52 protein-coding genes and 1 tRNA gene (1 of these 53 cut by a window edge) are annotated in these 56,047 nt (G+C 64.9%); 14 read left to right on the plus strand and 39 right to left on the minus strand.

Going from position 1 to position 56,047, the window contains the following annotated elements; all coding sequences use genetic code 11:
- Positions 1-967: 967 nt before the first annotated feature.
- Positions 968-1,408 carry a GNAT family N-acetyltransferase gene (locus AC066S_RS31540; protein ID WP_167767504.1) on the minus strand — a complete coding sequence of 147 codons (441 nt, stop codon included), beginning with the start codon at positions 1,406-1,408 and terminating at the stop codon, positions 968-970.
- Between the two features lie 541 nt (positions 1,409-1,949).
- A complete protein-coding gene (locus AC066S_RS31545; RefSeq protein WP_478271441.1) occupies positions 1,950-2,843 on the minus strand; it encodes an AraC family transcriptional regulator in 894 nt (297 codons plus the stop codon).
- A 214-nt stretch (positions 2,844-3,057) separates the two neighbouring features.
- Here AC066S_RS31545 and AC066S_RS31550 point away from each other — a divergent pair, with 214 nt between their 5' ends.
- Positions 3,058-3,813 carry an SDR family NAD(P)-dependent oxidoreductase gene (locus AC066S_RS31550; RefSeq protein WP_478271442.1) on the plus strand — a complete coding sequence of 252 codons (756 nt, stop codon included), beginning with the start codon at positions 3,058-3,060 and terminating at the stop codon, positions 3,811-3,813.
- Between the two features lie 1,200 nt (positions 3,814-5,013).
- On the opposite strand, the gene AC066S_RS31555 is transcribed toward AC066S_RS31550, so the two are convergent.
- From AC066S_RS31555 to rpoZ, 13 genes are all read right to left on the minus strand, one after another.
- Positions 5,014-6,558, minus strand: a complete 1,545-nt coding sequence (locus tag AC066S_RS31555; protein WP_478271492.1) for a GMC family oxidoreductase — start codon at positions 6,556-6,558, stop codon at positions 5,014-5,016.
- A 4-nt stretch (positions 6,559-6,562) separates the two neighbouring features.
- Positions 6,563-8,113, minus strand: a complete 1,551-nt coding sequence (locus AC066S_RS31560) for an ABC transporter substrate-binding protein (protein ID WP_478271443.1) — start codon at positions 8,111-8,113, stop codon at positions 6,563-6,565.
- A gap of 253 nt (positions 8,114-8,366) precedes the next feature.
- Positions 8,367-10,625 carry a DNA topoisomerase IV subunit A gene (gene parC, locus AC066S_RS31565; RefSeq protein WP_126258539.1) on the minus strand — a complete coding sequence of 753 codons (2,259 nt, stop codon included), beginning with the start codon at positions 10,623-10,625 and terminating at the stop codon, positions 8,367-8,369.
- A gap of 60 nt (positions 10,626-10,685) precedes the next feature.
- A complete protein-coding gene (locus AC066S_RS31570; RefSeq protein WP_126258540.1) occupies positions 10,686-10,961 on the minus strand; it encodes a hypothetical protein in 276 nt (91 codons plus the stop codon).
- A 100-nt stretch (positions 10,962-11,061) separates the two neighbouring features.
- A complete protein-coding gene (gene recO, locus AC066S_RS31575) occupies positions 11,062-11,814 on the minus strand; it encodes a DNA repair protein RecO (protein WP_126258541.1) in 753 nt (250 codons plus the stop codon).
- A gap of 139 nt (positions 11,815-11,953) precedes the next feature.
- Positions 11,954-12,334, minus strand: a complete 381-nt coding sequence (locus AC066S_RS31580) for a hypothetical protein (RefSeq protein ID WP_478271444.1) — start codon at positions 12,332-12,334, stop codon at positions 11,954-11,956.
- A 21-nt stretch (positions 12,335-12,355) separates the two neighbouring features.
- The gene (gene era, locus AC066S_RS31585; RefSeq protein WP_028135963.1) at positions 12,356-13,282 is read right to left on the minus strand and encodes a GTPase Era; all 927 of its coding nucleotides are present in this window, start codon (positions 13,280-13,282) and stop codon (positions 12,356-12,358) included.
- The gene (rnc, locus tag AC066S_RS31590) at positions 13,272-14,093 is read right to left on the minus strand and encodes a ribonuclease III (protein ID WP_126258544.1); all 822 of its coding nucleotides are present in this window, start codon (positions 14,091-14,093) and stop codon (positions 13,272-13,274) included. The genes era and rnc overlap by 11 nt, the downstream gene beginning before the upstream one ends.
- The gene (lepB, locus tag AC066S_RS31595; RefSeq protein WP_126258545.1) at positions 14,090-14,854 is read right to left on the minus strand and encodes a signal peptidase I; all 765 of its coding nucleotides are present in this window, start codon (positions 14,852-14,854) and stop codon (positions 14,090-14,092) included. Before lepB ends, rnc begins: the two co-directional genes overlap by 4 nt.
- Before the next feature lie 249 nt (positions 14,855-15,103).
- A complete protein-coding gene (gene acpS, locus AC066S_RS31600; protein ID WP_126258546.1) occupies positions 15,104-15,523 on the minus strand; it encodes a holo-ACP synthase in 420 nt (139 codons plus the stop codon).
- On the minus strand, positions 15,520-16,272 hold the full coding sequence (locus tag AC066S_RS31605; RefSeq protein WP_126258547.1) for a pyridoxine 5'-phosphate synthase: 753 nt from the start codon (positions 16,270-16,272) through the stop codon (positions 15,520-15,522). Before AC066S_RS31605 ends, acpS begins: the two co-directional genes overlap by 4 nt.
- 45 nt (positions 16,273-16,317) lie before the next feature.
- Positions 16,318-18,603 (minus strand): RelA/SpoT family protein, encoded by a 2,286-nt coding sequence (locus AC066S_RS31610; protein ID WP_126258548.1) that lies wholly within the window; start codon positions 18,601-18,603, stop codon positions 16,318-16,320.
- Positions 18,604-18,807: 204 nt separating this feature from the next.
- On the minus strand, positions 18,808-19,200 hold the full coding sequence (gene rpoZ, locus AC066S_RS31615; protein ID WP_007603391.1) for a DNA-directed RNA polymerase subunit omega: 393 nt from the start codon (positions 19,198-19,200) through the stop codon (positions 18,808-18,810).
- A 330-nt stretch (positions 19,201-19,530) separates the two neighbouring features.
- Here rpoZ and AC066S_RS31620 point away from each other — a divergent pair, with 330 nt between their 5' ends.
- Positions 19,531-20,175, plus strand: a complete 645-nt coding sequence (locus AC066S_RS31620) for a LabA-like NYN domain-containing protein (protein ID WP_028135957.1) — start codon at positions 19,531-19,533, stop codon at positions 20,173-20,175.
- Positions 20,156-20,830, plus strand: a complete 675-nt coding sequence (locus AC066S_RS31625; RefSeq protein ID WP_478271445.1) for a uracil-DNA glycosylase — start codon at positions 20,156-20,158, stop codon at positions 20,828-20,830. Before AC066S_RS31620 ends, AC066S_RS31625 begins: the two co-directional genes overlap by 20 nt.
- Before the next feature lie 256 nt (positions 20,831-21,086).
- Here the strand turns inward: AC066S_RS31625 and AC066S_RS31630 are convergent, their stop codons facing one another.
- The 4 genes from AC066S_RS31630 to dapA are packed head-to-tail and all read right to left on the minus strand — an operon-like array spanning position 21,087 to position 23,565.
- A complete protein-coding gene (locus AC066S_RS31630; RefSeq protein ID WP_126258550.1) occupies positions 21,087-21,668 on the minus strand; it encodes a peroxiredoxin in 582 nt (193 codons plus the stop codon).
- Positions 21,669-21,672: 4 nt separating this feature from the next.
- Positions 21,673-22,146, minus strand: a complete 474-nt coding sequence (gene smpB / locus AC066S_RS31635; RefSeq protein WP_027530006.1) for an SsrA-binding protein SmpB — start codon at positions 22,144-22,146, stop codon at positions 21,673-21,675.
- A gap of 60 nt (positions 22,147-22,206) precedes the next feature.
- Positions 22,207-22,620, minus strand: coding sequence for a large conductance mechanosensitive channel protein MscL (gene mscL / locus AC066S_RS31640; RefSeq protein WP_135169592.1), 414 nt, complete (start codon positions 22,618-22,620; stop codon positions 22,207-22,209).
- Between the two features lie 54 nt (positions 22,621-22,674).
- Positions 22,675-23,565, minus strand: coding sequence for a 4-hydroxy-tetrahydrodipicolinate synthase (gene dapA / locus AC066S_RS31645; protein WP_135169420.1), 891 nt, complete (start codon positions 23,563-23,565; stop codon positions 22,675-22,677).
- A 279-nt stretch (positions 23,566-23,844) separates the two neighbouring features.
- On the opposite strand from dapA, the gene AC066S_RS31650 reads away from it, so the two are divergent.
- Together AC066S_RS31650 and AC066S_RS31655 are read left to right on the plus strand one after the other, a co-directional pair.
- Entirely contained in the window at positions 23,845-26,289 is a 2,445-nt protein-coding gene (locus AC066S_RS31650; RefSeq protein ID WP_478271493.1) for a lytic transglycosylase domain-containing protein, read from the plus strand.
- 244 nt (positions 26,290-26,533) lie between these two features.
- Positions 26,534-26,803 (plus strand): DUF3551 domain-containing protein, encoded by a 270-nt coding sequence (locus tag AC066S_RS31655; RefSeq protein WP_478271446.1) that lies wholly within the window; start codon positions 26,534-26,536, stop codon positions 26,801-26,803.
- Positions 26,804-26,977: 174 nt separating this feature from the next.
- Here the strand turns inward: AC066S_RS31655 and AC066S_RS31660 are convergent, their stop codons facing one another.
- Both AC066S_RS31660 and AC066S_RS31665 read right to left on the minus strand, forming a co-directional pair.
- Complete coding sequence (locus AC066S_RS31660) at positions 26,978-27,322, minus strand: DUF3551 domain-containing protein (RefSeq protein ID WP_349644822.1); 345 nt, start codon at positions 27,320-27,322, stop codon at positions 26,978-26,980.
- Positions 27,323-27,646: 324 nt separating this feature from the next.
- Positions 27,647-29,149 (minus strand): porin, encoded by a 1,503-nt coding sequence (locus tag AC066S_RS31665; RefSeq protein WP_478271447.1) that lies wholly within the window; start codon positions 29,147-29,149, stop codon positions 27,647-27,649.
- Between the two features lie 650 nt (positions 29,150-29,799).
- Here AC066S_RS31665 and AC066S_RS31670 point away from each other — a divergent pair.
- Positions 29,800-29,892: transfer RNA gene (locus AC066S_RS31670), tRNA-Ser, on the plus strand.
- 138 nt (positions 29,893-30,030) lie between these two features.
- On the opposite strand, the gene AC066S_RS31675 is transcribed toward AC066S_RS31670, so the two are convergent.
- From AC066S_RS31675 to AC066S_RS31715, 9 genes are all read right to left on the minus strand, one after another.
- Positions 30,031-30,240 carry a hypothetical protein gene (locus AC066S_RS31675; RefSeq protein ID WP_135163662.1) on the minus strand — a complete coding sequence of 70 codons (210 nt, stop codon included), beginning with the start codon at positions 30,238-30,240 and terminating at the stop codon, positions 30,031-30,033.
- 94 nt (positions 30,241-30,334) lie between these two features.
- Positions 30,335-30,601, minus strand: coding sequence for a hypothetical protein (locus AC066S_RS31680; RefSeq protein ID WP_126258558.1), 267 nt, complete (start codon positions 30,599-30,601; stop codon positions 30,335-30,337).
- A gap of 1,593 nt (positions 30,602-32,194) precedes the next feature.
- Entirely contained in the window at positions 32,195-33,679 is a 1,485-nt protein-coding gene (gene gatB, locus AC066S_RS31685) for an Asp-tRNA(Asn)/Glu-tRNA(Gln) amidotransferase subunit GatB (protein WP_126258559.1), read from the minus strand.
- Positions 33,676-33,981 carry a hypothetical protein gene (locus tag AC066S_RS31690; protein ID WP_135169413.1) on the minus strand — a complete coding sequence of 102 codons (306 nt, stop codon included), beginning with the start codon at positions 33,979-33,981 and terminating at the stop codon, positions 33,676-33,678. Before AC066S_RS31690 ends, gatB begins: the two co-directional genes overlap by 4 nt.
- The gene (gene gatA / locus AC066S_RS31695) at positions 33,972-35,447 is read right to left on the minus strand and encodes an Asp-tRNA(Asn)/Glu-tRNA(Gln) amidotransferase subunit GatA (protein WP_478271448.1); all 1,476 of its coding nucleotides are present in this window, start codon (positions 35,445-35,447) and stop codon (positions 33,972-33,974) included. The genes AC066S_RS31690 and gatA overlap by 10 nt, the downstream gene beginning before the upstream one ends.
- Positions 35,444-35,668, minus strand: coding sequence for a hypothetical protein (locus AC066S_RS31700; RefSeq protein WP_126258562.1), 225 nt, complete (start codon positions 35,666-35,668; stop codon positions 35,444-35,446). Before AC066S_RS31700 ends, gatA begins: the two co-directional genes overlap by 4 nt.
- 78 nt (positions 35,669-35,746) lie before the next feature.
- Positions 35,747-36,034: an Asp-tRNA(Asn)/Glu-tRNA(Gln) amidotransferase subunit GatC gene (gatC, locus tag AC066S_RS31705; RefSeq protein WP_126258563.1), complete on the minus strand. Its 288-nt coding sequence runs from the start codon at positions 36,032-36,034 to the stop codon at positions 35,747-35,749.
- 139 nt (positions 36,035-36,173) lie between these two features.
- Positions 36,174-37,250 (minus strand): NAD(P)H-dependent flavin oxidoreductase, encoded by a 1,077-nt coding sequence (locus tag AC066S_RS31710; RefSeq protein ID WP_478271449.1) that lies wholly within the window; start codon positions 37,248-37,250, stop codon positions 36,174-36,176.
- 188 nt (positions 37,251-37,438) lie between these two features.
- Positions 37,439-38,416 (minus strand): NAD(P)H-dependent flavin oxidoreductase, encoded by a 978-nt coding sequence (locus AC066S_RS31715; protein WP_478271450.1) that lies wholly within the window; start codon positions 38,414-38,416, stop codon positions 37,439-37,441.
- A gap of 97 nt (positions 38,417-38,513) precedes the next feature.
- Between AC066S_RS31715 and AC066S_RS31720 the strand changes: the two genes are divergently transcribed.
- A complete protein-coding gene (locus tag AC066S_RS31720) occupies positions 38,514-39,404 on the plus strand; it encodes a LysR substrate-binding domain-containing protein (RefSeq protein ID WP_478271451.1) in 891 nt (296 codons plus the stop codon).
- A gap of 195 nt (positions 39,405-39,599) precedes the next feature.
- A complete protein-coding gene (locus AC066S_RS31725; RefSeq protein WP_126258567.1) occupies positions 39,600-40,535 on the plus strand; it encodes a cyclase family protein in 936 nt (311 codons plus the stop codon).
- Between the two features lie 104 nt (positions 40,536-40,639).
- On the opposite strand, the gene AC066S_RS31730 is transcribed toward AC066S_RS31725, so the two are convergent.
- Entirely contained in the window at positions 40,640-42,793 is a 2,154-nt protein-coding gene (locus AC066S_RS31730; RefSeq protein ID WP_478271452.1) for a DNA/RNA non-specific endonuclease, read from the minus strand.
- Between the two features lie 444 nt (positions 42,794-43,237).
- Positions 43,238-43,450 (minus strand): hypothetical protein, encoded by a 213-nt coding sequence (locus AC066S_RS31735; RefSeq protein WP_126258569.1) that lies wholly within the window; start codon positions 43,448-43,450, stop codon positions 43,238-43,240.
- A gap of 45 nt (positions 43,451-43,495) precedes the next feature.
- On the opposite strand from AC066S_RS31735, the gene ruvX reads away from it, so the two are divergent.
- Both ruvX and AC066S_RS31745 read left to right on the plus strand, forming a co-directional pair.
- A complete protein-coding gene (gene ruvX, locus AC066S_RS31740) occupies positions 43,496-43,987 on the plus strand; it encodes a Holliday junction resolvase RuvX (RefSeq protein ID WP_478271453.1) in 492 nt (163 codons plus the stop codon).
- Between the two features lie 3 nt (positions 43,988-43,990).
- Positions 43,991-44,914: an AEC family transporter gene (locus AC066S_RS31745; protein WP_126258571.1), complete on the plus strand. Its 924-nt coding sequence runs from the start codon at positions 43,991-43,993 to the stop codon at positions 44,912-44,914.
- Here the strand turns inward: AC066S_RS31745 and AC066S_RS31750 are convergent.
- The 4 genes from AC066S_RS31750 to AC066S_RS31765 form a co-directional block, all read right to left on the minus strand.
- A complete protein-coding gene (locus AC066S_RS31750; RefSeq protein WP_135169406.1) occupies positions 44,911-45,675 on the minus strand; it encodes a CPBP family intramembrane glutamic endopeptidase in 765 nt (254 codons plus the stop codon). The two genes, AC066S_RS31745 and AC066S_RS31750, sit on opposite strands and share 4 nt — an antisense overlap.
- Before the next feature lie 114 nt (positions 45,676-45,789).
- A complete protein-coding gene (locus tag AC066S_RS31755; protein WP_478271454.1) occupies positions 45,790-47,433 on the minus strand; it encodes an isovaleryl-CoA dehydrogenase in 1,644 nt (547 codons plus the stop codon).
- Positions 47,434-47,453: 20 nt separating this feature from the next.
- Entirely contained in the window at positions 47,454-48,227 is a 774-nt protein-coding gene (locus AC066S_RS31760) for a M15 family metallopeptidase (RefSeq protein WP_478271455.1), read from the minus strand.
- Positions 48,224-49,627 (minus strand): caspase family protein, encoded by a 1,404-nt coding sequence (locus AC066S_RS31765; RefSeq protein ID WP_478271456.1) that lies wholly within the window; start codon positions 49,625-49,627, stop codon positions 48,224-48,226. The genes AC066S_RS31760 and AC066S_RS31765 overlap by 4 nt, the downstream gene beginning before the upstream one ends.
- A 161-nt stretch (positions 49,628-49,788) precedes the next feature.
- On the opposite strand from AC066S_RS31765, the gene AC066S_RS31770 reads away from it, so the two are divergent.
- The 4 genes from AC066S_RS31770 to AC066S_RS31785 all read left to right on the plus strand — a co-directional run bounded on the left by AC066S_RS31770 (position 49,789) and on the right by AC066S_RS31785 (position 54,028).
- Positions 49,789-50,736 carry an aspartate carbamoyltransferase catalytic subunit gene (locus tag AC066S_RS31770; RefSeq protein WP_028135931.1) on the plus strand — a complete coding sequence of 316 codons (948 nt, stop codon included), beginning with the start codon at positions 49,789-49,791 and terminating at the stop codon, positions 50,734-50,736.
- 5 nt (positions 50,737-50,741) lie between these two features.
- Entirely contained in the window at positions 50,742-52,043 is a 1,302-nt protein-coding gene (locus AC066S_RS31775) for a dihydroorotase (RefSeq protein ID WP_478271494.1), read from the plus strand.
- Between the two features lie 47 nt (positions 52,044-52,090).
- Positions 52,091-52,687 carry a glycerol-3-phosphate 1-O-acyltransferase PlsY gene (plsY, locus tag AC066S_RS31780; protein WP_126258577.1) on the plus strand — a complete coding sequence of 199 codons (597 nt, stop codon included), beginning with the start codon at positions 52,091-52,093 and terminating at the stop codon, positions 52,685-52,687.
- Between the two features lie 150 nt (positions 52,688-52,837).
- The gene (locus AC066S_RS31785) at positions 52,838-54,028 is read left to right on the plus strand and encodes a patatin-like phospholipase family protein (RefSeq protein ID WP_478271457.1); all 1,191 of its coding nucleotides are present in this window, start codon (positions 52,838-52,840) and stop codon (positions 54,026-54,028) included.
- Between the two features lie 8 nt (positions 54,029-54,036).
- Here AC066S_RS31785 and AC066S_RS31790 read toward each other — a convergent pair whose 3' ends face one another.
- The 3 genes from AC066S_RS31790 to AC066S_RS31800 form a co-directional block, all read right to left on the minus strand.
- Entirely contained in the window at positions 54,037-54,627 is a 591-nt protein-coding gene (locus AC066S_RS31790) for a cupin domain-containing protein (protein ID WP_126258579.1), read from the minus strand.
- 43 nt (positions 54,628-54,670) lie between these two features.
- Positions 54,671-55,528 carry a helix-turn-helix domain-containing protein gene (locus AC066S_RS31795; protein WP_478271458.1) on the minus strand — a complete coding sequence of 286 codons (858 nt, stop codon included), beginning with the start codon at positions 55,526-55,528 and terminating at the stop codon, positions 54,671-54,673.
- A gap of 75 nt (positions 55,529-55,603) precedes the next feature.
- Positions 55,604-56,047 carry the final stretch of an amidase gene (locus AC066S_RS31800; RefSeq protein WP_478271459.1) on the minus strand. Its footprint extends 798 nt past the window's final position, so only the last 444 of its 1,242 coding nucleotides appear in the window; its start codon lies beyond the right edge, outside the window; its stop codon occupies positions 55,604-55,606.

Consider the following 56,047-nt stretch of genomic DNA (forward strand, 5'->3'; position numbering starts at 1 on the left):
TGAAAGCCGGAGTGTGGTTCCGCCGTGCTCGTCTGCTCATCGTCTCTCCTGATTCGCGGGTCAATCTTGCCCGCCGTCAGGCAGAAACTCCACTTATCGCGCTGTTCAGATTTGCGGGACCAGCTCACTGTAACGCCAGACGACGCGCGGGAGTTTTCCAATCGTGAGTGTCAGCTGAATTGATCGGCCGAGCCTCGTTGGATGCTGTCGGATCGACTCCCGACCAATGCTAGCATGAGGTTCGCTGGAGACCTCCAGCGAACCTCAGGCAGCTTGGATTGATGGGCCTTGAAGCGAAACAACGCCTGCCGCCGCATCGGCGGAGGCGGAGGATGCCGCTGATTGGCTTTGCTCAGCTTCTCTCTAGGGTCATCAGCTTCTCTCAGAAGCGGGCCTCGGCGGCCATTGCCGTGAAGGTCAGCTACGGGGCCAACTGGCGACATGACGCGAATATGAAAGAAGGTCCGACAAAGCGCGACGGCCCCGCCGACGCAGCGTCAACTGGGGCCGTCGATGCTCCGGATGGGGGGCAAAGGGGGGCCGGAGCAAACTGGCGGTTAGCGACCGCGGACACCTACGCGCAACTACCGGGTCCGCCGTCGTCTCACCAGCCAGTACACGCCGTATCCAACGGCGAGAATAGGAAGACCGGCGCCCGCAATCGGTCCGGGGGCTCCCCTCACTTGGCCGGGCGCGTCGGAACAATTCCCGTTGCCGTTGCAAGCCGATGCAGATGGCATGGTCATCGCCAGAGACAACGCAAATGCTGCTGCGGAAAGAACGCCCCAGGTTATCTTCATGGATGTTTTCCTCTTAGGCCCCCGAGGCGCCGGTATTTAAATATATTTAAAAATTATATCTCAGTTACAAATTAATACAAGAGCCGGTCCCGGCTTCAAACCGAGGGGATCGTCCGAAAACCTGCGACTTGGTGGCGCGGTAAAGATCCGCAGCGGGTCAGGAGCTATTACAAGCTGCGCGTTAGAACCCGCTCTCCGTTTGCTAGCATCGCATCAGTCTCATCGAAGCCGATCGAACGATAGAAGTTCAATGGACCGCCATCGCCGATCACGACGCTCGTCTGGATTTGTCGGTACCCAGAATCGCGGAGAAGATCGATGAGCTGCGTTATCGCCTGCTTTGCGTATCCCTTCTTTTGGTGTTTATGGTCGATCATGAACCGCCAGAGATAGGCAACTTCCGTCTCATCGGATGGCTTCCACATCACGAAGCCAACCGGTACCTCGTCTGCGTATACTGCCCTGAAGATGGCTCGCGGCTCGAAATACGCCTGCGCTATTGAGAGTGCATTGGGGGCGACAAAGCGCTTCTGCTCCTCTCCTGTTTCCAAGGCGCAAATTGCCCGCACGGTTGCGGCGGTGATCTGGCGGAGGGTTATAACGGACATAGCGGGAGTATGCCTCATTGAGCGGACCTCAACGAGGTGCGCCGCTACTTCGCTGCTGGGCCAGAACCGGGCATCAGCAGGGCGTTGCCAAAGTCATGGTAGCTTGTCGGCGACGATAGACCGACACACCATTTTTGTTTTGCGTTGATCGCGGCGAACGGCACCACTGACTAGAAGGCAGGTAGCCACGTCAGCTTTTGGGGTCAACAGCGCCGGTTTGACTGGTACTAGATCACTTCCGGTCTGCTCCGATCAGCAGACGGTATCTGAGGCGAACCCCACTGCGCCATCGGGCCAGAAGCGGAAGAAGTACAGTCGAAGCTTACCTGCAACCGGATCGTAGCTTGCACCATGGTCGATCGTCGTGTCCCTTAGCACTACACCGGCGATCTTCCGCTTCAAGCTGGGCATGCTGACGGTGCTGGCGGGGAGCTGCGCGGCGGGTGTCGGGCTCAGGCTGGCGGGGGTGATTTAGGAAGAGGAGATCGCCGCTACGCATCCCACCTTGCATGTCCCGGGTGATCGATGGCCCGGCTCGGGTTCAGGCTGCGGTGTCCAGCTGACCAAGCGCTGCCTTGATGTCCTTGGCAGGCGGCAGCCCGAACAAGCGCCCATATTCTCTCGTGAACTGCGAGACGCTTTCGTAACCTACCCCGAAGGCCGCGCTGCTCACGTCAGAGCCCTCCGACAACATCATCCGACGCGCCTCGATGAGCCGCAGCTGCTTCTGAAATTGCAGGGGACTGAGCGATGTCATCGCCCGGAAGTGCTGGTGAAACGAGGACGGACTCATGGCAGCCGCTTCCGCCAGGCGTTCGATGCGCAGCGGCCTTGCATAGTCGGAACGAATGATCGCGACGGCGCGCGCGATGCGTTGCGCGTGGCTGTCGGGAACCCCGAGAGCCCTGATCGCCGCGCCGTGTCGACCCGCCAGCAGCCAATAATGGATTTCGCGAACGAACTGAGATTGCAGAACCGGCAGGGATGACGGACGCTCAAGCAGCCGCATCAAGCGGAGCGCGGCATCGGCAACCTCGGATTCGGTCGGATCGACGCGAACGGGAATGCCTTGCTGCTCGGGAGCAGGGTTCATCTCCAGGATCAGGCTCGCGATCACCGCCGGGTCGAGTTCAACGACCAGGGACAAATATGGGGCCTTTGCGCTGGCGCGGGTAATCTGGCTGACAGTCGGCACATCCGCCGAGATCAGGAGCGACTCCCCCGCGCCGAAATCGAAGCTGTGCGATCCCGTCGTGACGCGTTTGCGACCCTGCAGGACGAGCGCAACGAGCGGCCGGTTGATCGCGTATTGGAGCTGGCCCTGCGTCAGTGCCCGTATGGCCGTAAGGCCCGGGACCGGCGTCCTGGCAGCGCCATTCTGGTCTGAATGCAAATCCGCATAGCGGCGAACGGTTTCGAGCAAGGTCGTCGTCATTCCGCGAATTTATACCAGCCGCGGGCTTCGGCAACCGGACATGGCCGGACTGCTCCAACTTTGGGCAAGTGAATTGATCGTTCAACGCAGCGCCGGCCCGGCCTGAGCGAGGCTCCCGGCCCTTCGGAGGAATAGGCAAAAAGGCTCAAGGATCCGGCAACTCGAATGCTGCGGTGCGTGCCACCTTCGCCGTGCCAACCGAAGGAGACATCACATGGCTAAAATTGCAATCGTCACCGGTGCGAGCCGCGGCCTTGGCCGCAACATGGCGGTCAACATCGCGCGCAAGGGCAGCGATGTCATCATCACCTACCGGAGCCGTGCGGATCTCGCGGAGAGTGCCGTTTCCGAGATCGAGGCGCTGGGACGCCGGGCCGTGGCCTTTCAATTGGACAGCGCCGACGTCGCCAACTTTCCCTCCTTCGCGCGAAGCCTCGCCCAGACGCTGAAGGAGACATTTGGTCGCGAGAGCTTCGACTACCTCGTGCACAATGCCGGCGACGGCCTCTTCGCTCCGCTCAGCGAGACCACCGAGGCTCAGTTCGATCAGCAGATGAATCTGCATGTCAAAGGCGTATTCTTCCTCACCCAGGCCTTGTTGCCACTGATGGCAGACGGTGGCTCGATCGTCACCATCGGCAGCGGCTTGACGCGCGTCACCTATCCGGGCTTCGCGGTCTACACCATGGCGAAGGCTGCCGCTGACATGATGGCGGTCTGCATGGCCAGGGAACTTGGGCCGCGTGGCATCCGCGTCAACAGCGTTGCGCCCGGCGCGATCGAGACCGACTTTGGTGGTGGCTTGGTGCGCGACAATCCCGACGTGAACAAGCAATTCGCCGCCATGACTGCGCTGGGCCGCGTTGGCGTCCCGGATGATATCGGTCCGATGGTCGCGAGCTTGCTGAGTGAGGACAATCGCTGGGTTACGGGGCAACGGATCGAAGTATCAGGCGGCCAGACGATCTGAACGCCGAACATTGCCTTACGACATGCAAGGGTCGCTGCAAGAGCTTGCGGCGGCCTTGGTCGGCCAGGCTCTATGCGGCCCCGGGTCCGTTTCGTGTCCGCAAATATTGGTTGGTGAAGAGATCGGAACCGGAATTTCGCACGACAGCTCGTCACTCGGTGCACGGTGCCCGTCGGGCAAAACAGCCCGGTCAGTTTGAGCACACCGCCTGTCAAGCTCCATCGCGCAAAATATTCCACTTTACCGAAATTCGGATTTATCGTACAAACCGGTCACCCTGGCCCGAGACGAGGGGCGGATCGCGATCGTCACGAACCGCGGGCTGGGCAGCGATGGACGCGACGGCGTCGGCGCAACGGGCGTTGCAGGGCGGGACACCGTGAGCAATGGCCTGCCGCGCATACGACACGGCGCTGACAGCGTCTTCGCATGGCTTCGGGGGCGAGCACACGCCACCCCTCGGAGCGACATGCGAGGACGTGCGCGGACGGAGAAGTCGTGTGGTCCCGACGCCCGGGGTTCTGGCGTCAAGTCTTGCGGTGATGTGGCGGCCCGACCTGGCCCGCGCGTCAGCCAGCCGCAAGGCGACGGGGGCAATAGTGCAACGCTCCCCGAGGAGAGCACGAAGGACACCGTTAAAACCATTCGCGCAGGGAAGGCCGGGCGACCGGCATCACCTGTAGTCCACCCCGTGTGCATCTTCTGTCGCGCACGGACTCGGGTGCCGCCGGCGCCCGGCCTTCCCTGCGCCCTCGTCTTTCTCGAGGGCGTGCCGTGAAGCAAAACTCGGGCGAGACGCGCCGCGGGAAGGCGGTGCTGCGTCTGCTGTTTGAATGTGAATTGGAGAGCGGCAGCCCCACCCCTTGCTCCGTCATTGCGAGGAGCTCGCGACAAGATTGCGAAGCTATTTTGCGCTGATGCGACGAAGCAATCCAGACTGCATCTGCGGAGAGATTCTGGATTGCTTCGCTCCGCTCGCAATGACGCGGAGGAGCCGCGAGCACCACACTCGGTGTCATCGCCCGGCTTGCCGCCTTCGCTGAAGCTTCGGCGTGCCGAGCGTCCGTGTAGGCCTCGGCGTAGCCTTGGCGGAGCCGGGACCGGGCGATCCAGTACACCGAGACCAACGTGATTGAGAAGATAGGCCACGGCGTACTGGATGCCCCGGTCGAGCCGGGGCATGACACCATCCTTGTGGCGCTACCGCATCATCATCCGCGCGATCGCCTCCCCGATCACCACCGTGGTGAAATGCGTATTGGCGCGGCAGTCGGACGGCATGATCGAGGCGTCGGCGACGCGCAAGGAAGCGATGCCCTTCACCGTGCCGTCGGGGTTGACCACACCGTCGGCGTCACCAACGCCGCTCATGCGGCAACTGCCGGCGGCGTGCTGGATGTCGCCGGTCTCTCGGCGCAGCACCGCGTCGAGCTCGCGGTCCGGGAGGCTGGCGGCCTGCGGCAGCGTCAGGTCGGTGTCAGCGAGCCGGATCCAGTCGGCGATGCCCGAAACCGCCGGCTGGGACGTGATTACCGCAAGGCGCTTCACCGCGTCCATCATGCGCAGCATGTCGCGGGGATTGGCCAGCATGTTCTCCTCGACGACAGGATCGATCGCGGCATCGGGCGAGGCCAATCTGAGCGTGCCGCGGGAATACGCGTTGAACAGCCCGGCGCCGATCGCGCCCGGCACGCCGATGCCGCGATGATTGAAGGCGATCAGGATCATGTCGCGCTTGCCGCCGTCGGCGAGCCCGGAGGAATAGGTCACGCAGCAATTGGTGTGACGGGTGTCGGGATCGGTGGGGCGGAGATCCTCGCGGAGCTGGATCGTGGCGCGAAACAGCGGGTGATCGAAGAAGTGCCGGCCGACCGGCAGGTCACGCGCGACCGCAATGCCCATCGCCTTCAACTCCTCGGCCGGCCCGATGCCCGAACGCAGCAGGATCGCCGGGCTGTGGATGGCGCCGGCGCAGAGCACGATCTGGCGCGCGCCGATCTCGTGGGTGCCCTGCCCGTCGATATGAACGCGGACGCCGGTCGCGCGGCCGTCGCTGATCAGCACGCGATCGACCAGCGCATGGCCGCGGATCTCCAGATTGGCGCGGCCGCGCGCCGGCTCGAGATAGCCCTCATTGGTGCTGATGCGGCGCAAGTCGCGGCTGTTGATGGGATAGCAGGCGACGCCCTCGCCGTCCGGGCCGTTGAGGTCGGCACACCAGGGATAGCCGCTCGCCAGCGCCGCATCGCGCAAGCCGCGATCGATCGGTCCCCATTTCTCCGGCGGCGCGCGATAGACCGGCAACGGCCCGCCGCGGCCGTGGCCCTCGGCGTCGCCGAACTCCAGGTCGTCCTCGATCACGGAGAACAGCGGCATCACCTCGCTGGCCGACCAGCCGGTGCAGCCATTGGCGGCCCATTCGTCGAAGGCATCGGCAACGCCGCGGATGGCGATCTGGCCGTTCATCATCGACGAGCCGCCGAGCCCCTTGCCGCGCCAGTAGAAGCGCGGCTCCTGACCGGCGACCCGGCGCGACAGAAGATCAGGCCATTGCCATTTCTCCTGGTACTCGCGCTTGTGGATGATCGGGATCGGGTTCGGCGTCCTCACCTCCCACGGCGCCTCATCGGCGCGCCAGTCGCGGCCCGCTTCGAGCAACAAAACGCGCCGTGCGGGATCCTCCGACAGCCGCGCCGCAACCGCAGCGCCGGCGGAGCCGCCGCCAACAACAATGACATCGTACATCGCGCTACTTCTCGACATTCCAGAACACCGGGATGGCGGACGGTATCAGACCGCGCAAGGTCGCGCGATAGGCGGCCGGCTGCGCGAACTGGCCCCAGGGAATTCCGGGAGCCTGATCGTACATGACGGCCTGGATCTCGCCTGCGATCTTCTTGCGGTCCTCCTCGGCCGGCGCCTTGGCGAAGGCTTCCATCAACGGCGTGATGCGCGCATCGCATTGCCAGCCGGTGAAGTCGGCGCAGTTGAAGGCAACCATCACATTGGTCAGCGGCGAGCCCAGATCGAAACCGCCGGCGTGAACGCCGTAGACGCTCCAGCCCTCCTTCTTGGCGCGGCGCGCCAGCACGCTCGCCCAGTCCATCACCTGCAGATCGACGTTGAAGCCGGCGGCCTTCAGCCGCTCGGCGAGCACCTGCGCCGAGACGCGCGGGGCTTCGAGATCGTTGGCCTGCATGACGACGACGGGCTCGCCGGCATATTTGGTCGCCTTCAGCGCGGCCTTCGCCGCCTCGATCGAGGGCTTCGCCGCCGCCTCGGTGCCGGCCTTGCTTTCATAGGTGGTGCCGCAGGTGAAGAACGTCGCGCAAGGCGTGGCGTATTTGGCATCCAGCCCGAGCGCATCCAGCACTTCGCGCTGGTCGACCAGCTTCCACAGCACGCGCCGGATCGCGGCATCGTCGAACGGTTTGGACGCGGCGTTGAGGCGGTAGGCGCCTGCGAACATGTTGCCGCCGGTGAAGTTGACGAGCTTGACGCGGGAGTTCTTCTCCAACTGCGGCAATAGATCGAACGGGGCGTATTGCATGAAGTCGACTTCGCCGGCCTGCAGCGCGGAGGCTGCGGTCGCACCGTCAGGAATGACGCGGACCTCCAGCGTGTCGAAATTGACGCGCTTGCCGCCGGCGAGGAAGTCGGCGGGCTCGGGGCGCGGTACATAGTCGGCGAACTTCTTCAGGATCATGCGATCGCCGGTGCGGTGATCGGCCTTGCTGTAGACGAACGGGCCGGAACCGATGATCTCGGTGATGCGCTGGTCGCCGGGGGTCTTGGCGATGCGCTCGGGCATCATGAAGGCGACGGGGCTGACGGGATTGCCGAGCGCGTCGATGACGAGACCCGACGGCTCCTTCAACGTCAGCACGACAGTCTTGGCATCGGTGGGTTCGAGCGACGCCGTGATCGCGAAGATGCGGCGGCCGAGCGCGCTGCGGGTGCCCCAGCGGCGCAGCGAGGCCACGCAGTCGGCCGCGGTGACCGGCTGGCCATCATGCCACTTCAGGCCATCGCGCAGGGTGAAACTGTAGGTCAGGCCATCGGGCGAGACTTTCCAGTCCTGCACCATCTGCGGTTTGATGTCGCCCTTGGAGTCCTTCGCAAACAGCGTATCGAACACCATGTAGCCAAACGTGCGCGAAATATAGGCCGTGGAGAAATGCGGATCGAGGGTGACGATTTCCGCCTCGAGCACCGCGACGAGATTCCCCGCCGCATGCGCGGGCGCCGCGGCCAGCGCGAGGCCGAACAGCGCGGGCATCAAAGACTTGAGTTTGAACATTGGTTTCTTCTTGCCTTGGCGAAACGGATACGGTCGCCAGCAAAAAGCAATGTTCGTGCCCACACGGCAGAAGCACGTATGCGCACACGGCTATCAGCCGCGCGTTTGCGGCTACACCGTCGGTGTCATCGCCCGGCTTGACCGGGCGACCCAGTATTCCAGAGATCCTGCGATGATACGGAAAGGCCGCGGCGTACTGGATGCCCCGGTCAAGCCGGGGCATGACACCTGTTGCGTGGCGACGGGCTGCGCCCTACCCGATGCCCCGGCCGAACTTGTTCGACTTCGGGAAACCCTTCGGCGGCAGGCGGCCGGCGTCGGCGCGGGTGCCTTGCCACTCGCTGAGCTCCTTCATGGTCGCGGAGAATTCGCGGCCCGCGGAGTCCTTCCAGGTCAGGCCGGCCTTGGCCTCGAACACGGTCACGTCCGAGAGGCCGCCGTCCTTGTACTTCTGCAGGCGCACGCCGCGGCCGCGCGCCATTTCCGGCACCTGGTCGAGCGGGAAGACGAGCATCTTGCGGTTCTCGCCGATCACCGCGACGGTGTCGCCGATCACCTCGGCGATCGCGCGCGCCTCGTTCGGCATGTCGACGTTGAGGACCTGCTTGCCCTTCTTGGTGGTGCCGACGCAATCGTCCTCGTTGACGACGAAACCCTGGCCCTCGTGGCTCGCGACCAGGAATTTGCGCCCGCCCTTGTTGACGAACAGCGCGACGGGCGCGGCCTCCTGCTCGAGGTCGATGAACAGGCGGATCGGCTCGCCGTGACCGCGGCCGCCCGGCAGCTTGGCGACGTCGAGCGTGTAGAACTTGCCGTTGGTGGCGAGCAGCAGCAGCTTCGAGGTCGTCTCGGCGAAGAAGGCGAAGCCGAGCTTGTCGTCCTGCTTGAAGGCGAGCCCCGAGAGATCCTCGACATGGCCCTTCATGGTGCGGATCCAGCCCTTGTCGGAGACGACGACCGTCACCGGCTCGCGCTCGACGAAGGCCTCCTCGATCGCGGCGAGATCGTGCTCGGGCGCGTCGGCAAAAGTGGTGCGGCGCTTGCCGAGCGGCGTCTTCGGCCCGAACATGTCGCGGACCTTGCCGACCTGCTCGCCGACCTTCTTCCACTGCTCGGCCTCGGAGGCGAGCACCGCGTTGATGCCCTTCAGCTCGTTGCGGAGGTTCTTGTCCTCGGTGCGGATCTCCATCTCCTCGAGCTTGCGCAACGAGCGCAGGCGCATGTTGAGGATGGCTTCGGCCTGCACCTCGGTGAGCTTGAACGCCTTCATCAGCTCGGGCTTCGGCTCATCCTCGGTGCGGATGATCTTGATCACCTTGTCGATGTTCAGATAGGCGATCAGGAAGCCGCCGAGCACTTCCAGCCGGTGCTCGATCTGCGCCTTGCGGTAATTGCTGCGGCGGATCAGGACGTCGCGCAGATGGTCGAGCCATTCGCGCAAGGCCTCGGCAAGGCCCACGACCCTCGGCACCTTGCCCTTGATCAGCACGTTGAGGTTCAGCGGAATCTTGTTTTCGAGCTCGGTGAGCCGGAACAGCGATTCCATCATCAGCGCCGGATCGACGTTCTTCGACTTCGGCTCGATCACGATGCGGACGTCTTCGGCCGACTCGTCCCTGATGTCGCCGACCAGCGGCAGCTTCTTCTGGTCGAGCAGCTCGGCGACCTTCTCGATCAGGCGCGATTTCTGCACCAGGAAGGGAATCTCGGTGACGACGACGACCCAGGTGCCGCGCGCGCCCTCCTCCTGCTCCCACCTCGCCCGGACACGGAACGAGCCGCGGCCGGTGGCGTAGGCCTCGGCGATCGCCTGCTTGGAATCGACGATGATGCCCCCGGTCGGGAAGTCCGGGCCCTTCACCCACTTCAGCAACGCCTTGGATTTCGCGTCGGGCTTCTCGATCAGATGCAGCGCGGCGTCGCAAAGCTCGGCGGCGTTGTGCGGCGGGATCGAGGTCGCCATGCCGACCGCGATGCCCTGCGCGCCGTTGGCGAGCAGGTTCGGAAAGCCGCCGGGCAGCACGACCGGCTCCTTCGACTGGCCATCGTAATTGGCGCGGAATTCGACGCCGTCCTCGTCGATGCCGTCGAGCAGAAGCCGCGCGACGTCCGTCATGCGCGCTTCGGTGTAGCGGTAGGCGGCCGGGTTATCGCCGTCGATATTGCCGAAATTGCCCTGGCCGTCGACCAGCGGGTAGCGCGAGGAGAAATCCTGCGCGAGGCGCACCATGGCGTCGTAGATCGCCTGGTCGCCGTGCGGATGGAACGAGCCCATCACGTCGCCGACGATCTTGGCGGATTTCTTGAAGGCCGTGCCGGGGTCGAGCCGGAGCAGGCGCATGCCGTAGAGGATGCGGCGGTGCACCGGCTTCAGGCCGTCGCGCGCGTCGGGCAGCGCGCGGTGCATGATGGTGGAGAGCGCATAGGCGAGATAGCGCTCTTCCAGCGCTTCCCGCAGCGGCACCTCGTGAATTTCGGCCGGTTCTTCCGGCGGAACGATTCGTTTTCCCATGCCGCCCGGTTAAACCGTGGAAGGGAATCGGGCAAGGATGGATTGGTTCCCTGTGGCGGGCTAGTGCCCTGCCCAGCCGGCTGTCACGGTCTGGGTCTTGTCCTGGGCCGGTGCCGGCGCATTGGTCAGGCAGCGCCGGGCGGCCTCGATTTCAGCCTCCGTCGCCCCCTTCGACCGCGCCCATGTCTCTGCGGCGGCAGCGGAATATTTGGCCACATAGTACCGCACGACAGTGCAGGACGCCCGGCGAAACGCGCCGGGTTGCGGCTCGGCGGCCATGGCATCGGGCGCGAACGCGAACAGCGCCGCGGAAAAGGCGAATCCCCTGATCAACATTTAGGCTGTCCCCGTTGTGGAACCCAAGGGCGAACCCGATGACCCCGATTTCGTTCCCGTGGAACTCCCTGTGAGAGGGCAAGGCAGAGTCCCGTTTCGCTCATGGCGCGGGAATCGCGGCCCTCGCCTGTTGCCGGATCAGGGCGTTGATGAAGCCCGCGCGCGCATCGGAATGGCCCTGCCCCCGCGGCTCCAGCACGTGACGCAGCAGGAACAGGCCGGTGAGTCGAAATCCGTCCTGGAGATCCTGCTCGGTCAGGTCGCTGGCGGTTTCGCCCTGACGCAGAAACGGCGGCAGGCGCAACAGGCGGTCACGCCAGGGCTCGCCCGCGCTGCGCGACACCGCGCCGCCGGATTTCGGCGAGACGTAGATCAGCTCGGCGGTCTCGCCGGTCACCGCACAATTTTCCAGCGCCAGCCCGAAGCCGAGCTCGGCGAGCATTGCCAGCTCGAAATGGATGAGGTGCACGGCCGCGCCCCCGATGTCCTCGAAATCGTCGAGCGAATGCTCGAGCAGCGCAAATATCTCCTCGTGCGGATCGCGCTCCGGCAGCAGGCGCGCGATCGAGGCGAGATGGGTGACGCCGTAGACGCCGTGGGACGATCCGAGCAGCGTGGCCGCGCGCAGCTTCAGGCCCTCGATCGTATAGGTGCCGAGATGCTCGTCGAGCCGCGCCCGCCAGACCGCGCTGACGCTGTTCCCCGGCTGCAAAAGCGGCCGCATCCGCGAACTGGCGCCGCCGCGCACGAGGCCGAGATGCCGGCCGTGCGCGCGCGTCAGGAGCTCGACGATGGCGCTGGATTCGCCATGCCGCCGCACCCCCAGCACGATGCCTTCGTCGGTCCATTCCATGGGGGAAAGCTTATCGCATTTCGAGCGGCTGTAGGGTGGGCAAAGCGAAGCGTGCCCACCAATTTGATCGACGGCGCACGATGGTGGGCACGGCGCGCGCAGGCGCGCCTTTGCCCACCCTACGGCACCGTGTAAGTCGCTACGCGTTGAACCAGCCCTGTGCGTCGCCGGTGAACGAGAAATACAGGCCCATCGTGGTCAGCGCGCAGGAGACGATCTCGATCGCGCTGTCGAGCTCCAAGCCCCTCGCGCCGATGATCTGGCCGAGCGAGATGACCGACAGCACGAGCGCGGCCGCCAGCACCCAGCGCGGCCAGTTCTTGCGTCCATGCGCGGCCAGCCGGACGAAATAGAGAAGGAGCAGGATCATGCCGCCGGCGAGCAGGGTCCCCATCATGATCATCTGCTCGGTCATCTCGGCATTGGGCGTGCGGTCCTGCGCCGCAACGGACAAGGCGTCCAGCATCAACGATGCGTAGAGCAGCGCTTCGAAGCGCCTGACGTTGCTGGGCACGCTCATCGGATACCGATCTTTTCTTGGTTATTCTCTCGGAAAGTCCAGACCCATCTCGCGGTAGCGATCGGGATCGTCGCCCCAGTTCTCGCGCACCTTGACGAACAGGAACAGATGCACCGGCACGTCCAGGATCTGCATCAGCTCTTTCCGCGAGTCCGCGCCGATCGACTTGATGGTGGCGCCGCCCTTGCCGAGCACGATCTTGCGCTGGCTTTCGCGCTCGACGAAGATCGTCTGCTCGATCCGCACCGACTTGTCCTTGCGCTCCTCCCACTTGTCGGTCTCGACCGTGGACTGGTAGGGCAGTTCCTGGTGCAGCTTCTGATAGATTTTCTCGCGCGTGATCTCGGCCGCCAGCTGCCGCATCGGCGCGTCCGACATCTGGTCCTCGGGGTAGAGGAACGGACCCGGCGGCACCATCTCGGCGAGCGTCCTGCGGAGATCGTCGACGCCGTCGCCCGAGATCGCCGCGATCATGAAGGTGCGCGCGAACTTCATGCGCTCATTGGCGGCCTGCGCCAGCGCCAGCAGCTTCTCGCGCTGGACCAGGTCGACCTTGTTGATGACGAGGATCTTCTCGTGATTGACGCTGGCGGCCTTGGTGAGGATCGCCTCGGCCTCCTCGTCGATGCCGGTCTTGGCATCGAGCAGCACGCAGACGAGATCGGCGTCATGCGCCCCGCTCCAGGCGGTGGAGACCATGGCGCGGTCGAGCCGCCGCTTCGGCAGGAAGATGCCGGGGGTGTCGACCAGGATGATCTGCGCGTTGTTCTCGATCACGATGCCGCGGATCAGCGCGCGCGTGGTCTGCACCTTGCGCGAGACGATCGTGACCTTGGCACCGACCAGCGCATTGACCAGGGTGGACTTGCCGACATTCGGCGCGCCGATCAGCGCAACGAAGCCGCAGCGCGTCGCAACGGGCGCCTCGCCGCTTGCTTCAGCCGTCATTGCTGCCGCCGACGCCTTCGCGTTCAATCATCACCGAAGCTGCTACCTTTTCTGCCGCGCGCTTGCTGCCGCCAATGCCCTCGGCCGGCGCGAGGCCCGGCAGGTCGACGGCGACGCGGAACTGCGGATCATGATGCGGGCCGGTGCGCTCGACCTCGCGATAGACCGGCGTCGGCAGCCCCTTTCCTTGCGCCCATTCCTGCAGCACGGTCTTGGGATCGCGCAACGGACGGCGCGGCTTGTGCATGCGCTCGGTCCAGTTGCGCCTGACGAACTCGGACGCCGCTGCGTAGCCCCCGTCGAGGAAGACGGCGCCGATCACGGCCTCGCAGATGTCGCCGAGGATGGATTTGCGCAGGCGGGCATCGGCGCTAGAGCCGACCGAGCCGAGCTTGATGTCGTCGAGCAGGCCGAGCGACTTGGCGACGTCGGCGCAGCTTTCCTTGCGCACGAGCTCGGCAAGACGCTTGGAGAGCTCGCCCTCGTCGGCGTTCGGGAAGGCGTGATAGAGCATGTCGGAGACGACGAGCCCGAGCACGTGGTCGCCGAGGAATTCCAGGCGCTGGTAGCTGTCGCCGCGCTTGCGCCCGGACTTCAGCGCCGAGACATGCGTGATCGCCTGCATCAGCATGTTCGGGTCGGTGAAGCTGTGGCCGATGCGCGCCTCGAGCGCCGCGTTCGCATCGGTGCCCTTGGCCTTGCTGCTCCGCGCCCGCTTCTTCTTGGCAGGCGTCTTCGGTGCAGCTTCGCTCTCAGGAGCGGCTTGCGCCTCGGTCGGTTGGATGGCGATGTCCTTGGCTTCGTCTTTCATCGGACGATTTTGAAGAAGCGATTCCAGCGTACCGCCCACGGCCAGCGCCAGACCATCCAGGCATGCTCGCCTTCGGCGATGGAGAAGAAGATCATCTGGGCGCGGCCGATCAGATTCTCCTTCGGCACATAGCCGACCTGGCCGAGAAAGCGGCTATCGGTGGAGTTGTCGCGGTTGTCGCCCATCATGAAGAAATGGCCTGACGGCACGGTGTAGACGTTGGTGTTGTCCACGTAGCCGTTGTCGGCGCAGTCGAGCGTCTCATAGGACACGCCGTTCGGCAGTGTTTCCTTCCAGCGCTTCACCCGGGAGATGCCGCCGCCTTCCGAGCCGCAGGGCTCCTCGCCGACATATTCGCTCATCCGCTGCCGCTCGACCGGCGCGTCGTTGATGTAGAGCAGCCCGTCCCGCATCTGGATGCGGTCGCCGGGAAGACCGATCACGCGCTTGATGTAATCGGTGGAATCGTCCTTCGGCAGGCGAAACACGACGATGTCACCGCGGTCCGGGTCCGAGCCCCAGATCCGCCCCGAGAACAGCGGCGGCGAGAACGGAATCGAATAATGGCTGTAGCCGTAGGAATATTTCGAGACGAACAGATAGTCGCCGACCAGCAGCGTCGCCTTCATCGAGCCGGACGGGATGTTGAAGGGCTGGAACAGGAAAGTTCGGATCACCAGCGCGATCAGGAGAGCATGGATCACGACTCGGATCGTTTCGCCGACGCCGCTCTCAGTTTTCGTTCCCGAAGTCACGCTCATTGCTCTCTCAATTCCGGCCGGCGATCACAGAGCGCCCTCCTCCCGCGAACGGCCCTCCGGTTCGCGGCGCAAGGAGATTGTCCTGATTCTGACAGTGAGGGCCAATTCCGGCGTAAAGCCGAACTCGCCCAAGCTGATTTGCGTCCGCGGACTTTTAGACGGTTGTCGGAGGCCACGCAATCAAGGATCGCATCAAAACTGGGTAAGATATTGATTTACAACGAAGATCACAAAATCCGCGACGTCGCGTCAGGGTTTCGGCAGCGGGACGGCGGAAATGATGACGAAGGCCTGCGCCAGCGGCCAGTCGTCGGTGATCGACACGTCGATCCGGGCCTCGAACCCCTCCGGCGTCAGGGCCTGGAGCCGGGCCAGGGCGCCGCCGGTCAGCTGCATGGTCGGCCGCCCGCCCGGCAGGTTGACCACGCCCATATCGCGCCACCAGACGCCGCGCCGGATCCCGGTGCCGAGCGCCTTGGAGCAGGCCTCCTTGGCGGCGAAGCGCTTGGCGTAGGTCGCCACCACCATCTTCTCGTTCTTGGCGCGGCGCTCCGCCTTGGCCCGCTCCGCCGCGGTGAAGATGCGGTCGAGGAAGCGCTCGCCATGGCGCTCGATCACCTTGGCGACGCGGGTGATGTCGATCAGGTCGGAGCCGATGCCGATGATCATGCCCGGCTCCGGCCGCGATCCATCGCCGCGCGCATGCTGCGCACCGTCTCGGCCAGCCCCACGAACAGCGCTTCGCCGATCATGTAGTAGCCGATGTTGAGCTCCATGATCTCAGGCAGGGCCGCGATCGTCTCCGCCGTTGCATAGTCCAGCCCGTGCCCGGCGTGGACCTCGAGCCCGGCAGCCTTGGCCAGCTTCACTCCCGCCACGATCCGCTGCCATTCGGCCTCGGCCTTGGCGGTGTGGCCGTCGACCACGGCGTCGCACCAGGCGCCGGTGTGGATCTCGATCACGGGCGCACGCAGCCGCGCTGCCATCTCGATCTGGGCGGGATCGGCAGCGATGAACAGGGAGACCCGAATGCCGGCATCGCTCAGCCGCGCGATACAGGGCGCGAGCGCGTTGTGCTGGCCGACCACATCCAGCCCGCCTTCGGTGGTCACCTCCTGCCGGCGCTCCGGCACCAGGCACACCGCATGCGGCCTGGTGGCGAGCGAGATGCGCATCATGTCGTCGGTCGCCGCCATCTCGAAATTGAGCGGCTTGGAGATCTCGGCCTTCAGCCGCGCCATGTCCTCGTCGCGGATGTGCCGGCGATCCTCGCGCAAATGGGCGGTGATGCCGTCGGCGCCGGCCTCGATCGCCAGCAGCGCCGCCCGCACCGGATCGGGATGGCGGCCGCCGCGCGCGTTACGTACGGTTGCGACGTGATCGATATTGACGCCGAGGCGAAGCGGAGAAGCAGGCATTTCAGAGCTCATGAAATCGGAGGGACCGGCGCATGCGAGATGCGCCTATCCATTAACACGTTCGACTTTGGCGACGACCGCCTTGGCGCGCAGCTGGGCCAGGATCGCGCTCAAATGCTTCAGATCGTAGACTTCGAGATCGATCGTCGTTTCCGTGAAGTCCGGTGAGCGGCGCTGCATGCTGATGTTGTCGATGTTGCCGTCGTGCTCGGCGATCACGGTCGCGATCTGCGCCAGCGCGCCGGGCTCGTTGACGTTCTCGACCTTGATGCGCGCCGGGAAGCGCTGCGGTGCGGAATCCTCGATGTCCCAGCGGACGTCGAGCCAGCGCTCCGGCTCCTCCTCGAAATCCTTCAGGGCCGGCGCCTGGATCGGGTAGATCGTGATGCCCTCGCCCGGCGTGACGATGCCGACGATGCGATCGCCCGGCACGGCGCCGCCGTTCGGCGCGAACTTGATCGGCAGGTCGGAATTGATGCCGCGGATCGGAATCGCGACCGGGCTGCGCGGCGGCTCCGACGACTTCTCCTTGAGCTTGGCGGCAAGCCCCTTCCTGACGCCGTAGCGCGCGATGCGCTCCTCCTTGTAGTCGGGGTACATCGCACGTGCGACGTGGGAGGCCTTGATCTCGCCGCGCCCCACGGCCGCCATCACGTCCTCGATCGAGGTCCGCGCGAGCCGCGGCAGCGCGCCCTTGAGCTTGTCGTCGGCATATTCGATCTTGGCGCGCTCGAACAGGCGCTCCACGATGCGGCGGCCGAGACCGGCATATTGATCGCGCACCGCGGTCCGCGTGGCGCGGCGGATCGCGGCGCGGGCCTTGCCGGTGACCGCAAGCGTCTCCCAGGCCGAGGGCGGCGCCGATTGCGCTTCCGAGGTCAGCACCTCGACCTCGTCGCCGTTCTGCAGCTCCGAGGACAGCGGCGCGAACTGGCCGTTGATCTTGCAGCCGACCGCGCTGTTGCCGACGTCCGTATGCACGGCATAGGCGAAGTCGATCACGTTGGCGTGGCGCGGCAGCGCGATCAGCTTGCCCTTCGGGGTGAAGCAGAACACCTGGTCGTGGAACAGCTCGAGCTTGGTGTGCTCGAGGAATTCCTCCGGATTGGCGCTTTCCGAGAGGATGCCAATGGTGTGGCGCAGCCAGGCGAACGCCGTGGACTCGCGCTTGAGGAATTCGGTCGGCGAGCCGACGCCCTCCTTGTAGAAGACGTGCGCGGCGATACCCCTCTCGGCGATCTGGTCCATCGCCTCGGTGCGGATCTGCAGCTCGACGCGCTGGTTGCCGGGGCCGATCACCGTGGTGTGGATCGAGCGATAGTCGTTCTGCTTCGGTGTCGAGATGTAGTCCTTGAAGCGCCCCGGCACCACCGGCCAGGTGGTGTGGACGATGCCGAGCGCGCGATAGCAGGACTCGATGTCGTTGACGACGAGGCGGAAGCCGAAGATGTCGGACAATTGCTCGAAGCCGACCGACTTGCGCTCCATCTTGGTCCAGATCGAGAACGGCTTCTTGCGGCGGCCATAGACCCGCGCCCCCAGGCCCCTGTGGCGCAGATTGTTGGAGAGCTGGTCCTCGATCTCGCCGATCAGATTGCGGTTGCGTTCGGCGAGCGCGTCGAGGCGCTGCATCACCACCGAATAGGCTTCGGGATCGAGGGTGCGGAAGGACAGATCCTCCAGCTCCTCGCGCATTTCCTGCATGCCCATGCGCCCCGCGAGCGGCGCATAGATGTCGAGCGTCTCCTCGGCGATGCGCCTGCGCGATTCCGTCGGCACGAAGTCCAGCGTGCGCATGTTGTGCAGACGGTCGGCGAGCTTGACCAGAAGCACGCGGACATCGTCGGCAATGGCCAGCAACAATTTGCGCAGATTCTCGGCCTGCTTGGCCTCCCGCGACACCAGCTCGAGCCGCTTCAGCTTGGTCAGGCCCTCGACCAGCGCGCCGATCTCCGGCCCGAAAATCTGATCGATCTCGGCCCGCGTCGCCTCGGTGTCCTCGATCGTGTCGTGGAGCAGCGCCGCCACGATGGTGGCGTCGTCGAGCTTCAGGTCGGTGAGAATCGCCGCGACTTCGAGCGGGTGCGAGAAGTACGGATCGCCCGAGGCGCGGGTCTGCGAACCATGCGCCTTCATGGCGTAGACATAGGCGCGATTCAGCAGATCTTCGTTGGTGTTGGGATTGTAGGACCTGACGCGCTCGACGAGGTCATATTGACGCATCATGCGTGCGCGGGGCTTGGCCGGGCGCGCGACCGGCGCAGTCGGGGCCACGGCAACCGATTCGGTTGCGGCCTGCATCTGCGTGGATCTGCGGCGCCGATATACCATGCCGTCCTGCCTTCAAACGGGCCTGGGCCGACCCGTTGTATACATCCTAGCTCCGATCGCGCTTGTGTCCGATCAATTCAGTGACAGGACACAGCGCCAATCACAACGCTATGGTAACCACGAAAACGTCAACAAAAGCAAAGGCCCGAACAACGGTTCGGGCCTTGATAAGATCACAAGAAGTCGACGATCGCGATGGACGATTTACTCGTCCTCCTCGGGCTGCTCCTCGGGCGGCGCAAGGCCTTCGAGACCCTTCAGGAGCTCCTCTTCGGTCATGCGCTCGACGGCGACTTCGGTATCGTCCGCATCGACGCTCGCACCCGCGGAACCGATCAGCGGCACCGTATCCGGCTCCGGCTCGTCGACCTCGACGAACTTCTGGAGCGAGTGCACCAGCTCCTCGCGGAGGTCCTCCGGCGAAATGGTCGTCTCGGCAATTTCGCGCAAAGACACAACAGGGTTCTTGTCGTTATCGCGGTCAACCGTTAGTTGTGAACCGGACGAGATCATGCGGGCACGGTGGGCGGCCAGCAGGACCAAGTCAAACCGGTTGTCGACCTTGTCGATACAATCTTCTACGGTGACGCGAGCCATGGACTGTCGCTCCGTTGTGGGTGGGACGAAATATGTGGATGATTGGGGGTAGTTATAGGGACCGGGCCGGTTTCGCAAGGCCAATTTGTGATTTGGCCTCGCCAAACGGCTCTGCTACCCCCACATTGGGGCTGGGATGGGTGATTTCCCGGGCTGCCATCGAGGGCAGCGCCGGGTGTATGCAAGTCCGCCATAACTATACCTTGATTGCCCCGACTTCTCCGGATTTGCGGTTTCGACGGGTTTCAGCGGCACTCTAGATACGCGCGGCTTGCTGTCGCCGCGCCAACAATAAAACGATCAATCACGAACACTACGCGAGCAAACTGAATGTCACCTTCTCCTACCAACAAGATCGCGCTCTTCATCGACGGGGCCAATCTCTACGCGACGGCGAAAACTCTGGGCTTCGACATCGATTACAAGCGCCTGCTGAAGGAGTTTCAGGGCCGCGGGACGCTGCTCCGGGCGTTCTACTACACCGCCATCATCGAGGATCAGGAATACTCCTCGATCCGCCCGCTGATCGACTGGCTGGACTACAACGGCTACACCGTCGTCACCAAGGCGACCAAGGAGTTCATCGACGCCTCCGGCCGCCGCAAGGTCAAGGGCAACATGGACATCGAGCTCGCCGTGGACGCCATGGAGCTCGCCGAGCACATCGACCAGATGGTGCTGTTCTCCGGCGACGGCGACTTCCGCTCCCTGGTCGAGGCCGTGCAGCGCCGCGGCGTGCGGGTCACGGTGATCTCCACCATCGCCAGCCAGCCGCCGATGATCGCCGACGAGCTGCGCCGCCAGGCCGACGTCTTCACCGACCTCGTCGAGCTGCAGTCCAAGCTCGGCCGCGATCCGTCCGAACGCCCCGCCCCGCGCGACCGCGGCGAGCGCGAGGCCCGTCACCACGCCCCGCAATTCCTCCAGCGCGCAACCACGATGGCGCCGAGGGGCGATGACGACTTCGAGGAGTGAGGCGGCCCGGCCAAGCCGCCAGCTTCCCACCGTCGTTCCCGACCGCGATTGCCCGCTCTGTCCGCGCCTGGTTGCCTTTCGCGAGGCAAACCGCGCGCGCGAGCCGTTGTGGCACAATGCGCCGGTAGCCCCCTTCGGCGACATCAAGGCGCGCCTCCTGATCGTCGGCCTCGCGCCGGGGATGCAGGGCGCCAACCGCACGGGACGGCCGTTTACCGGCGATTATGCCGGCGACCTGCTCTACGCCACCCTGCTCGAATACGGATTTGCCAAGGGTACCTATCAGGCGCGTCCCGATGACGGCCTGAAGCTGATCGACTGCCGGATCGCCAATGCGGTGCATTGCGTGCCGCCGCAGAACAAGCCGCTGCCGGCCGAGATCAACACCTGCCGGCAGTTCCTGGTCGCCAATCTCGAGACGATGCCCAGGCTGCGCGCGATCGTCGCGCTCGGGCGAATTGCGCACGACAGCGTGCTCAAGCCGCTGCAGCTGAAGGCCTCTCAAGCCCCGTTCGGCCATGGCGCCGTGCACCAGGCCGGCGCGTTCAAGCTCTACGACAGCTACCACTGCTCGCGCTACAACACGAACACCGGCGTCCTGACGCCGGACATGTTCCGCAGCGTGTTCGCGAAGGTGAAGGCGGACCTCGATTGAAGGCGGACCTGGATTAGAGAGCAGCTGGGGCACCGGCAATGTTGAACCCGTCATCCTGAGGCGCGAGTGGCGCGATGCGGAGCATCGCGCCGGGAGCCTCGAAGGATGAGCGGCCGGGATGCAGCCGGGCCGTCGTCCTTCGAGGCTCGCCCTGCGTTGCAGGACGAGCACCTCAGGATGACGGGGACGGACTTAGGTGCGCGGCATCGCTCCCATCATTGGCTGGCCATAGACCTGGCCCCATGCGGGATACGCTTTACGTCCTGACCGGATGGGCCCTCAGCCAGTCCAGCACCTCGCCGGCATTCCGGTCGGGCGGGAACACCGGATAGAAGACGCGCGTGATGCGTGCGTCGTCGACGATCAGCGCGAGGCGCTTGATCAGCGTCAGGCCCGCGACCTCCATGGTCGGCAGCTTCAGTGCCTGCGTGAGCGCCAGCTTCTCGTCCGACAGCACAGGGAACGGCAGATGCAGCCGTGAGGCCATCTCGGTCTGGTATTCGTTGCTCTGGGTCGAAAGGCCGAACACGTGGGCGGCACCGGCGGCCTTCAGCTCGGCGAACAGATCGCGGAACGCACAGGTCTGCGGCGTGCAACCGCGCGCACCGGGGATCATGTCCCAATCGTCGACCAGCGAGATCTTGCCGGGCTCGCCGGTGCGCGGATAGGCGAACACCACGGTCCGGCCGCGCAGCGCCGACAGCGTCACCGAGGTGTCGTTGGTCGCGAGCAGGCCGATCGGCGGCACCACCATGCCGGTGAGATGCGCGGCCGCGCCGTCGTCGACGGGCGCGGGAATCTGGCTCCAATCGACCTCGAGCAGGTTCCGCTGGGTCATCTCGTCAGCCCCTCGCCCGCATCAGGCGCCCCTTCTCCCGGCTCCAATCGCGCTTCTTCTCGGTCTCGCGCTTGTCGTGCAGCTTCTTGCCCTTTGCAACCGCCAGCTGCAATTTGGCCCGGCCACGCTCGTTGAAATAGAGCTTGAGAGGGATCAGCGTCATGCCCTCGCGGTCGACGGCGCCCATCAGCTTGTTGATCTGCCGGCGATGGAGCAGCAGTTTTCGCGGCCGCTTGGGCTCGTGGTTGAAGCGATTGCCCTGGAGATATTCGGGAATGGTGGCGTTGATCAGCCAGATCTCGCCGTCCTTGGAATCGGCGTAGGATTCCGCGATCGTGCTCTTGCCGTTGCGGATCGACTTGACCTCGGTGCCGGTCAGCGCAATGCCCGCCTCGATCGTGTCCTCGATCGCATAGTTGAAGCGGGCCTTGCGATTTTCCGCCATGACCTTGATTGGACGTTCGTTTTTATCGGCCATGAGAGGACAAACCCGATCGAGATGCGCAGCAAAGCTAACAGTTCGGATGAAGCGCGCGCGTCACTTCTTGAGGAGGTCGCGGATCTCGGTCAGCAGCTCGACCTCGGCCGACGGCTTCAGCGGCGCGGCGGGCGCTGCCTCCTCCTTGCGCTTCAGCGTGTTCATGGCGCGGATCACCAGGAACAACACGAAAGCAACGATGATGAAGTTGATCGTCAGCGTCAGGAAGCTTCCATAAGCAAGGACGGCGCCTTGCTTTTTCGCATCCACTAAGTTGGTGGCGGTAACCGCCTTGGACAAGGGGATGAAGTGGTTCGAGAAGTCGAGGCCACCGGTGACGGCGCCGATGATCGGCATGATGACGTCGCCGACCAGCGACGTGACGATGGAGCCGAAGGCCGCGCCGATGATGACGCCGACCGCGAGATCGACGACATTGCCCTTCATGGCAAACTCGCGGAATTCCTTGAGCATCCGCCTGCCCTTGTCGTCGACGCTCATGAACGCGTTCCTCGGTCGGCCGGCGCCTCAATTGAGCAGGCCGGCGTGAACCATGGCGCTGCGCACGGCCACCCGCGTCGGCTCGGAAACCGGGACCATCGGCAGCCGCAACGTCTCGTCCAGCTTGCCGAGCAGCGACATCGCGTACTTGATCGGCGCCGGGTTGCTCTCGATGAAGAGGTTGTTGTGCAGCGGCATCAGCTTGTCGTGGATCGCGAGCGCGGCCTTGGTGTCGCCCTTCTGCCAGGCGGCATGAAACTCCGAGCACAGGCGCGGCGCGACGTTCGAGGTCACCGAGATGCAGCCGTGGCCGCCATGCGCCATGTAGCCGATGATGGTGGCGTCCTCGCCGGAGAGCTGGTTGAAGTCCTCGCCCATCGCCGCGCGCTGCTGCGACACGCGCACCATGCTGGCGGTGGCGTCCTTGACGCCGGCGATGTTCTTCAGCTCCCACAGCCGCTTCATGGTGTCGACCGACATGTCGATCACCGAGCGCGGCGGGATGTTGTAGATGATGATCGGAATCCCGATCGCGTCGTTGATCGCCTTGAAGTGCTGGTACATGCCTTCCTGGGTCGGCTTGTTGTAGTAGGGCGTCACCACCAGCACGGCGTCCGCGCCCGCCTTCTCGGCGTGCTGGGAGAGCTCGATCGCCTCCTTGGTCGAGTTGGAGCCGGCCCCCGCGATGACAGGCACGCGGCCCTTGGCTTCAGCGATGCACCACTCGACCACCTTCTTGTGCTCGTCGTGGCTGAGCGTCGGGCTCTCGCCGGTGGTGCCGACCGGGACTAGGCCGTTGGTGCCCTCCGAGATCTGCCAGTTGACCAGCGAGCGGAACGCGGCCTCGTCCAGCGAGCCGTTCTTGAACGGCGTGACCAAGGCGGTGAACGACCCCCGGAATTTCGTCTTGGCTGCCATGGACTTCCTCCGTACGCGGCTATCTCTTGAGCAAGCGCCATTCATATCGGGTCTATCCCGCCGGTAAAAGGCCCGCTGCCGTGTGACGCACCGTTTAGGCCGCGATTTTGCCGCGGTGATGGTGCAAATCGGTCCGAGGTAAGCCGCTGTTGGTATTTTGTCCGCATATTCAATCAAATACAGCTAGATCTTGAGCCACTTGACTGATTCGGGGCGACAATACCCGTGACCTCATTCCCTCGTGCCGCCTGGCGGTCCACCGGACTGGTCCTGTGCCTGATGGCAGGGCTGTCGGTGGGATGTGCCGCCCTGGCCAAGTCCAATGAGACGCCTGCGGAAGCCGCAAAGCCGGCTGCCAAGGACGCCGCGACGGGCGCGTCCAAGGGAACCAGCAAAGGATCTGGCAAGGACGCCGCCAAGGACTCGGCCAAGGACTCGGCCAAGGACACAGCGAAGGGCGCGAGCAAAGGCGCCGCTGCCGCGACGGCCAAGGACGCTGTGAAGAAACCGGCCAAGGATGCCGGCAAGGATGCTGGCAAGGACGCTGGCAAGAGCGCCGGGAAAGACGCGGCGAAGGACAAGCCCAAACCTGCCGCAACGCCTGCCGTAACGCCTGCCGCAGCGGCGCCTGCGCCGAAAGCGCATCCGGCTGCCAGCGGTTCGCCTCCGAAAACAGCTCCCGCGCCGGCCGTGACGGCCACCGTCAGACCTTCCGCTCCTCCCCCGCGCCCCGCGGTGGCCCCCGTGCTGGCTCCGGCGACCCGCCAGCACGCCGCGCCGCGCAAGCCGGTCGTCCCGGCCGCGGTCGCGGCGACGTCGTCGACGTCGCAGGGCGACAAGGAGACGCTGGAGAGCGTGATCGAGCTGGTGCGCAAGCGCAAGGCGGCTGACGCCACCAATGCCGCGGCCGGCATCTCGGATCCGGTCGCGCGCAAGCTCGCGGAATGGATCATCCTGCGCAGCGAGGACAACGGCGCGAGCGTGGAGCGCTACCGCGCCTTCCTCTCCGCCAATCCGAGCTGGCCGTCGCAGACCTTCCTGCGCCGGCGCCTCGAAGCTGCGATGTGGGACGACAGGCGCGACGATTCCGTGGCGTGGTCGTGGTTCGAGAACGAGTCCCCGATCTCTGCCAAGGGCCGCTTCACGCTCGCCAAGGCGATGCTCGCGCGCGGCGACCGCGCCAACGCCGAGCGGCTGGTGCGCGAGGCCTGGCGCAGCGATCCGATGTCGGAGGACACCGAGAACAACGCGCTCGACCAGTTCGGCGCCCTGCTGACGCCGGGCGACCAGAAGGCGCGGATGGACACCCTGCTCTACGGCAGCGAGAACGAGGCCGCGCTGCGCGCCGCCAAGCGGCTCGGCGCCGGCTATGTCGCGCTCGCCAAGGCCCGCATCGCCGCCGTCAAGAAGGCGCCGAACGCGCGCGCGCTGCTCGACGCGGTGCCGCGCGAGCTGCACAGCGATCCCGGCTTCCTCTTCAGCAAGATCCAGCTCTTGCGCCGCGAGGAGAAGTTTGCGGAAGCGGCCCAGCTGATGCTGTCCGCGCCGAAGGACCCCGGCCGGCTGCACAATCTCGACGAATGGTGGATCGAGCGGCGTCTCCTGGCGCGCAAGATGATCGACACCGAGGAATTCCGCAGCGCCTATCTGATCGCGCGCGATGCCGCGCTGCCCTCGCGCGACATCTACAAGACCGAGCAGGAGTTCACGGCCGGGTGGATCGCGCTCCGCTTCCTCAACGATCCCGCCGCCGCCGCGCAGCATTTCGCCCGCATCGGCGTCGGCAGCGTCAATCCGACCGCGCTGGCGCGTGCCGGCTATTGGCAGGGCCGCGCCGCGGAAGCGATGGGTCGGCAGCAGGAGGCGCGCAACGCCTATGCGCGCGCTGCCGAGCAATCGACCAGCTATTACGGCCAGCTGGCGCGCGCCAAGCTCGGCCTGCCGCAGATCGAGCTCAACAGCCAGCCGCGCGGGCGCGGCGCCGAACGGCTGGAGATCGTGCGCGCTGCGCACCTGCTCTACGAGCTCGACGAGCGCGAGATGGCCGTTCCGATGCTCGCCGACATGGGCGAGAACGGCGATCCCGAGGCGCTCGCCGGCCTCGGCGAGCTCACCCAGCGCTACAATGATGCGCGGGGCATGCTGCTGCTCGGCAAGGCTGCGCTCAACCGCGGCCTGCCGTTCGACTTCTACGCCTACCCCGTCAACGGCATTCCGCAGTTCACGCCGATCGGCCCGGAGGTCGAGCGCAGCATCATCTACGCCATCGCGCGGCAGGAGAGCGCCTTCAATCCGTCGGTGGTCTCGCCGGCGCAGGCCTATGGGCTGATGCAGGTGACGCCGGACGCCGCCCGCTACGTCTGCAAGCGGCACGGGGCCACTTACGATCTGGGCCGACTGAAGAACGATTCGGTCTACAACGCCACGCTCGGCTCGGCCGAGCTCGGCGGACTGCTCGAGGATTACCGTGGCTCCTACATCATGACCTTTGCTGCCTACAACGCCGGTCGCGGCAGCGTGAAGAAATGGGTCGAACGCTACGGCGATCCGCGCGACCCAAAGGTGGATGCGGTCGACTGGGTGGAGCTGATTCCGTTCTCCGAAACGCGCAACTACGTGCAGCGGATCATGGAGAACCTTCAGGTCTACCGCGCCCGCTTCGGCGGCGGCACGCGGCTGCAGATCGAGGCCGATCTGCGTCGCGGCACCGCACGCGTGGAATAGCACGCGTCGATGGAGCAGACCCTGTCCCGAAGGATGATCCGGGAAAGTGCGCCGCGGTCTTCCGGACCATGCTCAAGCGACAATCCGAAGCGATGACGACGGTTCATCGTCATCGCTTCGACGTTCAGGTCGCGGTGCGGCAGGCGTTCGGCATGATTCCATCACGGTCCGACCACGTTGCGGTATGATTGGAACCGGCATTGCCGCCCATCGATTGTAGGCTCGAAAAATCTGGAGACCTGTCATGTTGCGCATAGTCGGTGCATTCGCGATCGCGGCCGCGATCACTCTTCCGGGCGGTGGCTCGGCGGCCTACGGCAAGAACCGCCAGAATCCCCAGCCGCAGGCGGAGGCCATTCAGGATCGGTATTGTCTGCAGGGGCGGCGTTGGGGGTATCCCGGCAACTGCCAGTTCTCCACTTACGCCCAGTGCATGGCGACGGCGTCGGGCACGATCGATTCCTGCGGGCTGAACCCGACCTATGCCTTCCGGGAGTGGAAAGGTCCACGCTAACGCATGATCCGGAAAAGTGCGCAGCGGTTTTCCGAAAAGATCATGCTTAAACAACAGCCTAAAGCGCGATGACGATCCATCCTAATCGCATAGCGCTTTAGTCGTCTGATCGCCCCTTATCGAGAGTGCGCAGGTCGCGCTCGGACCCCGCCCCCTGACCTCAGGACTCGATCCTCACCACATCCTGTCGGGGGCGGCTCGGCGGTGAGGTTGGCGGACTGAAGTCGGCTGGGACCAATATGGGTTCGTCATGCACATCGCCGGCAGTCCCAGCGCAGAAGCCTTGCAATCCTCCCACGACCGATAGCTACAGGAAATCCGGCTGCTGCCGCCCCACTCCCATTGCTGGAGGCATACTGGGTAGTTGGGGTTCCAGAGTTCGGCAGCCGCCGGGGAGAATACCGGAGTAACCACGGCAACCATCGATATCGCGGCGAGCACGCTCAGCATCCGTCTCCAGATCGTCGAAATGTTCATGGTCGGAAGCTCCCTTTGACGCGCTATCGAGCAATCCACCATTTAGGTGCTCGGTGCACGGCCCGCAAATAAAAACCCCGGCAGTTTCCTGCCGGGGGTCTCGGTCACTCGGAAGATGATCTGAGAAGCTGCGCTGAGCGTGGAGCAACAGAGCTGGAGGCTGCCCTGGTCTTCAGCTCATGCGTGGCTGCAGGCTTGGCAACCCGTCGCCTTTGCCGTGTTGGCGCCCGAAATCGTGCCCGAGTATTTATGGTCGAGCCAGACGCAGCTCACGTCCGGAAGCGCGATGCTCTGTTTTGTTCTGCAGAAAAATGAAAACCCCCGGCAGTTTCCCGCCGGGGGCTTCTGGTTTAATCGACAGGTCGATTAGAACGTGCGCTGAGCGCGGAGCAGCAGGTTCAGCGAGCTCTGATCCTTCAGCTCGTACACTGCAGCCGGCTTCGCGGCGGTCAGGACCGCAGTGTTCGCACCGCTGATCGTACCGGAGTACTTCTGATCCAGACGCGAGTAGCTCAGGTCGGCCGTGAACGCGAGGTTCTTGACCGGGCTCCAGACGGTGTTGATGCCGATAACCGCGAAGTTGAAGTCCGGGTTACAGGTCGCACCAGCCGACGGGCCGAGAGCAGCGAAGTTGCCGCAGATCAGCGCCTTCGCATTCGTGCTGTAGCTCAAAGCACCATAACCGCCGTAGATAGCGCTGATCCAGTTCGGGCTCCAGTTGTGGGTGTAGCCACCGCGGAAGCCCCAGCTCTTCGTGGTCTCGATGCCACCGCCGGCAGAGCTGAACACGCCGTCAGAGATACCGGCGAAACCGACGCTCTGGTAGGCACCAGCCACGCCCGTGCCGCTGTACATGAAGAATGACTGCGGGAACAGGATCTGGAAGTTCTCGCGGGACATGCCGTCGGTGTAGACCGCCTGCAAGTTGATCGAGTCACCCGCACCGGTCGGGATGTTCTTGATCGACAAGGCGCCCTGCACAGCCCAGCCCCACTTGTCCGACGGGTGACCCGTGGGTTCCGTCGTGCCGTAGTAGCCGGCATGCAGCTCATGCGCAGCAACCGAGAACTGGGCAAGACCCCAGGCCTGGTCTACGCGGACCGCGCCGACGATGTCGGGAGAGCGCGTTCCACCCCAGCCGTTGTTGCCGTAGACGCCCTGAACAAACGTCGCAGCATTGGCAGCGTTGATGTTCCAGAGGTTGCCCTGGCCGTTGGACTGAGTGGTCGGCTCTTCGATCGCGATCGAAGCGGTGATGCCCTGGCCGAAGTCAGCGGTATAAGCGGCCTGGTTGATACCGGTCACGTGGTTGGAACCGCCCGGAATGGTATCGGGACCGCCAGCCGGATAGCTCTGCCACGGAGCATCGAAGATCGAGACGGTGCGGCCGAAGGTGAAGCCAGCGAACTGGATGAACGCATGGTAGAGGCCGAGCGACGGGTTGCCGGTCGAGAAGGCCGCCGGATTGCTGCCAGTGACGTTCGCCGTATCATAGCTGAAGACCGTGTCAGCGTAGGTACGAACAACGCCGTATTCGGTCGCCGTGCGGGTATCGATATTGAAGTCCAGACGAGCGCGGCTGTAGTAGTAGTTCGTCAGGCGGTTGTTCGAGCCACCGTTCACGGTGCTCTGGCTAAACCTGAAACCATAGTCACCAGCGCCGCCGATGATCATGTCAGCGCGCACGTAGCCACCCAGCTTGATGCAGGTGTCGGTGCCCGGGATGTAGTAGAACCCGGCTCCGTACAGCGAGCAGATCCTCACGTATTCGACCGCCTTGGCCTTCACGGGCAGATCGGCTGCTTGAGCTCCGCCCACGGCGATCAGACCCGCCGCTGAGCCGAGCAAAAGGCTCTTAACCAACTTCATGTTAAACCTCCAAGTTGCTCTCCAGGGAAGGTTACTGACCGGACGGCCAATTCCCCAACCCCCTCCAAATCACCGCTTTGGGCTCCTTCGCGTCTTCGGACACACCCGCATGAACGCGAGGGACTTAAGCGAATGACCTAAACGGGACGACCTCGGGATGCCCCCCTCCGTCGCTCAGTCACAATTACCGAACGTCCTTGCACACACAACAACAGAACGCTTCGAAACGGGACGATGGAGCTGGTTTTCCGCCGGGTGTTGCACAAATAACACGCAGATGTGATCGCGGCGCCGCTGCAACATATTGGTTTTGTTGTTCTTTTTGAAGCGGTTCCGTTTGCCGCCAAGTTTCCTCACTTGAGACGGCGGAGGCCGGGCACCGCGCGATGCGGCGTCGGACGGGGCCCGAATCGTAGAATCGGACCGAGACTCAAAGGCCGGAGATGCAAACACCCCGGCGCGCCGCTCCGCCCCCCGGCGAGGGCTGCGGCAATCCGGCCACGCCCTGGCGACGACTCTATATAGAAGGCCTTCTTAGGATGGCGCCCGACGGCAAACCGCCCGTTTCCAAAATCGCTGGGAATATTCGAGCGAAAACACACGCTTCCAAATTGACCGGCCGGAGCAATTAGATGCATAAGGCTCGCACCGGAGAGGTGGCCGAGTGGCTGAAGGCAACGCTTTGCTAAAGCGTCATACGGTCTCAAGCTGTATCGAGGGTTCGAATCCCTCCCTCTCCGCCACCGCTCAGACCAGAATCACTCGAGGTCAGCGTTCTTTCACCTCAAAGCGACCGTGAAGCCGTGCGGAAGCCCTGACGCGAGGATCGGCGCGGCTTCATCAGCCCGATTCGCACTGACTCTATATGTGTGCGTCCGCGCCTAGCGGTGGAACCGCCAGATCCGCCAATGCGAGGGCGAAATCAGCACGGCCTCGTCGGCCCAGACGTTGAACCAGATGCCGGACCTGCGCCGGCAGGGGAACGACCAGGGCAGAATCCCCGTCTTGTGCAGACGTCCGAGTTCCAGGTCGCACTCGTCGGGCGCGATTTGAATCGGCAGCCATCGTCCATTGGTGTCGGGGTCGCTCATGCCGCTCGGTCTTACGTGGCGGCACGACGAGGAAAGTTGATTCAGCGCAACCCAGCCCACCCGTGCGAACCCGGGTGTGGATGCGATCCTCAATTCAGTGGGCGGAAATCCACGCCCGCGCCTCGCGCTGTGCGACCGAGATCTCGGCATCCGACATCTGACCGGCAACTTCCTGGCGCAGCGCCACGGCGTCCTTGCGGCCCTTCAGCGCGGCGAGATTGAACCATTTATGTGCGGCGACGAGATCGACGATGCCGGAGCGGCCGCTCGCCCAATAGATGCCGCGCTCGAACAGCACGTCCGACAGCGCGCTCGCGTCGATCGGCGTTGCCGTCTCCAGATCGAAAGTACCCTGAAACATAACGCATCCCCTTTGTTCTTATGCCGCCTCGTTCCCCCGAGCGCGGCTCCCGTCCAACTCTGATGTGCATGACCCTTCCCGGGATCGTGCATCGTTCAACTCGTCCCCAAGGCTTCTTGCCCAAGGCTTTCTTGCCCAAGGCTTCTTGCCCATTGCCGTTTGCCGGCTTGTTGGAGGCGATGATGGCGGGCAAATTTGAATGGCAGTTTAAGTATCGCGATGAAGCAGACGTAAACGCGCCCGCGCGGCGCGCACGCGGGGATTCAAGAAGTCCCTGATTCGCAGGCACTTCTGCGATTCGTCAGAGTTCGTTTACCGCGGGATTTTGGGACATCGATAACCATCGCGCGCGGTGGCGCGCATCGTGTGGCATCCGTCTCGCTCTCGGCACCCGCGGCCCGGCCGCGCCAGGGCTTCGCCGGCCTTGCGGTCCTGGGACGCCGAAGCTTCGGCGAAGGCGGCAGGCCGGCAACCAGCATTCCAGAGAGGGTATGGCCGACCAGATGGCCCGGTCGGAGCCCGGTGATGACACTGGGAATGGAGAAGCGGCGGGCAAGCAGCGCGCAATCAATCCGCGGCCCCTCGCCTGCTCCAGGGCTGCGCGGCCATGGCAGTGCGATCGCCTCGCGTGTCAGATCGGCAATGTCGGGAAAGGGAATGCCGGCAATACCCCGGCCTCAGGGGAACGAGGGCGTCGGCGAACACGTCAGGACCAGATTTCACGTTGACCCGAAGGCCGCTTGTGAAATTGCGGAGCCCCTTTTTTCGGAGAACCGCACCGAACGAAGAAAACTCGTTTCTTCTGCCGGACCGTCAAAGCGAACGATCCGACCGTTGACCTGATGTCTCGCCGACACCCTCTATCGTCGATCAGAACCTCCAGGAGGCGCTGATGACGTGCCGGCTAGGAGCCGGCAACTTCAGAAGCGAAGTTACTTCTTCTTCTTCGCGACCTTGCGGGTCTTCTTCGCAGTCTTCTTCACTGCGCTCTTCGCCTTCTTCGCCTTCTTCGCTTTCTTGGCCATGTTGCCCTCCGATGTGTGAGATGGCTTTAATCGCTGCGTGCACTCGGGGATCGAATGCACTTCATCCCGAATACACCAACACAAAGAAAAAAACAGCGTCTCGCTTAAAGAAGTGTTGACGACGCAACGCGCGTGCGCTTGGCGAGCGCGACGCAAGCGCACCGCCCGACGCGAGCGATCGACCGCAGCGAGTGCTCGCAACATCGATGTTCGCGGCATATGCGATTGCAGAAAAACACTATGCAGCAAGTATTTTTCTGCACGCGCGCATCGCGCGCGATCGTCGCGATGACGGACGTCGGCAATCCCGCGATCACCTCGCAAAGGCGCTTCGCGGACTCTGAGTCGCGAATTTTGGCAACGAAAATATTTTCATGATTAACGGCGCCAGCGCTCGTCGAAGCGTGCGCGAGCCGCCGTTTTGCGCGAATCGCGGGACGGCGATTCGGTCGTCACGTCGCGGCTGATCGGGATGAAGTTTGCCGCCGAGGATGCGTGCGAACGTCGCATCGAGGAACGAAAACGAGGTGACGAGACTTGTCCGTCACCTCGTTCGAACGCGCCGGCGTCAGACGCCGAGCTTGGACTTGAGCAGGTCGTTGACGCTCTGCGGGTTGGCTTTGCCGCCGGACGCCTTCATCACCTGGCCGACGAACCAGCCGAGCGATTGCGGCTTGTCCTTGACCTGCGCGGCCTTGTCGGGATTGGCCGCGATGATGTCGTCGACAACCTTTTCGATCGCCGAAAGATCCGTGACCTGCTTCATGCCGCGGCTTTCGACCAGCGCGCGGGGATCGCCGCCTTCCTGCCAGACGATCTCGAACAGATCCTTGGCGATCTTGCCGGAGATCGTGCCCTCGCCGATCAGGTCGACGATCGCAGCCAGCTGCTCGGCGCTCACCGGAGCGCCCGTAATATCCCGGCCTTCCTTGTTGAGACGGCCGAACAGCTCGTTGATCACCCAGTTCGCCGCCATCTTGCCGTCGCGCGTACGATTGCCGAGCTTGTCCAGCACGGTCTCGTAAAACACCGCGCTCTCGCGCTCGGCAACCAGCACGCTCGCATCATAGGCCGACAGGCCGAAGTCGGCGACGAAGCGCGTCTTCTTCTGGTCCGGCAGCTCGGGCAGCTCAGCCTTCAGCTCATCGACGTAGCCTTGCGAGAACTCCAGCGGCAGCAGGTCGGGATCGGGGAAGTAACGGTAGTCATGCGCCTCCTCCTTGGAGCGCATCGAACGCGTCTCGCCCTTGTTGGGATCGTACAGCCGCGTCTCCTGATCGATCTGGCCGCCGTCCTCCAGGATCTCGATCTGGCGCCGCGCCTCATACTCGATCGCCTGGCCGATGAAGGTGATCGAGTTCATGTTCTTGATCTCGCAGCGGGTGCCGAGCGGCCCGCCGGGCTTTCGCACCGAGACGTTGACGTCGGCGCGCAAGGATCCCTTCTCCATGTCGCCGTCGCAGGTGCCGAGATAGCGCAGGATCGAGCGCAGCTTGGTCACATAGGCCTTGGCCTGCTCGGCGTCGCGGATGTCAGGCTTGGAGACGATCTCCATCAACGCCACGCCGCAGCGGTTGAGGTCGACATAGGACATGGTCGGCGACTGGTCGTGCAGCAATTTGCCGGCATCCTGCTCCAGATGCAGCCGCTCGATACCGATGGTGGCCACCTTGCCGCCGTCCAGTTCGACAACGACCTCGCCCTCGCCGACGATCGGCGACTTGTACTGGCTGATCTGGTAGCCCTGCGGCGAGTCCGGATAGAAATAGTTCTTGCGGTCGAACACCGAACGCAAATTGATCGCGGCGTTGAGGCCGAGCCCGGTTCGGACAGCCTGCCTGACGCACTCCTCGTTGATGACGGGCAGCATGCCCGGCATCGCCGCATCGACCAGCGAGACATGGCTGTTGGGCTCGCCGCCGAATTCGGTCGAGGCCCCCGAGAACAGTTTCGACTGCGAGGTGACCTGGGCATGGACCTCCATGCCGATCACGACTTCCCAGTCGCCGGTCTGGCCTTTGATCAGTTTTCCCTGTCTGACTGACGCGCTCATGCTTTTCCATCCCCGAGCAGCGCGGAAACCATCCGCTCCCACTCCGCTTCCAATGAATCCTTTGCCGCTGGCCGGCCAGCCTGGCGGTACCAATAGCCGGCATTGCCGAGATCGCCTTCGACGCGGTGCAAATATGCGTGCACCCAGGCGGCCTCGCGACCGCTGTCGTCCTGAACGATCTTGTGCGCGCGGTCCCAATCGCCCTTGGCGGCCCACCAGAGACCTCTGAGCGGCGCGTTCAGATCCGGCGCAGGCGCCGCGCCGTCGAGGCTCGCGATGAAGGCGGCGACATTCACCACCACCTCGTCGGCGTGAAGCGGCCGGCGGCCTGCTCGATCACCTCGCCGAGCGAGAACAGCGTCTCCTCGTCGAAGGGACGGCCGATCAACTGCAGGCCGAGCGGCAGGCCCTGGCCGTCCTTGCCCGCGGGCACGGCGATGCCGGGCAGGCCCGCCATGTTCACGGTCACCGTGAAGATGTCGTTGAGATACATCTCGACCGGATCGGCGCCGCCCTTCTCGCCGATGCCGAAGGCGGCCGAGGGCGTCGCCGGGGTGAGGATCGCGTCGACACCCCTCGCGAAGCAATCCTCGAAATCCTTCTTGATCAGCGTGCGCACCTTCTGCGCGCGCAGATAATAGGCATCGTAATAGCCGGCCGAGAGCACGTAGGTGCCGATCATGACGCGGCGCCGCACTTCCGCGCCAAACCCTTCCGCGCGGGTGTTCTCGTAGAGCTCGATGACGTTCTTGCCCTGCTCGCGCAGGCCGTAGCGGACGCCGTCATAGCGCGCGAGGTTGGAGGACGCCTCCGCCGGCGCCACGATGTAATAGGCCGGCAGCGCGTACTTGGTGTGCGGCAGCGACACCTCGACCAGCTCGGCGCCCGCCGCCTTCAGCCAGGCCGCACCCGCTTCCCAAAGTTTCTCGATCTCCGCCGGCATGCCGTCGAGACGATATTCCTTGGGGATGCCGATCCTCATGCCCTTCACGGACTTGCCGATCGCAGCCTCGTAATCCGGCACCGCGATATCGACCGAGGTGGTGTCCTTCGGATCGTGTCCGGCCATCGAGCGCAGCAGCATCGCGGCATCGCGCACGCTGCGCGCGATCGGGCCGGCCTGGTCGAGCGAGGAGGCAAAGGCGACGATGCCCCAGCGCGAGCAGCGGCCATAGGTCGGCTTGATGCCGACCGTCGCGGTGAACGCCGCCGGCTGGCGGATCGAGCCGCCGGTGTCGGTCGCGGTCGCGCCCATGCACAGCAGCGCCGCCACGGCCGAGGCCGAGCCGCCGGACGAGCCGCCCGGCACCAGCGTCGTGTTGCTGCCCTCGCGCCGCCAGGGATTGCCAACCGGACCGAAGCACGAGGTCTCGTTGGCCGAGCCCATCGCGAACTCGTCATTGTTGAGCTTGCCGAGCATCACGGCGCCGTCGCGCCAAAGCTGCGAGGTGACGGTCGATTCGTAGGTCGGCACGAAATTGCCGAGGATCTTCGAGCACGCCGTGGTGCGCACGCCCTTGGTAGCGAACAGATCCTTGATGCCGAGCGGGATGCCGGCGAGCGGGCCCGCATCGCCCTTGGCGATCCTCTCGTCCGCGGCCTTCGCCATGCTGCGCGCCTGGTCCGGCGTCTCCATCACGAAGGCGTTGAGCACGCGCGCGGCCTCGATCGCGCCAAGGTGCGCGTCGGTCAGCTCGAGGGACGTGAAAGTCTTGTCGGCGAGACCCTTGCGGGCCTCGGCGAGCGTCAGCGATGTCAAATCGGTCATTTATTGATCGGGCTGCAGAAGAACGGAGACAGGGTCTTGTCGTTGGCCGGGTCGTCTTGCATGACGTTTTTCTTGGCAGCGGCATTCGCGGCGGCCTCGATCTCGTCGAGCACGGCATTGACGGCGACATTGGGATCGGCGGCCTTGCCCTGCCGCTCCATCTTGTCGAGGTAGTTCATGTAGGCCTGATAGGCCTTCTCATCGTCGCAAAGCAGACACATCGGACCACGTCCTAAGACTCTTTGTTTGACGCGTTTTCTTCACGCGAACCGGCTTCCACTTCGCTCGATAGCGCCATGCTACTCGACGACCTTCGGCACCAGGAAGAAGTGGCCTTCGGTCGCGGGCGCGTTGGCGACAATATCGTCGGCGATACCGCCGTCGTCGACCACGTCCTGCCGCTTCCTCATCTGCATCGGGGTGACCGAGGTCATCGGCTCCACGCCCTCGACATTGACCTCCGAGAGCTGCTCGACGAAGGCGAGCATGGCGTTGAGCTCGCCCTGAAGATGCGGAACCTCGTCCTCGGAAACCGCAATGCGCGCCAGATGCGCGATGCGGCGGACGGTAGCGGCGTCGACGGACATTATATAAGGCCTCTCACGGCAAAACCCATGTGCCGTATAGCAGAGGCCGCTTTTGCGCCGCAACCGGCGCTAGCGCATGATCCGGAAAAGTGTGAAGCGGTTTTCCGAAAAGATCATGCGCAAACAAGAAGCTGGAGGCTTATCCGGCCAGCGCTTTCAGCCGAGCCAAGGCCGATTTGGCGAGATCCCGGGTCAACTCGGCGGCGGGGACCTCGCGGCCGAGCGCAATGGCCTGCCCGGCCCAGAGATTGGTGAAATCCACCCTGCCCTGCTTTTCGGCAGCCGCCTTGAGCGGTCCCAGCGCGGTCGCCGCATGGGGAAAGGGCGGCGCATCCGGCGACACCGGGCCAGTCTCGCGCATCAGGCGGTTCTGGACCCCGCGCGCCGGCCGGCCGGTCATCACATTGGTGATAACGGTGGATTCATCTCCCGCCTCGGCGAGCGCCTTACGGCCGCCCGCGCTGACCTTTGATTCCGGACAGCGCAGATAAGCGGTGCCGATCTGCACGCCGGAGGCGCCGAGCGCAAAGGCCGCAGCGATGCCGCGACCGTCGGCGATGCCGCCGGCCGCGATGACAGGCACCTTTACGGCATCGGCGACCTGCGGCACCAATGCGAAGGTGCCGGGCTGCTCGGCGATCTTGTCGGTCAGGAACATGCCGCGATGGCCGCCCGCCTCGGCGCCTTGCGCGATCACGGCATCGACGCCGCGCTGTTCGAGCCAGACCGCCTCCTTCACCGTCGTCGCCGACGAGATGACGAGGCAGCCCGCAGCCTTCACCCGCTTGAGCAGCGCCTGCTCAGGCAGGCCGAAATGGAAGCTGACGACTTCCGGCTTCAGCTCTTCGACGACCTCGCAGAAGGCGGCATCGAAAGGTGCCCGGTTCGCCGCTGCGATCGGCGCCGCGGGATCGAGACCATGCTCGGCGTAATAGCCCGCGAGCCGCTGCTTCCAGCGCGCTTCGGCCTCGCCCGTCAGTTCGGCCGGTGTGTGGCAGAAGAAGTTCATGTTGACCGGCGCCTTGACGCGCTGGCGGATCAGACCGACCTGCTCGCGCGCCTTCTCCGGCGCGATCATCGCGCAAGGCAGCGAGCCCAGCGCGCCGCCCTGCGCGGCCGCAATCACCAGCTCGGCATCCATCACACCGGCCATCGGTGCCAGCACGATCGGGAATTCGGTCTTGAACAGATCGATCAGTCGACGGTCAGGCCACATGGTTGTTCTCTCTCGGTCTTTTAACCCTCCCCTGGAGGGGGAGGGTCGGTTCGCATGCAGCGAAGCGAAATGCGAAGCGGGGTGGGGTGATCTCTCCACACGGGCACCGCCTCAATGGAGAGACTGTCACCCCACCCCGCTCGCGCTTCGCGCGATCGACCCTCCCCCTCCAGGGGAGGGTAAAAACTCTACGCCGCTATCACAGAGTTCCGCCGTCCTTCCAGCAACTGTTCCGCCTCGGCCGCGATCCGCTCGACGATCTCGGCCGCCGGGGGAATATCATGAATCAGGCCGACCGCCTCGCCGGCGATGACGGCCGCGACGTCGAAATTGCCGGCCGCTTTCGCCGCGGCATAGTCCACGGCAACTGCGGCGACATTCTGCATCAGCTCGACCTCGCGGCCGATCCAGCGCCGGGCGTGATCATTGATCAGGCACCGCCCGGTGAAGGGCGCCGGCCAGACATTGTTGCGCGAGAGATCGAAGATGATGCCGCGCACAGTGGAGCCGCTGTTTGCCGCGCAGATGCGCCGCTTGGCCTCCTCCGCGCCGTCGGCCTCCTGGCTCGCATAGAAGCGCGTGCCGAGCAGCACGCCGCTCGCGCCCAGCATCATCATGGCGGCGAGCCCGCGCCCGTCCGCGATGCCGCCGGCCGCGACCACCGGCACGCGGCCCGCGGCAAGATCGACGATCGCCGGCACGAGATCGACGGTGGTCCGCGAGGCGCCATGCCCGCCCGCCTCCGTTCCCTGCGCGATCAGGGCATCGGCACCGGCATCGAGCGCCTGTCGCGCCATCGTCTCGTCCTGCACCTGGCAGATCAGGCGTGCGCCGGCGGACTTGATCCTGGGCGCGAACGGCGCGGGATCGCCAAACGACAGCATGATCGCCGATGGCTTCGCACCGAGCGCGATGTCGAGAAGATCGGGCCGCTTGGCGAGGCTCCACGTGATGAAGCCGATCCCGAACGGCGCACGCAGTTCGGCGAGCTTCGCAGTCTCCTGCTCCAGCCACGCTCGCTCGCCGTAGCCGCCGCCGAGAATGCCGAACCCGCCGGCGCGGCTCACAGCCGCGACCAGGCGGCTGCCGGCGACGACATCCATCGGCGCCAGCAAGATCGGATGTGCGATCTCCAGCAGCGTGGTCAGCGACGTCGTCATCGGCATGGCTTCTCCCCGATCTGGACAGCGAGACTAGGCACGACTAGCATTCTTCAGAAATGAATTGTTGCGAACGCTGCCATCTCGAAAGCGAAACGACGCCATGGAACTCAGCGATCTCCAGACCTTTGCCAGTGTGGCCCGCACCGGCGGCATCACCCGTGCCGCGGAGGAGCTGAATACGGTGCAGTCGAACGTCACCCAGCGCGTGAAGGCGCTGGAGGCGGAGATCGGCACGCCGCTGTTCGAACGCCACAGCCGCGGCATGACGCTGACCGGCGCCGGCAAGCGCCTCTTGCCTTACGCGCAACGGATGGCCGCGCTGTCGCGCGAGGCCGTGCTCGCTGCGCGCGACGATGGCGAACCCAAGGGACCGCTTGCGATCGGCTCGATGGAAACGACGGCAGCGGTGCGGCTGCCGCCGCTGCTCGCCGATTTCCACCGCCGCTTTCCCGCCGTGCGGCTTTCCTTGCGCACCGCAACCACCGCCGACCTCGTCGCAGCCGTGCTCGAAGGCACGCTCGACGGCGCTTTTATCGCCGGTCCCATTGCGCATGCCGATCTCACCGCGACGAGCGCGTTCCGCGAGGAGCTGGTGCTGGTTAGCGCGCGACGCTGGGCTTCGCTTGCCGAGCTGCGTGCCGGCACTGCGGAATCCGGCCCGACCGCGCTGGTGTTCCGCACCGGCTGCACCTACCGCCAACGGCTCGAGCAGATCTTCGTCGACTTCGGCTGGCCTTCGGCGGCCCGCTTCGAGCTCGGCACGCTCGACGGCATGATCGGCTGCGTCGCCGCCGACATGGGCGTGACGTTGCTGCCGCGTGCTGTCGTCGAGCGCAGCGCCATGAATGGTACCGTCTCGATCCACGCCTTGAGCCCGTCGCATGCGCGCGTCGAGACGCTCTTCATCCAGCGTCGCGCCGGACATCAAACCAGCGCGCTTCAGAGTTTCGCGGGCTGCCTGACCAACGGCGAGGACGTCATCGCGGCCTGACGCAGACGCCGCGTTCCACGCGACGAAATTCGTCACAAATTCATCACGCTTGAATCGGTTCGCGAGGGTCGGTCGTTGTCGCCGATGGCTCGAAAAGCTTTGAAGCGCGCGACGGTTCTACGTTAGGATGCGTGACTGGCCGGCGCGAAACCATAACGAAGCCAAACATCGGCAAGAACATCGGGAGGACTATCGATGCGCAATACGCTCGTGTTGTGCTGTGTCGCTGCGTTGTCGGCGATATCAGGAACTGCAAGCGCACAGGACTGGACCAAGTCGAAATGGGGGCCGAACGACGAGATCGGCGCCGCCAACTACATGACGCCTGAGCTCGTGGTGAAGGCGGCATCGCTGGTGAAGACCGGCAAGACCTACGCCCTCGGCATTCCCGTCACGCCGCAAACGCCTGCCTATCCGCCGCGCACCTACAAGATCACGGTGGTGCAGCCGGGACAGGCCGGCAGCGCGGGGCTTGGTCCGAACAAGGCCACCTATAACGATGACATCCTCGACACCTGGGTCGGCATCGGCAGCCAGCTCGACGGCCTCGGCCATCTCGGCATCGAGCATGTCTATTACAACGGCAACAAGCTTGCCGACTTCGCCGATCCCAACGGTCTGAAGAAGCTCGGCATCGAGAAGGTGCCGCCGATGGTCACCCGCGGCGTGCTGCTCGACATGGCCGCCTATTTCAAGACCGACGTGGTGAAGGAAGGCACGGCCTTCAACGTCAAGGAGATCGAGGAAGCCGCCAAGCAGCAGAACGTCGAGATCCGCCAGGGCGACGTCGTCATCTTCCACACCGGTTGGCTCAGCCTGATCGGCAAGGACGACAAGCGCTACTCGGCCGGCGAGCCCGGCCTCGGCGTCGAAGGCGCAAAATATCTCACCGGCAAGGGCGTCGTCGCGGTTGGCGCCGACACTTGGGGACTCGAGGTGCTGCCTTTCGAATCCAAGACCGTGTTCGAGGTGCACCAGATCCTGCTCGCGATGAACGGGACCTACATCCTCGAGAACATGGACACGGCCGCGCTCGCCCGCGACAAGGGTTATGAATTCCTGTTCGTGCTGGGACAGCCGCGCTTGACCGGCGGCGTGCAGGCCATGATCAACCCGATCGCGATCCGCTGACGCCGAGGCGGGTCCGGAAGACCGTCGGGTGAGGGTCATGCGGTGTCTCTGCGCCGCTGCCCTCACCCGATCGCGCGCCGGTTTCGCACCGTACGAGAAAGCTCCTATTTGAGCCGGATATCCTCATAAGATTCGATCCGCCGCGGGCCGACCGCGGTCGCCTCGTGCGAATCCACATCCGTGAGATTGCCGAAATCGAGCTTGGTCAGTTTAGCGAGGTCCGCGATCGAGACCTGAAACACGCTGACGTCCTCCTCCGACATCCGCTCGCGTAGATCCACCTCCTGGATGCGGTCGATCTCCATGACCAGCTTTCGCTGGCTCATCAGGAAGGCCGCCGCCTTGAGCGCGTCGTCGTCCTCGTTGCGCCGGATCAGGATCTTCCAGAAATATTTCGGGATCTGGACGCCGCCGAAGCTCGGATCCTTGTGCGGCCGGCCCGCCGGATTGGGCAGATCGGACCCGTCGGCGTCCGGCCCGTCGAACACCGGACCGTTCATGACGATGCCCTTCTCCTCGCCTTCGAGCAGGACATCGCGCGTATAATCCTCCAGTCCCGCCCAGAGCTGCTTGCCCTGGTTGAAGGAGAAGAACTGCGGCGAGCAATTGGTGAAGTGAAAGGAATCGTCACCATGCTGCTTGGCCGCGGCGACGGTGTCGCCCCAGGTCGCGTCCAGCCGGCGCACGAGATGACCGCGGTCGAACGGATTCTTGCTGCGATCCGCCTCGAACGTGGCCTGCTTGCGGTAGTACTCGTCGCCGATCTGGGCCTCGTCGTCGATGCGCGGATCGCGCAGCCAGGAATCGCCCTCGCGCTTGCCGACGTCCTGCTGCTTGCCGCCGTCGATATTGACACAGCTGAAGAAGGCGAGCCGGCGTTCCTTGTTCATGACGACGCTGTAGTTGAAATATTTCAGCTCGGATTGCCGGGAGCTTCCCTTGAGCATCGCGACCCTCGATTTGAGGGAGGCCGGAATCTTCGGCAGGGGCACCGAGAATTTGCCGGTGCCGAGGAAATTCGCCTTGTATCCGGGACGCGATTTCAGCGTGCTCTGATCGATATGCACGGCCTCCATCGGCAGCCCGTTGTTCGCGCTGATGTGCGGCAGCAGGCCGGCCGGTCGGGTGATCAAGGGCGCGCCGCCATTTGCTGTGCCGCCGTTCGGCGCCCCTCCGTTGCCTCCCGCAGGTCCCGGCACGGGTGCGAGCGGCGCGAATGGGATTTCCTTTTTGAACATCGGCAACGGCACGCGGATCGGGACCACCAGCGAGGTCCCGTCGAGGGACTGCTCGACCCAGACATTGGCGCCGAAAGCAGGCGCGGCAGCCGGCGCCCGGACTTTCGCGATCTCTTGCCGCATCGGCGGCTCCTCCTCGTCCAGGACCGGCTTGATCAGGGGATGGGAGCCGACGGCAACCTTGAGATCGGCGACGATCGCGCTGATACGGATGCCTTCATTGGCGATCCAGTCGATCAGGGATTCATCCATCGACGGCTTCCACACCTTGCCGTCCTTGGTCAGGGTGCGGCCCTGCGCATCCTTGCGGGGAATGCCGCTGTGGTGCAGCGCGACCACCTGCCAGAACCGGTTGAACGCCGGCGAGCCCGACGAGCCCGCCGTCGTGTCGGTGTTGTACCAGAGGAAGTCGCCGACATATTTGAGCAGCTTGTTCTCGCGGACGCAGACCTGCTTCATCTGCCCGCTGGGATGCTGGATGATGGTCAGGTACTCGCCGGGGTCCGCCTTGCCGGGCGCGGCGCTGAGCGGCAGCCATCCGAAGTCTTCCAGCTCCTCCCCGCCTGACAGCGAGGTCGGCGCTACCGCGACCACCGAAAAATCCAGCCTGTCGTTGGTGTAGAAGAATCTGCCCGGCTCGAAGCCGAACCGCACCGGCACGCGCTCCTGTCCCGAGACGTCGAGCTCGTAGTTGAAATCGCCGATCGAATTGGCCGCGTCGGCCGGCTTGCCGAAGACATGATGGTTGGTCAGCAGCAGGCCCGGCCCGATCAGAAAGCCCGAGCCATAGCCGAGCAGGTTCGACTTGAGGTCCCTGAGCTGGATGCGGCAGACCGAGCGCGAGGCGGCGGTCCCCTTGGCGAGATAATTGATGCTGTCGAGATCATTGCCCTGGATGATCCGCTCCAGGCCGATCTCGGCCTTCTCCATGTCCTGCGTCTCGGCCAGCAGCTGGCGCTGGCGCACGCGCATCTTTTCGACGGACATCTCGATCGGACCGTCGCCCAATTTCCGGTTCAAGGCTTCGGGTGAGAACTCGGCTTGCTTGAATCGCCTTTCTGAGCCCGCGATCAGGCTTGGCTTGATGAGCATCATGACCTCTCAATGAATGGGCGAATATTGGACGTGGTCGGAGCGCCAGAAAATTTGCGCCAAGGTTGCAGCGCGGGCCGGAATGCCGGCCGCGGCCGATCGTTCTTGAAAATCGGAGGATTCACCCCCACACTACCTTAAACCTGCATATCTATTGGCACGCAACCACACGGCATCATGCCATGGTCTGCACGTCATCAGTGTGAGATTTCCCACAAATCAACGATGCGCTTGTGCCTTACTACGCACGCGCTTATTCCCGCGGGACGGCCCAAAGCGCGACGCGATTAGGATGAATCGTCATCGCGCTTCAGGTTGTTGTTTAAGCATGATCTTTTCGGAAAACCGCTGCGCACTTTTCCGGATCATGCTTTAGGGCCTGAGCTGCCACCGCCGCAGCGCCACGACGGCCCAGATCGCTTCGACCAGGCCGAACGGCCAGGCGCCCTGGAGAAAGCCGTAGGCCGAGCCGAGCGCGCAGGACGCGGCGAACAGCAACACGTACCAATGGCTGCGATCCTCCAGGGCGTAAGTGAGCAGCATCGCCGTGACGGCGAACAGGCCGAATAATGTCAGCGCATCCATTGTTCCGGGTTCACTCCGCGGCGCGGCGCATGATATGCGCTATCCATGCCGGCTCTTATCCTGCCTCTCGTCGATGCTGCAACCCACTGGCCCGCGCGCGGCGCGCTGGTCGGGCTCGACCTCGGCACCAAGACCATCGGCGTTGCCGTGTCCGATCCGGACCGGCGGCTGGCGACCGGCGTCGAGACGGTCCAGCGCGCGCAATTCAAGCGGGACGCCGCCCGGTTGCTCGCGATTGCGGCGGAGCGCAAGGCGACCGGATTCGTGCTCGGCCTGCCCATCAACATGGACGGCAGCGAGGGTCCGCGCGCGCAATCCACCCGCGCCTTCGCCCGCAACCTTGCCGGCCTGACCGCGCTTCCCATCGGCCTGTGGGACGAGCGCCTCTCGACCGCGGCGGTCGAGCGCGAACTGATCGGCATGGACGTCAGCCGCGCCAAGCGCGCCGAGGTGATCGACGAGCACGCCGCGATCTTCATCCTGCAAGGCGCGCTCGACCGTCTCGCCAATCTTCGCGCCAGCCCGGGACCGGACTGACCCATGGCCGTCGTCATCGCGGCGCTGCTGCCAGTCTTCATCCTCATCGTGCTCGGCATCGTGCTGAAACGCAGCCTGATGCGGCTCGACACGCAATGGCACGGGCTGGAGCGGCTGACCTATTTCGTGCTGTTCCCGATGCTGCTGATCCAGACCCTGGTGAAGGCGGACCTCTCCAGGGTGCCGGTCGCCGGCGTCGGCGGCGCGCTGCTGCTGTCGGCGCTGGCGATGTCGCTGCTCTGCCTCGCGCTCCGCCCTGCCCTGGCGCGGCTCGGCATCGACGGTCCCGCCTTCACCTCGATCTTCCAGGGCGCGACGCGCTGGCAGACCTTCGTTGCGCTGTCGATTGCCGCCAATCTGTTCGGCGATGTCGGGCTGGCGCTCGCCTCCGTGGCGATGGTGGCGATCATCCCGCTTGTCAACGTGTTCAGCGTCTCGGTGCTCGCTCGTTACGCATCGCCGGAAAAGCAATCCGGCCGCGCCATCGTCGTGACATTGGTGCGCAATCCCTTAATCTGGGCCTGCATCATCGGCCTTACTGTCAATGTCACCCACCTGCCGCTGCCAAGGCTCTGGCATGAGGTTGCAGACGCGCTCGGCAGTTCCTCCCTCGCCATCGGCCTGCTCGTCACAGGCGCGGGGCTGCATCTTGAAGGGCTCTTCCGTCCAAGCCTCGGCGCAGCCGTTGGCGTCGTTTTCAAGCTCTTGCTGATGCCCGCGCTCGCGATGGGGCTCGGTCTCTGGTTCGGGCTTTCCGGCAACAGCCTCGCGATCGTGGCGATCTGTTCGGCGGTGCCGACCTCGTCCAGCGCCTATGTCCTTGCCCGCCAGATGGGCGGCGACGCCCCGCTGCTGGCGCAGATCATCACGCTGCAGACGATGCTGGCGGCGATCACGATGCCGATCGCGATCGCGCTGGCGGCCTAGCTCCCCAGCCACATCGTCAGCACCACCGCGGTCAGATTGTTCAACGCGTGCAGCACGATGGTGAGCCAGAGCGAATTGGCACGATAGCGCATGTAGCCGAACCACAGACCGATGCAGAAGACTTCGGCCAGAAAGTACAGGTCGTATTGCAGGTGCACGATTGTCCAGACCAAGGACGACAGCAGGATCGCGCCTGATGCCCGCAGGAAGCTCGCCGACCAGCCGCGGTAGAGGAAGCCACGTGCCAAGACTTCCTCCGACATCGGCGCGGCCACGCTGAAGGCGAACAGAAGTAGCAGCGCCGCGCCCTTGTCGCGGCCCGATTTCAACAGATCGGTCATGAAGCCCGGCGTCGCCTCGCGGCCGAGCGCGCGCGACATCGTCTCCCAGACCAGCACGATCAGGATGAGGCCGACGGCGCCGAACAGCAGCTGCTTCCAGGACGGCCAGTGCAGCGCGAGATAGTCGACGAAGGAAGCCTTCTTGATGGCAATGGCGAGCCACACCGCCAGAAGTGTCGCCGGCAGGCCCATGATGACCGAGAGCGCGAGCGTCTGCGGCTCGCGGCCGACGAGCTGGATCGAGGCGAGATCCATCGGCAGGCCGCGCTGCGCCGCCAGCAGGACGACGGCGCCGATCTGCCCGACGAACATCGCGACGAAAATGATGAGGCCCCACAGCGCCGTGCCCCAGAACTTCCAGACGCGTGGCGTCGCCGGCGTCATGGTCAGCGGCGGATGGTCGGGATTGAGGGAATCCATCAGTGGGCTTTCGTTAGGAAAACACCGTCATTCCGGGGCGGTCCGAAGGACCGAACCCGGAATCTCGAGATTCCGGGTTCGCCCTTCGGGCGTCCCGGAATGACGGAATAACAATCACGGCAGCGCCCGCTCCAGCAGCGTACGGACCTCGCCGCTCTCCAGCTCCACGGCGCCGTACATGCTGGCGTGGCTGGTTGCGAGCCGGCTCGCCGCGAACAATTCGGCATTGCGCGGCGACACGCCGTTCAGCGCCGCGGCCGCGGCCAGCAGCGCCAGCTTCTCGACGGCAAGCCGCGCGACGCGCTCGCCGTCGGCGCGCCGAAAAGTCTTGCTGATGAAGCTGGCCGCCTCCCCTGCCCCCGGCAAGCCCTTGGTCTCGGCCGCAAGCGCTTGCAGCACGGCCATCGCCGGCTCCGGCTCGCGCGAGAGCGCGCGGAGCACGTCGAGGCACATCACGTTGCCGGAGCCTTCCCAGATCGCGTTGACCGGCGACTCCCGATAGTGCCGCGCCAGGATGCCGTCCTCGACATAGCCGTTGCCGCCGAGGCATTCCATGGCTTCATAGAGGAACGGCGGCGCGCTCTTGCAGGTCCAGTATTTGATCGCGGGCGTCAAGAGCCGCATATAGGCCGCCTCCGCCGCATCGTGCGGGGTGCGATCGAAGGCGCGGCAGAGCCGCATCACCAGGGCCGTGCTGGCCTCGACATGCAACGCCATGTCCGACAGCACCGCCTGCATCAGGGGCTGGTCGGCCAGATGCTTCTGGAACACGCTGCGGTGACGGGCGTGATGCAGCGCGTGCGCCAGCCCCGAGCGCATCAGGCCGACCGAGGCGATCGCGCAATCCTGCCGCGTCAGCTGCACCATCTGGATGATGGTGCGGATGCCCTTGCCCTCCTCGCCGACCGCTTGCGCATAGGCGCCGACGAACTCGACCTCAGAGGACGCATTGGAGCGGTTGCCGAGCTTGTCCTTCAGCCGCTGGAACTGGATCGCGTTGACCGATCCATCCGGTGCGAAGCGCGGCATGAAGAAGCAGGTCAGGCCCTGCTCGGCCTGCGCCAGCACCAGGAAGGCATCGCACATCGGCGCCGACATGAACCATTTATGGCCGGTGATGCGATAGGCCTCGCCATCGCGCACCGCGCGCGTCATGTTGGAGCGCACGTCGGTGCCGCCCTGCTTCTCGGTCATGCCCATGCCGAGCGTCATGCCGCGCTTCTGCCACCACGGTGCGAAGCTCGGATCGTAGCTTTTGGTCGACAGCACCGGCATCACCTTGCCGAGCAGGTCCGGCTGCATCGCCAGCGCACCGACGGAGGCGCGCGTCATCGTGATCGGACAGAGGTGGCCGGTCTCGACCTGGGCCGCCATGTAGAATTTCGCCGCACGAATGACCTCGGCAGCATCGCCCGCCGGCTTGCCGTTCGCAGTCCACGTCGAATTATGGACGCCGGCATGGGCGCTGTGCGCCATCAGCTCGTGATAGGCCGGGTGAAACTCGACCTGGTCGCGGCGATTGCCTTTGGCGTCGAAGGTGCGCAGCTTCGGCGTGTTCTCGTTCGCGAGGCGCCCGCGATCGGCCATCGCGGCCGAGCCCCATTGCTTGCCGAACTCGGACAGCTCGCGTTCCGCCGCCGCGCCGCCATTGGCCTTCACCGCCTCGACCAGCGGCCGGTCCACGGCGAACAGGTCGATATCCTCGAACGGCGGTGACTGGTTGAAGACCTCGTGGGTCGCAAAGCTCGGCTGGGTCATCAAGTTTCCTCGGCGCGAAATCAGTTCCGTCGCGGCTGGATCGGGAAATCATAGGCCGCCCCGCCGGCCCCAGGCAGGGAAAAATGCCACCACTCCTTCGAATAGTTCACAAAGCCTTGCCTGGCCATCGCCGCCACCAGCCGCTTGCGCCAGCTGCGTTGTTCCGCCGTGATCGACGGTGCCGCGGTATGGCCCTTTGCGTCGGTGCAGTCGTAGCCGGTCCCCATATCGACGCTGCCTTCGGGCGCGCGCGCTTCGACCGGCGCGGTGCAATCGGCATAGGTCCTCGACGGGTCGAATCTTGCGGAATTGTCAGCCTTGAGATCGACCAGCGTCAGATCGAGCGCCGCGCCGGTGGAATGCTGCGAACGGCTTGCGATGTAACCGAGGCGGAACAGCTCTGTCTTGGGGATCTTGGGATTGTAGCGCCGCTCGGCGGCGGTCTCGTGACCGTTCTGCGACCACTTGACCATGTCGAGCGAGGCCCGTGCCGGCCGGTAGCAGTCGAACATCTTGAGCGAGAGATTTTGCGCGGCCAGCTCCTGCTGCACCGCCTTCAGCCGCAGCCCGACCTCCCGCTTCACCACGCATTCACCGGCATTGTAGCCGGCCAGCGGCCGGCCGACGAAATTGTTCGAGGTGGCGTAGCGGATGTCCTGGATGATGGTTGGATCGATCTCCCGCAGATAGACGAAATCGCCGGGCAAGCCCTGCGCCCGCGCCGGCGCGAGCACCGATATGGCAAGCAGCACACCGAGCGCCGCACGCGCCGCGATCCCTGTCCTTGCGGTCATTGCACCGGATCCGAGCTGACCAGAAGTTTCGTGATCGCGGTGTCCGTGTATTTGTTGCCGGCCCAGACGTCGTCGATGATCAATTGCATCCAATGGGCCGTCACCGCCGGCCGCAATGTCAGCAGTTGCGCCGACAGCCTGTCCTCGAGAATGAAGACCTGCGACTCGCCGCCGGAGAACAGCACCCGGATCTGACGAACCCTGTTGTTCTTGGAAAAGATGTCGGAGTTCTTCTGGTAGCCGTTTTGCACATGGATCGACTTGACCCGTCGCGGGGTGTCGAACTCGACTGTGATCCATTCGCCGATGCCGTTGCCGGCTGCACCCTCGACCCAGGCCGTCCCCGTCGAGGCGTCGAACAGGTTCACCGCGCCATATGAATTGCCGAATTGCGGCTTCAGCATCGAGCTGACGCAGTAGGTCTCGAAGCCGCTGCGGGCGCAGCTTTCACCCGCCGCGGACGGACGCGGCGGACGCATCGTCGCGCGCTCCGCGACCGCAGGCTTTGCCGGCGGCTTCACCAGCATGCCTGCCACGCGCGGCGTCGACGGTGCCGCCTCCCAAAGATAGATTCGCCCGCCGAGCGTCTGGTCGTAATAGGCCGGCGTCTGCTCATGCGGCGCCGGTTGGCCGCCATTGTCCGTCGCGGTCAGCGCCAACGCCGCCACGCGCTCGCGTACCTCGACCGCGAGGTCGCCGAGATGCAGCTCGGGCCGCCTCAGCTGCTCGACGAAGATCCGCGTGAACACCGAATTATTTGCGGCATCGTTACTGCCGAGCTGGTCGAGCGCGGTCTGGCCGATCCCGGCCGAATAGAGCGTGAAGATCCCGCGCGCCGGCCGCGCATCCGCGAGCCCCCGCGTATTCCCGATCGAGCGGCCGGCGGCGCGCGGAAACGGATTGTCACGGCAGGCGTCGATGACGACGAAGGCGACCCGCACTGATTTTGCCTGGAGCTCTGCGATCAGGTCGGGCTCGGCGATCGAGGCCCCGCGCACCCGCCCTTCAGCGCCTTCGCTCACGGCCGGAACATCGCTCGGCACCAGGTAGTTCACCCCCGCGATCGCCACACCGTGCCCCGCATAGAACACGGCCGCCGTGTCGCCCGGCTCAAGTCGCGCAGTGAAATCGGCGAGCCGGTCGATCATGCCCTGCCGGCCGAGATTGGTCCCCAGCACGATCTCGAACTGGAGTGCCCGCAGCGCGTCGGCGACGCTGGTCGCGTCATTGGCCGCCTTCTTCAATTGGCGGTCCGGCGGCAAGTTCGGATAGCGGTCGTTGCCGATCACGAGTGCCACGCGCTTCTCCGCCAGCGCCGGGGTCGCCATGCCGACGAGGCACACGGCCGCCAGCGCAGCAACATTGCGCGCCAGTCGATTAAAATACCGCATGCTCGTCATGAGCCGGCCCCTGACCCAACGAAGGGACGAGTCTAGCGCAAAGCGGCAGCCCCGAACACAGGCCGGCGGCGCCCTGTTGCCGGTAAAGCGCCGTGGATAAGTCCGCAGGCCGGATTTGCAGCTTGCCCCACCCCCCATCCCCCCCTATAGCTCTGCTTTTAATGACATCGAAATCGACCTTCGTCCTCGGCCACCGGCATTTGCTGGGCATTGAGGGCCTTTCCGCGGCCGACATCACCGGCCTGCTCGACCTGTCCGAAGAATATGTCGAGCTCAACCGCCAGGTTGACAAGAAGCGCACCGTCCTGCGGGGACGGACGCAGGTGAACCTCTTCTTCGAGGCCTCCACCCGGACCCAATCCTCGTTCGAGCTCGCGGGAAAGCGGCTCGGCGCGGACGTCATGAACATGTCGGTCTCCTCCTCGTCGATGAAGAAGGGCGAGACCCTGATCGACACCGCGATGACGCTGAACGCGATGCATCCGGACATCCTGGTGATGCGCCATCACGCCTCCGGCGCGGTGGAACTGCTGGCACGCAAGGTTGACGGTTCCGTGATCAATGCCGGCGACGGCGCCCATGAGCATCCGACCCAGGCCCTGCTCGACGCGCTCACCATCCGCCGCAACAAGGGCCGGATCGAAGGGCTGGTGGTCGCGATCTGCGGCGACGTGCTGCATTCGCGCGTCGCCCGCTCCAACATCATCCTGCTCAACACGATGGGCGCCCGCGTCCGCGTGGTCGGCCCCACCACGCTGCTGCCGCCCGGCATCGAGCGGATGGGCGTCGAGGTCGCCCGCGACATGCGCGAGGGGCTCAACGGCGCGGACATCGTCATGATGCTGCGGCTGCAGCGCGAGCGCATGAACGGCTCCTTCGTGCCGTCGTCGTCGGAATATTTCCATTATTTCGGGCTCGACCAGAAGAAACTCGCCTACGCCAAGCCGGACGCGCTCGTGATGCATCCCGGCCCGATGAACCGCGGCGTCGAGATCGACTCGATCGTGGCCGACGGCGCGCAGTCCCTGATCCGCGAACAGGTGGAGATGGGCGTCGCGGTGCGCATGGCGGTGCTGGAAGCGCTCGCCCGTAACCTGCCGAACGCGTGATGCCGATGCTGATCGATCGCCGCCCCATCCTGCTCGCCAACGCCCGCGTCGTTGATCCCTCCAGGGATTTCGACGGTGTCGGCGACGTCCTGATCGCCGACGGCACCATCCGCGAGACCCGCCGCGGCATTGGCGCGGCCGGCGTCCCCGAGGGTACCGACATCGTCAATTGCGCCGGCAAGATCGTCGCACCCGGCCTGGTCGACATGCGCGCCTTCGTCGGCGAGCCCGGCTTCAGCCATCGCGAGACCTTTGCCACCGCGAGCCAGGCGGCCGCGACCGGCGGCATCACCACCATCATCTGCCAGCCCGACACCTCGCCGGTGATCGACAATTCGGCGACCGTCGACTTCGTGATGCGCCGCGCCCGCGACACCGCGATCGTCAACATCCAGCCGATGGCGGCACTCACCAAGGGCATGCTCGGCCAGGAGATGACCGAGTTCGGCCTGCTCAAGGCCGCGGGCGCCGTCGCTTTCAGCGATGCCGCCAGAAGCGTGACCAATGCGCAGGTGATGCGCCGCGCGCTGACCTACGCGCGCGATTTCGATGCGCTGATCGTGCACTTCACCGAGGACCCCGATCTCGTCGGCGAAGGCGTGATGAACGAAGGCGAGTTCGCCTCGCGCCTCGGCCTGATGGGTATCCCGAATGCCGCCGAGGCCGTCATGCTCGAACGCGATATGCGCCTCGTCGCACTGACCGGGGGCCGCTATCACGCGGCTTCGCTGAGCTGCATCGACTCCCTCGACATCCTCCAGCGTGCCCGCGACGCCGGGCTCGCCGTCAGCGCCTCGGTCTCGATCAACCATCTGGCGCTGAACGAGAACGACATCGGCCCCTACCGGTCGTTCCTGAAGCTGTCGCCCCCGCTGCGCAGCGAGGACGACCGCCGGGCACTGGTGGCCGCGGTGGCCTCCGGCCTGCTCGACGTCATCATGTCCGACCACAATCCGCAGGACGTCGAGGTCAAGCGCCTGCCGTTCGCTGAAGCCGCGCCCGGCGCCGTCGGTCTCGAGACCATGCTGCCCGCCGGTCTCCGCCTCGTGCACAATGGCGAGCTGGACCTGAAGACGTTGATCCGGGCGATGTCGACCCGTCCGGCCGAGCTGCTCGGCCTGCCTGGCGGAACCCTGCGCGTCGGCAGCCCGGCCGACGTCATCGTGATCGACCCCGATGTGCCCTGGGTGGTCGATCCCGCCGACCTCAAATCGCCCTGCAAGAACACCCCGTTCGACGAGGCCCGCTTTACCGGCCGCGTAGTGCGCACCATCGTCGGCGGCCGGACGGTGTACGAACATATCTGACGTCCGCGATCCCGCGACATTGAAATCCAGTCTTCGGAGAGGCCGCCATGGGGCTTGAAGCATTTCTGCCGGTGGCCTTCGTCATCGGCTACCTGCTCGGCTCGATTCCGTTCGGCCTGGTTCTGACCAGGCTCGCCGGCACCCAGGATATCCGCGCGATCGGCTCCGGCAGCATCGGCGCCACCAATGTGCTGCGCACCGGGCGCAAGAGCCTTGCCGCCGGCACCCTGCTGCTCGACGCGCTCAAGGGCACCGTGGCCGTCTTGATCGCCGGCTATATCGCAGGGCCCAACGCCGCCATGATGGCCGGGCTCGGCGCCTTCCTCGGCCATCTCTTCCCGGTCTGGCTCAAGTTCAAAGGCGGCAAGGGCGTCGCGACCTACATCGGCGTCCTGCTTGGCTTGTTCTGGCCCGGCATGGTGGTGTTCTGCCTGCTCTGGCTGGCGACCGCCTTCACCACCCGCTACTCCTCGCTGTCGGCACTGGTGGCGGCGTTCATCACGCCGATCTTCCTGTGGTGGTTCGGCCACCTCGCGCTCGCAGCATTGTTCGCGGTGCTGACGCTGCTTCTGTTCTACGCGCATCGCGAGAACATCAAGCGGTTGCAAGCCGGCAAGGAAAGCCGGATTGGCGAGAAGGCCTGAATCCGGAAAAAGTACGGATATCGCCGCACATCCTTCGCATTATATGCCAAATCCTGTTCGCAACTCCCGCACCGCTCGGTGCAGACAGTAGCGAACGGGTTCCATGCCTGTCATCCTGACACAGGAAACGGCGTTAGGCGGTTGCTCAGAATGAGCGAGATGATTGTCGGCGCGCATGACGGGGTTGGTTCGCTCAGTGCTTCCGGCAGCGCGGCGAGCCGGCTGCTGTCGGCGACCAATATCTGGTCCGACGCGCCGCCGCCGGCCTCCGCGCCCGTTTCGCCGCAAGTGGCGCAGCCTGAGCCCGCCGCGCAAGCGAGCGCGCCGCGCGACGTCGTGGTTACCAAGGCTGCACCGGTCGCGCTCCCGCAGGCGCGTTCCGGCCAATGGCCGCCGCGACGATTGTCGCTGGCGCTGCAGGGCGGCGGCACCTTTGCCGCCTTCACATGGGGCGTGCTGGAGCGGCTGCTGGAAGAGCCGATCGAGATCGACACCATCAGCGGCGCCAGTGCCGGCGCCATCAATGCGCTGCTGCTCGCTTGCGGTCTTGCCGAAGGCGGCCGTGAAGGCGCCCGCAGCCGGCTGAACCGGTTCTGGGCCCGGCTGATGCACGAGGCCTCGTTCCGCTCGCTGATGCTGCTCGGAGGTTTCTCGCCGGCGGGAAGCTCGGTCGCGTTCGGCCCGACGCTGCGCTCGGGCCAGTTCGATCCGTTCGATCTCGATCCGCTGCGGCTGGCGCTGTCGCGCGACATTGATTTCACTGCGCTGCAAGATCCAAGAGCACCAAAGCTGCTGATCGCGGCGACGCGGATCCGCGACGGCCAGCAGCAGATCTTCCGCAACGACGCCGTCACCGCCGACGTCGCGCTGGCCTCGACCTGCCCGCCGCTGGTTCACTGCGCCGTCGAGATCGACGGAGAGGCATATTGGGACGGCGGCATCGGCGGCAATCCGCCGCTGCTGCGGCTGGTACAGCAGACGACGACGTCCGACGTCCTGCTCGTCCAGGTCACGCCGGCACGCGACAGCTATGTGCCGATCACCCTCGCGGCGATCGACCGCCGGCTCGACCAGATCGCGGCCAACGCCGCGCTCAATGCCGAGATCGCGGCGATCGCATGGGCGCAGTCCCACGCAGCCTCTTCGCTGCGGCTCACCAGGATCGCGGCGGAAGACTCCGTTGACGGCCTGGCGCAGCGTTCATCGACCGATCTCGGCCGCGGCTTCATCCGGCTGCTGCACCGGAGCGGTCGCGCGGCCGCCGAGCGCTGGCTCGGACACGATGCGGTCGGGACCGAGGCCCCAAGCGTCTTGCCCGCTGCCGAGCCGGCGCTGCTCTGATTTGCGCCTCAGGCGTCCGAACCAGACGCGGCCCGGGGTAGCGGCTCGATTGCCATGCGATAGCCGACGAGGCGCGCCACGGGCGCAAGCGTCGCGAACAGCAGCTTCTGAAGCCAGATCGGCACGCCCGCGAGATAGAGGTGATCGCGATAGGTGTGGAGCACCAGTGCAATCAGGAGAAAGTTCGGATCGCCCGCGCTGGAGAACCACGCAGGTTGCTTCGCCGTGAGCGTTGCGAAATTGGCGAAGAAGCGCAGATGCTGCTGCGCCGGCATGAACGAGACCTCGAACTCGGCGTTACCGTCGCCCGCATTGGAGAAATAATGCGGTCTGCCGCGTGGCACGGTCACGCTGCCGCCGGCGTCCACCAACTGCTCACGCCCGTCGATGACGAACTTGATGCGTCCACTCTTCACTGCAAAGTGCTCGTCCGCGCCGGGATGCACGTGCACGAGCGCGTTGCCGCCGCCAGAGCCGCCCTTTTCGAGGATCACACCGAAACGTGCGACGTCGCGGTTGTCGAGCAGTCCGGAGAAGACGAACGTCTCCTTGTTGAAGGCATTGCGCAGCCGGGTGCCGCGGGCGAATTCTGTCGACATGTTTGCGTCTCCTTGCGAAGTCTGGAGACGCGCTGTTAGCGGCCTAGGTAATGAACGTATTGTAAAAATCCGACGAGGCGAGTTCGTCATTCCACCCCTGCCATCTGTCGGCCGCAACACGCCGGCAGAAAACCTCCGGCGAGCTTCCTGCGAAAGTGCGAAAGTCGCGAATCAGATGCGCTTGGTCGGTGAATCCACACGCATGCGCGACATCGGCCCAATCGGCGCCGGTCCGGCGCGCGGCGATCGCCTGCAGCATCCGCTCGATCCGGGCGAACCGCTTCGCGCACGCACCGGTCTCGGTCTTGAAGCGACGCTGAAGGCTGCGTTCGCCGACATCGAGGCAATCGGCGAGCCTGCGCATCGAGATCGCCGGATTCCGCCTGATAGCCCGCATCGCCTGTGCAACCAGCGGATCGAGCCGTGACGGCCTGCGCCTCTGCTCGAGAAAGCCCTGCATGCAAGTCACGCGCGCAGCCGCGCTGCCAGCCCCGGCGAGGCGTTCTTCAAGACATGCAGCAGCGTTGTCGCCGAAGATGTCTGAGATTTCGACGCTGGCATCGAGCAGCTCGGCAGGCTTGACCCCGAGGACGCGATCGGCCGCCTCGGGCTTCAACCGCACCAGCACGACACCGACCGGACCACTCGGCTTCAGCGCCGCCGCGCGCGTGTGCATGCCTTTGACGGTGCGCTTGTAGACTCCGCGTTGCGAGGCCATTGGCGATCGATAGTGCACGATCAGCACCGGCGACGTCGCCGGCAGCACCTTGATCGTTCGCGCGCAGGCGGTCGCGGCATCCGCGAGATCGACGTCACAAAGCGTCTCGACGATCTCGCCGAGACTTTCGCGCGCAGCGAAGAATTGCGGGCCGCGCGGACCCTGTCGGTGTGGAAGAGCCATGAATTCAGTTGGTCGTCCGAGCGGCGGCGCAGTTGCCTCCGCCGCGTTCACATACAGTTGAGGGCACGTTCACGCTCACGCCCGCGCCAGCGCGTTCTCCAGGAACCAGGCCGTCGCGAGCGCGCGGGCGTCGTTGCCGAAGCGTGCGATCACCTGCACGCCGATCGGCAGGCCGCCGACTTTCAGCACCGGCACGTTGACGCAAGGATTGCCCATCAGCGTCCAGAGCCGGTTGTAGCGGGGATCGCCTGTGGTCGCGAGCTCCTTGGCCGGAGCGGTGCCCGGCGCCGAATAGGTCAAGAGCACGTCGACGCCCTCGAACAATTCGCCGAGCTCGCGGCGGCCGCGACGGCTGATCCGGCGCGCCTCGTCATATTCCTTCGGCGTCAGATGGGCCGTCGCGTCGAGGCTTGCCCGCAGCATCGGCGCGATCTCGTCGTGACGCTCGGAAAATTCCCAGGCCAGCGCGCGATGCGCCTCGAAATCCTGGACGATGGGGTGGATGCGCCAGGCCTCCTG

The organism is Bradyrhizobium sp. CFUWI (assembly GCF_056429085.1).

What these genes read in the sequence shown, in the direction of transcription:
- AC066S_RS31540 (WP_167767504.1), bottom strand. Translation starts at nt 1,408, where the DNA reads ATGTCCGTTATAACCCTCCGCCAGATCACCGCCGCAACCGTGCGGGCA.
- AC066S_RS31545 (WP_478271441.1), bottom strand. Translation starts at nt 2,843, where the DNA reads ATGACGACGACCTTGCTCGAAACCGTTCGCCGCTATGCGGATTTGCAT.
- AC066S_RS31550 (WP_478271442.1), top strand. Translation starts at nt 3,058, where the DNA reads ATGGCTAAAATTGCAATCGTCACCGGTGCGAGCCGCGGCCTTGGCCGC.
- AC066S_RS31555 (WP_478271492.1), bottom strand. Translation starts at nt 6,558, where the DNA reads ATGTACGATGTCATTGTTGTTGGCGGCGGCTCCGCCGGCGCTGCGGTT.
- AC066S_RS31560 (WP_478271443.1), bottom strand. Translation starts at nt 8,113, where the DNA reads ATGTTCAAACTCAAGTCTTTGATGCCCGCGCTGTTCGGCCTCGCGCTG.
- parC (WP_126258539.1), bottom strand. Translation starts at nt 10,625, where the DNA reads ATGGGAAAACGAATCGTTCCGCCGGAAGAACCGGCCGAAATTCACGAG.
- AC066S_RS31570 (WP_126258540.1), bottom strand. Translation starts at nt 10,961, where the DNA reads ATGTTGATCAGGGGATTCGCCTTTTCCGCGGCGCTGTTCGCGTTCGCG.
- recO (WP_126258541.1), bottom strand. Translation starts at nt 11,814, where the DNA reads ATGGAATGGACCGACGAAGGCATCGTGCTGGGGGTGCGGCGGCATGGC.
- AC066S_RS31580 (WP_478271444.1), bottom strand. Translation starts at nt 12,334, where the DNA reads ATGAGCGTGCCCAGCAACGTCAGGCGCTTCGAAGCGCTGCTCTACGCA.
- era (WP_028135963.1), bottom strand. Translation starts at nt 13,282, where the DNA reads ATGACGGCTGAAGCAAGCGGCGAGGCGCCCGTTGCGACGCGCTGCGGC.
- rnc (WP_126258544.1), bottom strand. Translation starts at nt 14,093, where the DNA reads ATGAAAGACGAAGCCAAGGACATCGCCATCCAACCGACCGAGGCGCAA.
- lepB (WP_126258545.1), bottom strand. Translation starts at nt 14,854, where the DNA reads ATGAGCGTGACTTCGGGAACGAAAACTGAGAGCGGCGTCGGCGAAACG.
- acpS (WP_126258546.1), bottom strand. Translation starts at nt 15,523, where the DNA reads ATGATCATCGGCATCGGCTCCGACCTGATCGACATCACCCGCGTCGCC.
- AC066S_RS31605 (WP_126258547.1), bottom strand. Translation starts at nt 16,272, where the DNA reads ATGCCTGCTTCTCCGCTTCGCCTCGGCGTCAATATCGATCACGTCGCA.
- AC066S_RS31610 (WP_126258548.1), bottom strand. Translation starts at nt 18,603, where the DNA reads ATGGTATATCGGCGCCGCAGATCCACGCAGATGCAGGCCGCAACCGAA.
- rpoZ (WP_007603391.1), bottom strand. Translation starts at nt 19,200, where the DNA reads ATGGCTCGCGTCACCGTAGAAGATTGTATCGACAAGGTCGACAACCGG.
- AC066S_RS31620 (WP_028135957.1), top strand. Translation starts at nt 19,531, where the DNA reads ATGTCACCTTCTCCTACCAACAAGATCGCGCTCTTCATCGACGGGGCC.
- AC066S_RS31625 (WP_478271445.1), top strand. Translation starts at nt 20,156, where the DNA reads ATGACGACTTCGAGGAGTGAGGCGGCCCGGCCAAGCCGCCAGCTTCCC.
- AC066S_RS31630 (WP_126258550.1), bottom strand. Translation starts at nt 21,668, where the DNA reads ATGACCCAGCGGAACCTGCTCGAGGTCGATTGGAGCCAGATTCCCGCG.
- smpB (WP_027530006.1), bottom strand. Translation starts at nt 22,146, where the DNA reads ATGGCCGATAAAAACGAACGTCCAATCAAGGTCATGGCGGAAAATCGC.
- mscL (WP_135169592.1), bottom strand. Translation starts at nt 22,620, where the DNA reads ATGCTCAAGGAATTCCGCGAGTTTGCCATGAAGGGCAATGTCGTCGAT.
- dapA (WP_135169420.1), bottom strand. Translation starts at nt 23,565, where the DNA reads ATGGCAGCCAAGACGAAATTCCGGGGGTCGTTCACCGCCTTGGTCACG.
- AC066S_RS31650 (WP_478271493.1), top strand. Translation starts at nt 23,845, where the DNA reads ATGGCAGGGCTGTCGGTGGGATGTGCCGCCCTGGCCAAGTCCAATGAG.
- AC066S_RS31655 (WP_478271446.1), top strand. Translation starts at nt 26,534, where the DNA reads ATGTTGCGCATAGTCGGTGCATTCGCGATCGCGGCCGCGATCACTCTT.
- AC066S_RS31660 (WP_349644822.1), bottom strand. Translation starts at nt 27,322, where the DNA reads ATGGTGGATTGCTCGATAGCGCGTCAAAGGGAGCTTCCGACCATGAAC.
- AC066S_RS31665 (WP_478271447.1), bottom strand. Translation starts at nt 29,149, where the DNA reads ATGAAGTTGGTTAAGAGCCTTTTGCTCGGCTCAGCGGCGGGTCTGATC.
- AC066S_RS31675 (WP_135163662.1), bottom strand. Translation starts at nt 30,240, where the DNA reads ATGAGCGACCCCGACACCAATGGACGATGGCTGCCGATTCAAATCGCG.
- AC066S_RS31680 (WP_126258558.1), bottom strand. Translation starts at nt 30,601, where the DNA reads ATGTTTCAGGGTACTTTCGATCTGGAGACGGCAACGCCGATCGACGCG.
- gatB (WP_126258559.1), bottom strand. Translation starts at nt 33,679, where the DNA reads ATGAGCGCGTCAGTCAGACAGGGAAAACTGATCAAAGGCCAGACCGGC.
- gatA (WP_478271448.1), bottom strand. Translation starts at nt 35,447, where the DNA reads ATGACCGATTTGACATCGCTGACGCTCGCCGAGGCCCGCAAGGGTCTC.
- AC066S_RS31700 (WP_126258562.1), bottom strand. Translation starts at nt 35,668, where the DNA reads ATGTGTCTGCTTTGCGACGATGAGAAGGCCTATCAGGCCTACATGAAC.
- gatC (WP_126258563.1), bottom strand. Translation starts at nt 36,034, where the DNA reads ATGTCCGTCGACGCCGCTACCGTCCGCCGCATCGCGCATCTGGCGCGC.
- AC066S_RS31710 (WP_478271449.1), bottom strand. Translation starts at nt 37,250, where the DNA reads ATGTGGCCTGACCGTCGACTGATCGATCTGTTCAAGACCGAATTCCCG.
- AC066S_RS31715 (WP_478271450.1), bottom strand. Translation starts at nt 38,416, where the DNA reads ATGCCGATGACGACGTCGCTGACCACGCTGCTGGAGATCGCACATCCG.
- AC066S_RS31720 (WP_478271451.1), top strand. Translation starts at nt 38,514, where the DNA reads ATGGAACTCAGCGATCTCCAGACCTTTGCCAGTGTGGCCCGCACCGGC.
- AC066S_RS31725 (WP_126258567.1), top strand. Translation starts at nt 39,600, where the DNA reads ATGCGCAATACGCTCGTGTTGTGCTGTGTCGCTGCGTTGTCGGCGATA.
- AC066S_RS31735 (WP_126258569.1), bottom strand. Translation starts at nt 43,450, where the DNA reads ATGGATGCGCTGACATTATTCGGCCTGTTCGCCGTCACGGCGATGCTG.
- ruvX (WP_478271453.1), top strand. Translation starts at nt 43,496, where the DNA reads ATGCCGGCTCTTATCCTGCCTCTCGTCGATGCTGCAACCCACTGGCCC.
- AC066S_RS31745 (WP_126258571.1), top strand. Translation starts at nt 43,991, where the DNA reads ATGGCCGTCGTCATCGCGGCGCTGCTGCCAGTCTTCATCCTCATCGTG.
- AC066S_RS31750 (WP_135169406.1), bottom strand. Translation starts at nt 45,675, where the DNA reads ATGGATTCCCTCAATCCCGACCATCCGCCGCTGACCATGACGCCGGCG.
- AC066S_RS31755 (WP_478271454.1), bottom strand. Translation starts at nt 47,433, where the DNA reads ATGACCCAGCCGAGCTTTGCGACCCACGAGGTCTTCAACCAGTCACCG.
- AC066S_RS31760 (WP_478271455.1), bottom strand. Translation starts at nt 48,227, where the DNA reads ATGACCGCAAGGACAGGGATCGCGGCGCGTGCGGCGCTCGGTGTGCTG.
- AC066S_RS31765 (WP_478271456.1), bottom strand. Translation starts at nt 49,627, where the DNA reads ATGACGAGCATGCGGTATTTTAATCGACTGGCGCGCAATGTTGCTGCG.
- AC066S_RS31770 (WP_028135931.1), top strand. Translation starts at nt 49,789, where the DNA reads ATGACATCGAAATCGACCTTCGTCCTCGGCCACCGGCATTTGCTGGGC.
- AC066S_RS31775 (WP_478271494.1), top strand. Translation starts at nt 50,742, where the DNA reads ATGCTGATCGATCGCCGCCCCATCCTGCTCGCCAACGCCCGCGTCGTT.
- plsY (WP_126258577.1), top strand. Translation starts at nt 52,091, where the DNA reads ATGGGGCTTGAAGCATTTCTGCCGGTGGCCTTCGTCATCGGCTACCTG.
- AC066S_RS31785 (WP_478271457.1), top strand. Translation starts at nt 52,838, where the DNA reads ATGAGCGAGATGATTGTCGGCGCGCATGACGGGGTTGGTTCGCTCAGT.
- AC066S_RS31790 (WP_126258579.1), bottom strand. Translation starts at nt 54,627, where the DNA reads ATGTCGACAGAATTCGCCCGCGGCACCCGGCTGCGCAATGCCTTCAAC.
- AC066S_RS31795 (WP_478271458.1), bottom strand. Translation starts at nt 55,528, where the DNA reads ATGGCTCTTCCACACCGACAGGGTCCGCGCGGCCCGCAATTCTTCGCT.